Below are 56,365 nucleotides of genomic sequence, written 5' to 3' on the forward strand. Positions count from 1 at the left end.
TCCCAGAATGAAAACAAGCTGGCTGGAACAAAATACTCGTAACTGCTGGGAAAAGGAGAATGCCTGTGAAACGGACTGTTACCTACTACCTTGGTATTTGCGTGTTGCTCACCGCATGCATGTCAGGCAATAAACCGCCGGCCAACCAGGCTGCGCCACCGCCCAACCAACAAGTGCCCCATACGCAGCGCGTTCAGCAAACCGCGCCGCAGCCGACGTATAATCAATCCTCGCAAGCGACAGCGGATCGCCTCGTTCAGCTGGCGACTCGCGTGAAAAAGGTAAACGGTGCGACTGCTGTCGTAATCGGAAAAATTGCCGTCGTAGGTATCGATGTGGATGCGAGTCTGGACCGGCCAGAAGTGGGTATCATCAAGTACACTGTAGCTGAAGCGCTCAAGGAGGATCCTCAGGGGGCAAATGCGGTCGTAACGGCTGACCCTGATATCGTCCAGCGCCTCCGGGAAATGACGGCAGACATTCGCCGCGGCCATCCTGTTTCCGGTTTTGCCGAAGAACTGGCGGATATCGTAGGACGCATCATTCCTCAACTGCCTCGAGATGTACGCCATCGTGAGGAAACACCTTCACAAGAAAATGAGCAGCGCATCAACAAAAGCAACAACTCGCATCCAACCGGGAACAAGAACATCAACGTCAATCGAACAGGTGCACCTTAAACGCATGCAGCAAAAAAAAGGCATTCGCCCAGGCTTTTACGCCCGGGAGAATGCTTTTTCTGATGGCGCCGCCGCCTTCAAAGAAGGCAGGGAGTCCAATGCTTGCTGCAGATCCAAAATCAAATCATCCACATCTTCGAGTCCAGCCGATAGACGGATCAGCCCGTCGGTAATCCCGCGCTGTGCTCTTTCCTCTGCTGGCATCGAAGCATGGGACATCGCTGCCGGGTAGGAGAGAATCGTTTCAACGGCACCCAGGCTCACAGCGACGATCGGCAGCTTCACCCGATCAAAAAGCGCTTTTGCCCGTTCGCGGCTCCCTACGTCAAAGGAAAGCACCGCACCATGACCACTGGCTTGCGCTTCCTGGATCTCATGGCCAGGATGCTCAGCCAAGCCCGTGTAATAGACGCGCGTGACGGCAGGGTGTGCCTGGAGCCAATGCGCGATTTTTTCTGCCGTACGGGTGCTGACATCCAGACGCGCTTTTAATGTTTTCAGACCGCGCATGACCAGCCAGCAGTCCTGTACGCCGAGAATCGCCCCCATGCCGTTTTGTATAAAGTAGAGCTGCTCTCCCAGCGCTGCATCGCGTGTAACAGCCAAACCAGCTACGACATCACTGTGACCCCCGATAAATTTTGTCGCGCTGTGAATGACAATATCTGCCCCCAGCTCCAGCGGGCGCTGATAATACGGGGTCAAAAATGTGTTATCCACGATGACCAACAACCCGTTTTCTTTCCCAATTTGACACACAGCCGATAGATCTGTCACCTTCAGCGTTGGATTGGACGGTGTCTCCAAATAGATGCCCTTCGTCGTCGGCTGGATCGCAGCCCTGACGGCTTCTGTCTGCGTAGAATCGACGAACGTGACAGTGATCCCCATGCGGGACAGCACTCTCGTCAAGAAGCGGAATGTGCCGCCGTAGACATCCTCTGCTACGACGACATGATCTCCAGCGGAAAAAAGCATGAACACGCTGGAAATTGCAGCCATACCGGAAGCAAAAGCGAAGCCTCTCTCTCCGCCCTCTAGACCTGCAATCGCCTGTTCCAAGGCTTCGCGAGTCGGATTGCCGGACCGTGCATAATCGAATTTGCCTGGCTGATCCAAATCAGCCTGATGAAACGTAGAAGCCTGGTAAATCGGTACCGACGACGCGCCTGTAGCCGGATCAAAGCACGATGTGCCATGCAGCACTCTGGTTGCAAAATTCATCGTACACTCCCCCCAACCGTCAAGCTCGCATCCAGCGCCTGGCACAAGTCTGCAATCAGGTCATCCGGATGCTCAATGCCTACAGACAGGCGGAGAAGACGGTCGCATACCCCTACATACTCGCGAATCTCCAGTGGGATGTCCGCATGTGTCTGCGTCGCCGGATATGTACACAACGATTCAACCCCACCCAGACTTTCTGCAAAGGATACGATTTGCAAATGCTTCAAAAACGGCTTCACCTGATCCGCTGAGCGTACCCGGAAGGAAACCATGCCACTAAATCCACTCGACTGCTTCACCTGCACCTCGTGTCCCGGATGATCCACCAGCCCAGGATAAAAGACTTCCGTTACGGCTGGATGCTCTTTCAGCTTGTTCGCCACGGCAAAGGCATTGGATTGATGGCGTTCCATGCGCAGTGCCAGAGTCTTCATCCCCCGAAGCAGAAGCCAGCTGTCCTGTGGACCTAAAACCGCTCCGATGGAATTGTGCAAAAAACGGATTTTTTCCGATAACTCTTGCCCTTTTGTTACGATCAGACCTGCCAGCACATCATTGTGTCCACCGAGATACTTGGTCGCGCTATGCAGAACGATATCTGCTCCCAGTTCAAGTGGGCGTTGACAATAGGGAGTCATGAACGTGTTGTCTACGATGGTCAAGAGACCGTGCCGTTTTGCAAGCAGCGCCACTTCTCCAATATCCGTAATCTGAATCAGCGGGTTTGTCGGTGTCTCCACAAAAATGGCTTTGGTTTCAGGCTTCACAGCTGATTCCAGCTCTGCCAAGTCACGCAAATCTACATACGAGAACGTCAATCCGTAACGGGACAAAACCTGTTCAAACAGTCGATATGTCCCCCCGTACAAGTCTAGTGAGACAATCAAATGATCGCCTTGGGAAAACAAGCCCATGACGGTGTGGATGGCCGCCATTCCGGAAGCACACGCGAAGCCGCCATCGCCTGATTCCGCAGCCGCAATCGCCTCTTCCAGAACCACACGTGTGGGATTCGCTGTTCGCGTATAGTCAAACCCTGTGCTTTCCCCCAACGTCGGATGGCGATAGGCCGTTGAATAGTAGACGGGGAAATTAACCGCCCCCGTCTTTTCGTCTTTCCCTACGCCCGCTTGAACAAGTTTTGTTTCCAAATGCATCTGTTTTCTCTCCCTCCAATAGTGTAAGAGGGGCATGAAAAAAAGCCCCTTTCCTCTGAAAGAAGGCTTTGATTACGTCGCCGTAAGCAAGACCTTCTCATCTTTCAGAGTTTGATAACTCTGCAGGAATTAGCACCATTATCTCCCTGTATATTACAGGTGATTGGTTGCCGGGCATCATCGGGCCAGTCCCTCCGCCTCTCTGGATAAGAAGATTGCTATTCAATTTGATTGATCCTAATACTAACGGATGGGCATCTTCCTTGTCAACAGGATTTTCCACCTAGCCCCTTCGCTAGTTTGCGTTTTTCAAGGCTTCCATCACTTGATTGTCCAGCTTGGCCGCTGCATTTTTATCGTATGTCTTTTCGTATTGCGGCTCTACAGAAATACGAGAACCATAGAACATGATGTCCCGCACTGCTTCAATGGCTATTTCCACCATAGCCAGCTTGAGCGGAACACCTTCGAGCCTTTCCGATTTCACGACCGCCTGACCGTTGATCGCATAAGAGGAGCCAGCACCGATCAGATGCAAAACAACCTGCGGCTCTTTTGTAATATTGGTTAAGATGCGCGATCGGTTATCCACAGCAAAGCGGATCAAATCGCTAGACGCCGCATAAGTCCAGGACAAGGAACTGAGGGCAGGAGAACCCGACTCGTGATCGATGGTAGCCAGCGTGACAAAACGCTCCTTTTGCAAGAGCCCATACAATTCTTCTGACAGGGATCGGGAAACGGTTTCAGCCATTTTGCTTGCCTCCTTGTAAACGTAACGTACGCTTATTGTACCCTCCTGGAAAAGGATTAGGCAAACGTTTCCTCTTTGTCTTGCTTCTCCCTCTTTTTTTCCCTAAACTGGAAGAAATCCAAACGACTGAGAAATGGAGGTTACCTGATGACTCCCACTGACCGCTTGCTTACCCAAATTGACCAGTTGCTGCAGGAAATCAAAGAGGTGCGCAAACTAAACGAGCGTATGGATAAAATCGCCATGTTTCTCGAAGATATACGTCTCGCAGATATCGTCCAAAACTATACAGCCCCGCGCAAGCTGCTCTGGATCAATTTCCTCGCAGGTCTTGCCCGGGGTCTGGGTCTGACGATAGGAACGGCCATCGTGCTTGCGCTGCTTGGCTCGCTCCTGTCTCAGTTCTTATCCATACCGATTATTGGCGATTACATAAAAGACTTGGTAGATTACGTACAATCCTACAAGCAGCCGTAAGACCCATGATTAATCGTCGTCACGGTCTTTCCGGGCATCATCATCACGTTCGCGATCATTCTCCTCGGCATTTTGCTTCGACCACTCGCCCTGCTTTTTCCAAAAGCCATACGCATTCCCATTCGGATAGTGGTCAAGCTTCCCTTTTTCCTTTTTATCCTTTGCTTCGTCCTCATCGTCGCGTTTTTCTGCTTCCCGCTTCAAAATGTCAGCTAAGCCCTTGATGTTGTTTGTTGCGAACGCAGCCTGTTTCACCAGCTTATCGTTGACGTACAGCTCCAGACGAACAGCATCCTCCTGAAAGCTCAGGTTTTTCAGAGGAAGCTTGAGTGTGTATTCCCCTTTGTCATTTGGCTTCACTTCTTGCTTTTTGCCATCCAGCTTCGTCACCATCAGCTTGATGCCACTATTCTTGGCCCAGCCTACGACATTGCCTTTCACTTGGATGCTTTTGGTTTTCATATCCAGAGCGGCTGCCCCGGATAGCGCGTAGGTTTTCACTTCTTCTTTGGCTGGCTGATTGATAACCTCGATGTTCAATGTCTCGGAATCACGCTTTTCATCGTCCACGTAAACATCGAGCGTAGCCTTGCCTGTCGTGCCTTTGACGTTTTTCAGCGTAATGCTGTAGCTGCCCACACCGTCCCACAGCTTTTTCACTTTCCCTTCGCCTTTTACCCCATCGATCGTCACGACAACTTTATCTACATCCTGCTTGACGATCCCTTTGACTTTCAGCTCCCCTTTTTTCGCGTCGAGCACAGCCAAGCTATGTATGATCAGTTCTGCTTCTTCCTCCGCTTGCGGGATTACCTTCACTTTTTCACTATCCACCAGCACACTGCCGGCGTACGCACTGACCGTAACGTATTGCTCACTTGCTGTGTCTTGAGAAGCAAAGGTCACGGTAAAGGAATGCTCGCTAGTCGGAACGACCTCGATATTATCGCCATTCGGTTTTTTCACAACGACTTTGGTCACATCTTTTGTCACGATGCCTTTGATGTACACCTTATTGCTTTTGGTTTGCCCACTGACGCTGACGATCTCCTCTTTTTCATCCGTAAAACGAACCTCCAGCCAAATATCGCTGTAGTATTGGTTGTAAATTCGCTCCCACTCATCTTTGTTCTCTTCCATATATGTTTGCAATTTTGTATTCAGTTTCAGTTCATCCACGATGATGTACAGATGCTCCGCCTGAGTTTTGAGCAGCATGTTCAACGTTTCCGGATCGTTTTTCGCCAATTCTTTCAGGTTGTAGCGGGTGACTTCCTTTCCTGCCTCGTTCATGACCACTTTGGTTGCACTCGGTGATCCAAACGAGCTGGCATTCGCGAAAATCGGAGTCAATGCCCCAATAATCCCTGCTGCCGCCACTACCGCCAACACAGGCTTTTTCGTTATCTTTTTCATAGTAGTTCCCCCTCTTCGTATGCCAATAATCCCCTGCTTGACGTAAAGCACATTTACAGACGATATACTCGTTCAATAGGTTGCATAAACAAGAAAACCGCTTCTTTAGGCCTAGAAAGGAAACGTAAAAAAACCTTCCAGATCCTCTCCGGAAGGTTTCGCACGCTAGCTTATTGATTGTATTTAGGCTCACTCTCGATGGCATGGAGCAGTGCCTCCACGAGCTCTGCGGGAAAGCGGCCTTCCCACTCGGCCGAAGCTACTTGGCCAAAGACGATATACCAGGCACCCTCGATCCGGTAGCCCAGTCCCGTCATTTGATGATCCTCGCGCAACAGCTCCAAAAAAAACGAGGCCGTATCTTGCGCCGACCGATCATCTGGACGTGCATCTGCTACGACTTGTATTTGTATCCAATTAAAGAGGGCGTCATCTCGCTTCACTTCATTACCCTCACTTTCTCTGTGTTTGTTCTGGTTTGATTCTAAGCTTCACGATCACGAGAATCAAAATGGCTACCAGCATCGCGCTCTTAACCGGAAGCTGAACATCCAGGATGGCAAATATCAATGCTCCTGCAAACAAGAGGACGTAGAGTAATATCGTTTTGAGGATCGGCATGCGAATCCTTGTCGCGAAGCCAAGATAGTAGACTAAAACCAATTGCACAAACAAAATCCAGGCCCGATTGTGATCCGCCCATAAACGAAAGCTGTCAAAGGCAGAAAGCTGATCCGGGTTGGCAGGAACGTAGGTTGACGCTAGTTGAATCCAATCCATTCGAATAATTCCTCCTGTTTCGCACACGACCAGATGTCTCGTGCAAGCCGTGGATGTAGATTTCTCCGCGGCTTCGTACTTTCGAGCTTGTACCCTTTTCTACCAAAATCTATCCATTTAACTTTATCAGGTGGCGTATTTTCTGTCAAAACCTGTTACACCTCATCGCTGGCTAGCGAGCAAATGGACATGGTATGATGGCTTTGAGAATAGAAAAAGGTGGGAAAACAATGAGCCTATATGACGTAGCAGTAAAAACGATCTCCGGGGAAGAAACCACGCTTGCGAAGTACAGGGGCAAAGTGCTTTTGATCGTAAACACCGCGAGCCAATGCGGCCTGACGCCACAGTACAAAGGCCTGCAGGAGCTCTACGAACGTTACCAGGAGCAAGGCTTGGTCGTGCTCGGCTTCCCGTGCAACCAGTTCGCAGGGCAAGAACCGGGCAGTGAGGACGAAATCGCTCAATTCTGCGATAGAAATTACGGCGTTACTTTTCCCCTTTTCGCCAAGGTAGACGTAAACGGTCCAAACACTCATCCTTTGTATCAGCACTTGAAATCAGAGGCTCCGGAAGGAAACGGCGAGGACATCGAGTGGAACTTTGGAAAATTTCTCGTCACGAAAGAAGGGCAAGTGGCCAAAAGAATTGGGCCGCGCGTCCAGCCAGAAGAGATTGCAGGCGATATCGAAGCTCTGCTGCAAGCTTGATTGACCGACACGATCAGCGTACGCCCCTTCGCCTAGTATCGAAGGGGTTTTTTTCTGCCTAATCCGGAAGATTTGTTGGATTTCCCACGACAGGCGACTATACAGAATTACCGGCAAGTGCGTATGGATAGTAGTAAGACATTCGCACAAAAACCTCATTTGATAAAAAGGACGGTGATCACATCGAAACGTGCAAATTCCCCTAAATCGAACACCGCTCCCCCTCTTCGTTCTTTCGGTGGCACCCACCGTCCTTTACCGGATCGGGTGACTTCTCATGTGAAAGCAGATAAACGAAGCACCAAGCTGCCAGGCAGCCGCCAAAGGAAAACGCAGGTGCAAAAGTCCGTCCATAAAAAGAGTACGAGACAGATAAACCGCTCAGAGAATGGTCATGACTACCAGGAAGAAGACGAAAACGAGACCACCATCGCACCAGCTCCTAAAGATCATCGGGTGCTTCCGCCATCCCCTCCTTCCGTGCAGGTGCCAAAACATCTTTTACGTTCCGATCCCAAACAGCCCGTAGAGGATTTATCATTACCCCCATCTGCACCTGAGACTATCACTTCTGAGCCCGAGCATCCCCTCCCTGTCAGCTCTGAATCTGAAGTTCTCCCGTGTCTTGTCTCTTCCTCCTCCCTATCCAGCACACCAGCTGTCGCTTCGAAAAACGATGCCGTCATTTACCCGCAAATCAAATATGCCAAGAAGCCTGGGAAAACCCTGATTTATACAACCGTGCTAGATGAGATGTGGGAGGTTCATTGGGAGCAGTTCGTCCAGGTGAAATGGAATCATAACTGGTCGCAGATGCATTGTGAGGCACAGATGATCGTAAAGGACACCCGGCATGATGAGAGTGGCTCCATGCTGTGGATCCATGGTGACTTTATGCTCATCGGAGTCGGCACGACCACATCGGATTCGATACTTCGCCACGAAACCGTCCATCTCCCTTTTTCCTCGATGGTCCTGCGTCCAGCCACTACGTCTGTCAAAAGCACACCTGCATCATCCATGAATCTGCCACCCATTCCGATCGAAAAATGGGTACAGACGGGAGACTGGCGTGTAGATTGGCTGGCAAAGCCGTTTCACCAAGATGACGCTGCCAGTCATGAAGAAGGAATCATTCAAATTCAGGGACGTGTATGGTGGTTCCAAAAACAGCTGTTTCCCATCTATGCTTCCATTCCTATTTCCCCAGCGGACGAAGCCTAGTGCTTGCACAAAAAGGGCGAATAGCGCTTGTCATTCGCCAACGCCATTTCCTTGGGCAAGCCATATCCTATCATGTCGAGGGATAAGTCATTCTACGATGGAGGAAATGGAAAGCATGGGAAAACACGATGACGATAGACACGAACACCATAGATCCTTCTGCGATTGCGATCATGACGACTCACATCACTCGCATGATCATAAACCCAAACCACCGGATCAATCCTGTAGTATCGCAAATGTCCGCACGTTCGGATCGGCGATGAGTGAGACGATCTATCCGAAGACGATTAAAGTACCTGTCACACTTGCCGAGCCTTCTGTCATTGTATGCGTCGAGGCAGAAGTCCGGCTGGAAAAACCTGCTCTGGAAATCAAACGGGTTCTGAAATCAGTCATTTTAGAACAATGCGAGCTGGTAAACACGTTTGATCCGCACAAGGCGAAGCTGTTTGTGAGGGGCTTTATTCGGAAAAATATTGAGTACGCCACCGTAGACACTGCTTCTGACCGGACTGTTTGCGGAGATATACGGCATACCACTGCGCTCATCCCCTTTGATTTCTGCACAGACCTAACCTTTCCAACAGCAGGCCCAACCTTGCAGCTGGCACCCGATTTCTCCTCGTCCGGCCAACTTCTGGACTGTTCGGGCCACGGGGCACAGCTGAACGCAGCACTGCTGGGGAATCGCCAGGTTTATAACAACAAGCCCTATTGCCAGCTCGTTTTTGCTGAATTCACGGAGCTCGATATAGGTCGGCACTTGAAAACGGTCAATTGCTATGAGAAAACGTTTTCGGTCCTGCAGGAAAAAATCGTCATGAAGCTGGGCTTAAAAGTATTGCAGGAGCAACAAGTGCCGATTCCGACACTTTGTCCACCTCCTCCGCCCCCGCCCCCCTTTCATTGCCCGAAAAAATAATCGGTGGATTCGCTGCAAAAAGAAAAAGCCGTTTGTCCCTGAAAAACAGGCAAACGGCTTTTCTCTATTGGTTGGTTACGCTTGTGGTTGAGCTTCCCAACGTCTTTGTTTTTCATAACGCTCACGGTCGGATTTGTTCAGATGCTTCTTACGCAGACGAACAGATTGAGGAGTCACTTCGCACAGCTCATCATCGTTCAGATACTCAAGCGCCTCTTCCAGCGTCAAGATACGAGGCGTTTTCATTTTCACGGTCTCGTCTTTTGTCGCGGAACGAACGTTAGTCGCATGCTTTTCTTTACATACGTTTACCGTCAGGTCATTGTCGCGGTTATGCTCGCCCACGATCATTCCCTCATATACTTCAGTACCGGCTTGGATAAACATGATTCCACGGTCTTCCACAGACATCAAACCATAAGTGGTAGCTGTACCTGTCTCATGCGAAATCAATACCCCTGCATGACGTCCACCTACCGGACCTTGAACCAGCGGACGATAGCTGTCAAACGAGTGGTTCAGAATTCCGTAACCACGTGTAATCGTCATGAACTCGGTACGGTAACCGATCAGACCACGGGACGGAATGATGAATTCCAGGCGAACCTGTCCAAAACCGTTGTTTACCATGTTCACCATCTCAGCCTTGCGTTGGCCAAGGGTCTCCATAACAGGGCCTGTGTACTCTTCTGGCACGTCGATCACCAGCATCTCTGCCGGCTCCATTTTTTGGCCGTCAATCATACGCACGATTACTTCCGGCTTGGACACACCCAGCTCAAAGCCTTCGCGGCGCATGTTTTCAACCAGGATGGACAGATGCAATTCGCCGCGTCCAGATACGATGAAAGCATCTGGGGAATCCGTTTCGTCTACACGAAGAGATACATCTGTCTCGAGCTCTTCCATCAGGCGATCACGCAGCTTGCGAGAAGTTACGTGCTTGCCTTCCCGTCCAGCAAACGGACTGTTGTTCACGAGGAACGTCATTTGCAGAGTAGGTTCGTCAATTTTCAGGAACGGCAATGGATCTGGATGATCGACGTCACAAACGGTTTCCCCAACGTTGATATCATCCAAACCTGCAATCGCGACAATGTCTCCCGCTTTTGCTGTTTTTTGCTCCACGCGCTGCAGACCGGAGAAGCCAAACAGCTTTTGAATCCGCATTTTTTTCAATACGCCTTCACGGGTTGTTACCGAAACCATATCGTTTACGTTCATCGTACCGCGGTAAATACGTCCAATCCCGATACGACCCAAGAAGTCGTTGTAGTCTAGCATGGTTACTTGCATTTGCAGCGGCGCGTTTTCATCTGCATCTGGAGCAGGCATGTGCTCGATGATGGTGTCAAACAGCGGACGCAGGTCGCCTTCCAGCTTGTCTGGTTCCATACCGGCGATTCCTTGCAAGCCCGAAGCGTATACGATCGGGAAGTCCAATTGATCCTCTGTAGCGTCCAGGTCAATGAACAGGTCATATACTTCGTTGATCACTTCTTGTGGACGAGCATTGTCGCGGTCCACTTTGTTTACAACGACGATCGGCGTAACCTTTGCTTCCAGCGCTTTTTTCAAAACAAAGCGGGTTTGTGGCATACAGCCCTCAAACGCATCGACGATCAACAGAACGCCGTCCACCATGCTCATAATCCGTTCTACCTCGCCACCGAAGTCTGCGTGGCCAGGGGTATCCAGGATGTTGATGGTAAACTCATTGTATTTAACCGATGTGGTTTTTGCCAGGATCGTAATTCCGCGCTCCCGCTCCAGGTCGTTGGAGTCCATCATTCTCTCCTCTACCTGCTGATTGCTACGGAATGTGCCCGATTGAATTAACAGTTTGTCAACCAGTGTGGTTTTCCCGTGGTCAACGTGGGCAATAATCGCGATGTTGCGTATGTCAAGACGCTTCATGTGAACCTCCTCTGTTATGCATACCTTTCATATTAGCAGTTCGTGAAACTCGGCACAATGGGGAGTTTTTTACGGGAATCCCTTCCTGAGTAGAGATTATTGATTTCGTCATACTAAGGAAAGGAGGTGGGTTCCCCATGGATAAAAAATGGTCAATTGCCATTGCAGGTGTACTGGCACTATCGTCTCTGACTGGCTGCGCAAGCTCCAACTCAAGCAAAGGGACTACGAATGCAGGTACGCACACGCAAAACACAGCGTATCAGCGGCCAGCGGATATGCGAAACAGTCTTGCTCACGGCAACAATGCCTATACACAAAATACAAACGCCTACCATTACCGAAATGGCTATACGGCAAACGGTTTTGACCAGAACAAAGCGGAACAGCTCACTCGAGTGGCAGATGACGTCCCTGGCGTAGACCGAGCTACTGTCGTCTGCAATGGAAAAGATGCTGTCATCGGCATTCGTGTGCGAGACAACATGGCTCACGAACAGCGAAAAGTCATCGAACAGCAGGTTCATTCCGCAGCTCGCTCGGTATCTCCTAACATGAACATCCGGGTAACGACAGAGCCGGCGATGTTCACACGGATACGCGGGATTAACGAATCCATCTATCGGGAAGCTTCCGAGCGAACCCATCCTGCAGCTCCTAACCATACGATGGTCCCGGACAACAATTTGGTCACTCATCCCGTTCGCACAGCGGCTGAGGATTTCGGTGTATTGCTCAAGGACTTGGGTCAAACCATTACCGCTCCCTTCCGGTAAGGAATCTCCATTCATCCCATCAGCCTTTCACGTAAAAGAGGTGCGGAATCCATCCGCACCTCTTGAATACTTACATTTGTTACTTGCTTGCCAATTCAGCCAGATTCATTTCTGGCTCAACTACTTGCAGTTCACCTGTACCGCGAACGAGCTTCTTCGCGTAGGTTTTCTCCGGCTTCAGCACGGATACCAAGTAATCGATGGCAACTTGTGGATCTACCGTCTCACCGCACGTGTAGCAATCCAGAGCCGCAAATCCACGCTCAGGATACGTATGAATGGACAGGTGGCTTTCCGAGAGAAGAACCAGCACGGTAGCACCTTGAGGAGAAAACTGCTTAGCTTGCACGCTCAGTACCGTAGCACCGCATGCCTCAGCAGCTTCAATCATTTCTTTTTTCAAAAATTCTGCGTCGTTCAACAAGTCAAACTGAACTCCCCATGTGTCAACAGCAACGTGTCTTCCGAAAGTCGAGTATTCCATCTTTCGGTTCCCCCTTCCTAGCAGTGTGTAATGTTAAACATCGCTAGGACCTGCGTCATTCACTAACGGGGGCGGTTTCCCTCTTGTTATCCACCCTTTAAAGTGAATCCTGGTTCCTAATCCTGTTTCCAACGAAAACAACAATACCACGCTTCTGCCTAATTTGACAATACCCTATTTCGATAAATTACAGGAAAATAAAAAATGGGCGCATCCGCACCCATTTTTGGCGTTCAATCAACATTTAGACTTCCAGTTCAAACAGACGTTTTGACAACGAGGCTAATCGGCAATCAATCGCAGTAAGCTTTTCGGGGGCATTGCTACTTGCCCAATTACGCAGATCCAGCCATCGGTCCGTCTCTTGATATAAGGACTCAATCTCCCGTTCGCTGCCATCTTGCTGGAACAAGCTCTCCAGCTCATTGGCCACGCTCGGCGAGGTATTTTCAAAGATGGACATTTCCTCGTCACCGGAAACCTCGTGAATGCTCACGACTGATCCTTGGTCATAGTGGTACACCACTGTGAAGCCATCGTAAATCCGGTGAACAATTCCATAGCCTCGGAATGTTTTCATCGCTTTTCGCATGGCATTAGCCAGCCCAAAATCTCGAATAAGATAGGAACTGTCGCACTGAAAACGATTGCCAGATCTGGTGAAACTCAGTTGAATTTCGCCGTTTTTGTCTGTCAGAATAACGTCCCGATCCCCATTGTCACAAACTTTGACATCGACTGAAATGTGTTCATTGGTGAAGAGCGAGACGAATTGGTTCAGCTCTTCTTCATTCACCGTAAAATAGGCCTTGGCGTAGTTAGTCGCTAAACGCTGTGCCATAATATCTCCTCAATTCTTTTGGTTTGCATGGGCCAAAGATCGACCGAACAATCATCCGAATCAAAGGAGTTACGCTAAGTGTCAACGAAGGAACGCTGTAGAACCTGGCCTTGCCCCGCGAATCGAAAATCGATTTGGGTAATGAAGGCGGATCACCTACTTTTTGTATTTACGAAAAAACCATCCTTGACATCTTTTATTATACAATAAGCGACTAAAAAAGTCTTGAGCGAAAAGGTGATGAATTTTCGCAAAAAAGCTGAATTTTGTATGTTGAGACGCCAATAATCGAAAAGAACTCTCTGATTCATTCATATGCTTCCCATTTCAGAGAAATTCGGAATGGTTTATGCCCCCACAGGCGGATTCATCGCTTTTTTTATAACAGCTTGTTCTTCTTCTGAAAGCGAGTACACAGAGGTGCCTGCTTCCAACGGCTTCGCGTATACACGCGACTCCTCGCGCCCGAAAATACTCGTGATCACGACTCCGTTTTGCGCATCATCGAGGATCGCCATCGAGAAACTCAGATCGCTCCCCACATCCCCAAACGCGTTGTAGCGAATCACGGCAACATTTCCATTTTGTGCAGAAAGTCTCTGTGACAGACGATTGATCATGAACTGCTGATCATTGTGCTCCTTTTTCACTTCGTCCACAAGATCGAGCAATCGATGCATCCCTTCCTCCAGATTCGCTCCACCTACTCCAGTCATGAGCCTGTTGATTGATTTGCGAAGTCGACTGACACGGACCGATTGCATGATGCATACAAAGAGCAACACGACATTCAGCGCAATGACGGCCAAGAGCAGGATCCCGACATTCGGGATTTGTGATAGGAATGGTTCCATGAAACATTTTCTTCCTTTCTGGTGCATAGGGTGCCAAAATCCTTTTCTATTGTAACGCCGTATCGCCAGTCATTCAAACATAGTCTGCCGAAATTCACGAATTGCTAACACGTTTCTCCCTTGCTGCACCCATGGAATGAGCAGGGAGATCGCTTTTGAACCAAAAAAAGCGACACCCTCGTCTGCGAGATGTCGCTTTTTTCATTCCCTATGCCTATTTGTCAAACGCATCGTTCGCCCTTTTTCCTCCAGTCTACCTACGCTTCCAGCAGCAGCATTTCCCGGCGGAGCTGTTTCAAGCGTTCTTTGGATTGTTTCACCTGGCCTTTGTCTTCTGCTTTCAGAGCATCATACAAAGTCGCAAGCTCATAATCCAGCTCCAGGCGCAATACAGGAATTCTTTCTTCGGAGTCACGTCGCTTCAAGGCGGCAATCACCTGATCCATCGTCACATTGCAAGATTTTTCGAAGATCACTTTTTTCTCAGCTCCTTTTATTTCCACTATTCTGACGGCTTCACCGTACCGGATGTGCTTCATCAGGACACTGTCTTCCAAGCGGATTCTGATGATGGCATGCCCCTTTGCTTTCTCCACAAAGTGGTTCAAAATCTTAGCCACTCGTGAGTCCGACATGGGGATGCCTGTAAGCTGCAGCTTGTAAGAACCGCTTATCCGCTGCATTTTCCAGTTCGATTTACCGTCTGTGGTGTTCACGAGGAGGTGAAACTGCTCGGGAGATTCTTTCCACGTGACGCTCACCCCTGCTTCCACCAGGGCCTGCACCAGCGCATGTAACGTCTTACGATCAAACCAGACAGCCAGATCGTAATACTCCAACTCAATGCCGAGATTCATCAGGGCCCCTCCCATTAACAGAATACTCAGACTACATTTTCGCTGTAAGGGAGTGAGTGGTATATCATATTATTCAGGCGACGGTTTTGCTATTCATATCCCGGCATGTATTTTTTTCCTTCGTGGTATGATATCATATGGAGGATTCCAAGCTCCCTTGACAGGGACGTTCGCCCTTTTCTTACGTGGCGTGCGATGAAGCTTACCTAAGAGGTGTTCGCCCGAATGTCGACAAGTACAGGTTTTCAGCAAGAAGATTTTGATGTTTTTGCCATTGATGGCCTTGATCAGCGAATGGAAGCAATCAAAGGCATCATTCGTCCGAAATTGGAAGCACTGGGTCAGCATTTTGCCCCGGCTTTATCCGTTGCTACCGGATCTGAGATGTTTTTTCATGTAGCCAAGCACGCACGGAGAACCGTGAATCCTCCCGTTGATACTTGGGTTGCCTGGGCAGCTGATAAACGCGGATACAAAAAGCACCCACACTTTCAAGTTGGCTTGTGGGGTACCCATTTGTTTGTCTGGTATGCGGTCATATACGAAGCTCCTGCAAAAGAGGAAATCAGTCGTGCCTTGCATGCGCATCTCGATGACATTCTGGCGATCGTTCCCGATGATTTCCACTGGTCACCCGATCACACAAAGCCTGACAGTGCACCGCAGTCAACCCTCGGCAAGGAAGGTGTCAAAAAGCTGGTGGACAGGCTGGCAGAGGTCAAAAAAGCCGAGCTGCTTTGCGGCATTACCATTGATCGCCATGATCCTGTGCTTGCTGACAAAGATGCTTTGCTCGCTCGCTTGGAAGCGGCCTTTACTGTCTTAGCCAAGCTGTACAACCTCAGTCTTTCCCGTGCATAAACCGCCTCCCGATATGTTTTGTTAAGTTATATATGCAAAAGAACAGGTCCGCTTTCTTTCGAAAAGCAAGTGCCTGTTCTTTTGTTTTTCCCTGAAAAAAAGGCGTGACTTAGCGACTGTTGTAGGCTTGCAGACGCTCCATGCGCTGATCCAAGTCTTTAAACATCCGTTCAAATAATTCCTGGACATAAGGTACATCCTGAATGAGACCAATGACTTGGCCCGCCCATCCGAAGCCTTTTTGATCATCGCCTTCATAAATAAAACGACAGTTGTTCTGACCGCTGATGAATGGCTTCAGCTGCTCGTAGCCTGCTCCTTCTTTTTCCAGCTCCAAAATGTGGTCGGAGCCTGCAGTGCGAACAACCCTAGCTGGCGCGCCCAAGGTTCTTTTGATGACGGCAGTATCTTGTTCCGTCCCTTTGAGCAATGCTTCCTTGTACGCTGCATGGGCATGTACACACTCCTTGGTTGCAATGAAGCGCGTTCCCATCTCAACCCCATCCGCCCCCAGAGCGAGCGCAGCCAAAATGCCGCGTCCATCCCCAATGCCGCCACTGGCGAGGACAGGAATACTTACCGAGTCAGCTACACGAGGGATCAGGACAAATGTGCCGATGTCATCCCTGCCGAGATGTCCGCCTCCTTCTTGGCCAACTGCCATCACTGCATCCGCCCCGATCGACTCTGCCTTTTGCGCTTGCCGAACGGATGCAACCAGCACCAACTTTTTGATATCGTGTCCATCGAGCTTTCGGATGAGCGGTTCCGGGTTGCCCCCCGTAACGGAAATGACTTTGACGCCTTCTTCTATCGCCACGTCCACATACAGCTCGTAGGATTGATTGTATTGGCCTATCGCAAAGTTTACACCGAATGGTTGGTCTGTCATGGTTCGCACTTTGCGGATTTCTTCTCGCAGCGCCTCAGCTGATGGGAGCGACATGGCGGTAATTTGTCCCAATCCACCTGCATTTGACACAGCTGCAGCCAATTCTGCGTATGCTAAATAGGCCAATCCACCTTGAACGACCGGATAGTTGATCTGTAGCAATTCAGTTACTCTTGTTTTCATCTTTTCACCCCATTTCGATACAACTTCTCGAAAATGTGAGCAAACTCCTGCTGGGCTTGGGGATTATGAATAAAAATTCGCTTGCTTTCCCCCCCTTTTTTGCTATACTCAATTTGTTTGTTTTTTCCCCTTTTATTCTTTATTTGTAAAGTGAGGCGATCGTAGTGAGACAAATGAAAACTCCTTTGTTCAGCGGGTTGTTGGAGCACGCCAACCGGAACCCGATTCAATTTCACATTCCGGGCCATAAGAAGGGTATGGGCATGCATCCGGCATTTCGCGAGTTCATCGGGGAGAACGCTCTCTCGATAGACCTCATCAATATCGCGCCACTGGATGACCTGCATCATCCCAAGGCGATGATCAAGGAAGCACAGGAACTGGCAGCCGAGGCGTTTGGCGCTGATCATACCTTTTTTTCCGTACAGGGGACGAGCGGTGCGATCATGGCGATGATTATGGCTACCTGCAGCCCTGGAGACAAAATTATCGTTCCGCGGAACGTGCATAAATCTGTCATGTCAGCGATTATTTTTGCAGGAGCCTTTCCCATCTTCATTCATCCTGCGATGGACGAGCGCTTGGGCATTTCCCACGGGATCACAGTGAAAGCCGTGCAAAAAGCACTGGAAACCCACCCGGACGCAGCTGCCCTGCTGGTAATCAACCCGACCTATTTTGGGATCGCTGGTGATTTGCGCGAGATCGTGCGGACTGCGCATAATTACGAAATCCCAGTACTTGTTGATGAAGCACATGGCGTGCATATTCATTTCCACGAGGAGCTGCCGATCTCTGCGATGCAAGCCGGCGCCGATATGGCTGCAACGAGCGTGCATAAGCTGGGCGGTTCCTTGACACAAACATCAATCCTGAACGTACGGGAAGGACTCGTCGATGTCGATCGTGTCAAAACGGTCATGAGCATGCTGACAACGACTTCCACTTCTTATATTTTCTTGGCTTCCCTCGATATGGCTCGTCAGCATCTCGCCTTGAACGGACATTTGCTGACAGAACAAGCCATGAAGCTGGCGAATATCGCACGTGATAAGATCAATGACATTCCGCGCATCTATTGCGTAGGGAAGGAAATTCTCGGCAAGCCCGCTACCTTCGCGATGGATCCGACCAAGCTGCTGATTCACGTTCGCGATCTGGGCATCACTGGCTGGGAAGTCGAAAACTGGCTGCGTGCGAAATACAACATTGAAGTGGAAATGAGCGACCTGTACAACATCCTTTGCTTTGTAACAGCAGGTGACACGGAGGAATCGATTCAGACCCTGGTAAACGCCCTTCGCGATTTGTCTGTCGAATTCGCCCATGTTCAAGCAGAGGAAAAACCAACCATCTCCTTGCCGAATATCCCGATTCTGTCTACAACGCCGCGCGAAGCATTCTATGCGCCGACAGAAACCATCCCGCTTGCGGAAGCCGCAGGAAGAGTCATTACTGAATTCATCATGGTCTATCCTCCAGGGATTCCGATCTTCTTGCCTGGGGAAGTCATCTCTGAAGAAAACATCGCCTACATTCAGGAAAACATTCGTGTCGGACTGCCTGTACAAGGTCCTGAGGATGAAACACTGAAGACGATTAAAGTCGTGAAGCGTCAAACGGCGATTTCGGGTTAACGTAAGGAATGATTAAAGCTGTCGCCTTTTCGGTGCGACAGCTTTTTTATCCAACCCGCTTCCCCCCAAACCACCACAAAAAAACAGGCAGCAAGGGACATCGTCCACTTACTGCCTGTTTTTTATTTGTAGATCCGAATATGGATCTCACTCAGGTTTGCCGATTCAACCAAGTCATCAAAATGGTCCATATCATGGAAGATATCGATCAAGGACAAAACTTCTTCTTTATTGGTGCCTTGGAAGAACACCATAATGAATTTGTCCGATGGCGTATCCTCTAAGAAGGAGTCAAGCGAATCATTGATCACGAGGTCCAGCAGAGTATATTCTTTATAATCTCCTGGTTCTGGCTCAGGATTTGGAGTAGGCTCTTCTTCGTCATCATCATCTTTCGGCTGTCCAATTGCCATGGTGTACACGTATGGATCATCATCACGGGTATCAATCCAGACAATTCGATTCCCGCCGATACTAGCTTCCTCTATCTCTGCATCATCATCCCACGAATAATCGCTGTAGGACCCATCTTCTACATCATAAAGTTCGTAATAGAAATCCTTCGCGTTCGGCGATAGACGATTGTCTTCGAAGAGCATCATGTTGCGAGATACTTTTGGGTTGATCTGGTCACGGTCATTGTAGCGCAGCAACGATGTCGTTTTGCCGCGGTCAATGTCATAAGAGTAAATATCCCACGAAGGTTTTGTCGTGTCTGTATATTCACTCCACACTACGAAGTCGTCACCAAGTTTTGCTTCTTTGACTTGAACATTTTTACGGATCTGTACATCGTCTTCTTCGTCGATGTCATACAAGTAGACGCTGGCTTTGTTCGAGCTTTCTTCCTGTACCCATGTAACAAAGTTGCCATTGAGGTCAATGCTCAATGGGTCCTTTTTCAATGTCATGATCTCAGTGTCTTTGCCAGAATCCAGGTTGGTTACAATCAGTTCAGGTTTGCCATCCACATTCACCCAAAGCAGATTGTCACCATCAATCTCGTACAATTTTTCATCTGGAAGCTGATCATCGTCTTCGTCTGTTACTTGTTTGGTAGTACCTTTTGCTATGTTGTAGGAGAAGAGGGCATCTTCGCTGTCATCGTACCAGACAACATAGTGGTTGCTGACAAGTGGACGGGAAGGCGAAGCATCCGTTTTGGTAATCGATTTTGATGTATCCTTTTCCACATCATACAGAATGATGGAATCGCTGTTGCTTCCTTCCGATACGTATACCACATAACGGTCAGAGCCAGCAGGTTGACTTGGTTCTCCAGCCACTTCACCAAGCGGCACGGACACTTTTTCATCAATGTCATAGAGATTCAACCGAACTTTTGAATCTTTGTCCTTTTTCGCATACAAGACATAGTCCTCGTATACACGTGGCGCTAGCTTCTCGTAGATGGAGCTCGCAGCTTTGCGTTTGCCGCTTTTGTTAACGTCCCCAAAGTACAGGTCTCCATTATCGATCAACACATAGGTCGTCTCGAAAGCATGCGGCAGTGTTTTATCACTGGAATCCGTCGTAAGAATGGTGGTTTTTCCTTTATTTACATCATACGAACCGATTTGCTTGTAATCCGCACTCTGATCCTCGAAAACAACGTGGTCTTCGGAGATGGACGGATTCACTTGGTCACCGCGGGTTGTTACAGCAGCCTTTTCCGCTTTGGTTTTCAAATTATACGTGTAAATATCCGAGCTGCCATTGCGCTCATCTTGCCATGCAACGTATGTATCGCCCACAGAAGGATTGCTGGCTTTACCACTTTTGGTGATCTGCTCCACTTCACCAGAAGTTATGTTGTACAGGTAAATGTCCGTTCCATTGTCACTCTTGTCGTCCCATACGATGTTTTTTCCAGAGATCTCGAGCTGCGTCACTTTCGATCCACCCGAAACCAACGATTCTTTCTTCTTGGAAACGTCGTACATGTACACGTCTGTTCCACCATCGCGAGAGTCAATCCATACGACGTAATTTCCATCTACGCGAGGGCTTGTCTTGGCAGAAGATTTGTTTCCAATTTGCGTTTCTGAATTGTCATCCAAATCATATAAAGTGATGGTTTTTTCTCCTTCAACCATCCACACGGCATAGTCAGCTGAAATGTCAAAACCTGCTTTGTCAACCTCAGGCTGGCTCACGTCAATTTTGACTTCTTCGCCAAGTCTGCTGCTGGCAAATGCCGGTGTCGCGCTCCACAGAGAGGTGACCAGTAAAGCCGCGGCCATCAACCCCTGTACGGGTCTACGCTTCATGAAACTATTCCTCCTCTTGCAACGATTTTCACTCTTCTCTATTATCCCCCATGAGGAGTAGGATGTCAAAAAAAACAGGCCTTGTGCAGTGGGCCTGTAGTCGGTAAACTATTCTCTTTCTTGTTTTTCACTGTGCTGGCAATCGCAGCTGCATACCGCATAAAGCGTTTTCACCGAGTTGCACTCAAAGTGCTCGATAATGGTTCCGCAAGTTTGACATACAATAGTTCCCATCTATATTCCCCTCCGCTGTCACACTGCCAAAAGCAGTATGAGTGATGGTCATATCATCGATAATGTGATGTTATATACATCTTAATATGACACACCATTCGGAGTCAATACGGTAATTTAACACATCTTTTGTCGATTAGTATGTCACATTTGATTTTGCCATTTGCTCCATCCATTCCTCCATCTGCTCCATGATCTGTTCTTTCTCGGGCTCGTTCAGCATTTCATGACGCAGGCCAGCAAAGCGATGAAACGAACTTGGAGCACGCAAGCCGCCCGTGAAGCGTTCGATCGCATCTGCGTTGATGATGGCGTCATCCCCTGCCTGCAGGACAAGAACAGGCACGTTGATGTGATCTCTATCCGCCCAAGCACTCTCCATGGCTCGCAGCAATTCTTGAAACCATCTGACACTTACCTTGGGATAGTTCAGTGGATCGCTTACATAGGCTGCCTGAACGGATAGATCTCTGGAAACCATGTCCGCCTTCACTCCATTTGGCATGGCCAACGTCGGCATGAATTGATCCAGCATGCGAGCAAGCTTCGCCTTCCAAGCAGGAACCTGCAGCTTCAATTCAAGACATGGAGAAGTCAGAATTAGGCCTGTGAGCCCATCAGCGTCCCCTTTCATTTGAACATATCTTGTGGCTACAAGTCCTCCCAAGCTATGCCCCATTAGGTATATTGGCTGCCCGGCAGGAGTCGCATTGCGAGCCTTTGTCATCCATTCCTCGACAGCCTCTATGTATTGCTGAAAGGAATCGATATGTCCTCTCCTGCCAGCAGACCTTCCCCATCCTGGCAAGTCACCGGTGAAGACACTCCATCCCCGTTCGTTGAAAAAAGCAGCCACATGCTCGTATCGACCATAGTGCTCTCCCGTCCCATGGATCAGTACCATTGATCCTTTTTGAGCGGGGACCAGCCATTGATGACTGTTCATTTGTCTCTCCCCTGTCCACTTGATCTTTTTGTTTCCCTTCATTGCCATGATACCTGATCTGCATGAAAAAACGAGCAGAAGAAAGTCTTCTGCTCGCTTGCTAGTACTGATTTTCTTCAAAAGGGATAGTAGGTAGGTACTCTTGGAAAAATTGAGCGAGGGTTTCCGCTTCGCTTTCAGAATCGAGCCGGAAAATCTTTTGCAGATATCCAGGATTTACGGCATCCTCTGAACCGAGAAGGGTAGATTGCCCCGTCTGCATACAGATCACCAATGGCTTTCCATAAAACTTGTGCGTAAACACAATCCCAAAATCATGGCGAGTTCCTTCCGAGACCAATCCTAGAAAACGTACATTGGCGTTCTCCGACTCCTCGTACAAGTGGTCGTAGTGCTCCATCAGCAATCCCTCCTCATCTGAAGTTTGGCCCCGAATATTCATTATGTAAATATTCGGAGTATTAATAAGTATACGCGAAAACCCACCTTTTTGCCACACCTGCTCCTTAACTGATCAAGTGCTTGGAATTCGGAATGCGATCTTCGCCTTCCTGAATCCAGCGAACCTTTTCTGCCCCGTGCAAGGATTGCGCGACAAAGGAAAGACATTCAAAGAATAACTCTACTACCGCTGTACTGTAGCGTTCCTCCATTTTCTCCAATGCATACGTCAAACGAAAAATAGATGGCACGCTTCTACGGCTGGCTTCGATGACCGATTTTCCTTTTTCCGTTGGATAAACATGGACAACACGACCATCCAACTCCGACTTTTCGATCGTTACCATCCCTTTTTCCATCAACTTCTTGATATGAATCACAATTGATGAAGGATGCCAGAAGGTCCAGTCGGCAATTTGTGTGACGCGCACGCCTTCGTAGCAATAGATGATCCAAAGGATGTTTAATTGCACGGAGGAATCCAGCTCCGCTTCCTTCGCTGCTCGCTCCCAGTCCTCTTTATTCACCACGTCGATGGCGCGCATAGTGTTAAGCGCTTCAAATACGTTTCTAATTGAGACCTCCTGCATAGGGACTATTCCTCCATGTGATTCTTTATCTTTCATGCATTCCAATATAAACAGTAATTATATTTTACACTTTTCAGAAAAGACGCGCAATTATTTTCGATTAAGAATTGGCGCATTGTCAAAGAGTGGAAGCAATGCTAAACTAAACGCAGACATTCTCGGTACTAGGAGTGAGTGCAATCGTGAAACTTCAATCGGCCTACATTTATTTCGTAGAAGGATCTACTGCTACGCACGCAGATATTGAGGACGTGAAGGCAAAGTTTACTCGATATGTCGACATGACAACCAAAACAGGCCAGCAGCTCGGCTGGTCATATGCCGAGGCCGCCTTTCCTTATACCCTGGAGGAACGAGCGGAGGGCAAAGGCTCCTGGTTCCTGCTCAAAGGAAAAGACCCGAACATGTACAAAGCGATTGTCGTCGGGGTCGGCTCCTCTGAAGAAAACGGACAAAAAAAGCACTACATTCAAATCTCACTACCGGAATCAGCTACGCACGGGGACAAAAATAAAGCCAATGAGTACTGCCGTTACCTGGCCAAGGATTACAAGGCCGAGCTGCATTTGTTCAACAAACGAATCCAGTATTTTCAACCGCGAAAACCATAGCACAACCACCAAACAGCTGAGTCAATCGGCTGTTTTTTCTTTTTTGTATCTCCCTTGCCCGTACTTTTCCATAAGGTAGTTAGAAAAGAGAACCTATACTCGTCAAACAAGAGAGGTGAGGTGACTTATGGAAGCGCAGGAATTCATTAATCTGGTGGCTGGTTCCGCCAGACAAACGTACTTGACGCATCACGTCCTCCCTTCCATTACCATCGCGCAGGCGATCCTGGAATCGGGATGGGGGAAAAAAGTGCCGATCGATTCGGCGACAGGCAGATCCTCCTATAACTTATTTGGCATCAAAGGGACTGGGACAGCAGGCTCTGTCACTGTCGTTACCAAAGAAGAGGTAAACGGGCAGATCGTTACGCAAACCGCTCAATTCAAGGCCTATTACAACTACCAGCAGTCTCTGGACGATCATGCCGACTTTTTGCAAAAGCCTTTGTACAAAAAAGTAATTATGGCTGCAACCCCCGAGGAAGCCGCAGAAGCGCTACAGAAGGCCGGCTATGCCACCGACTCTAAATATGCAGAAAAGCTAACCACCCTCATCCGGACATACGATCTGACCCAATACGACCAGTTTGCTCCCGAAGAGCCCTCCGGCTATCCCGCCTGGAAAGTCGACCTGGGAACGCGGGCTCTAAAGGAAGGCCTGCTCACTTCCCCTGAATGGCTAAGCAAGCTGGATGAGCCGATGCCTGTTTGGGCCGTACTCGCTGTAGCCCTTCGCTTGCTCGATAAACAGCGGCAAATGCCTTGAGTAACACAAAAAGACCCTCTTTTCAGAGGGTCTTCCTTATTCATGAGCACGTTGATCAAATCATTTGAGATCGCGATAGTGAAAAAAACCTTCCATCAACCATTCGAATGCCCAAATCAACACAATATTCCAATCCTTGCGTAACTCCGTAAAGAATCCACTCGGACGAACGGTGGTTGATATCAAAATCAGTGTAAAGGTCAGTTCCGTCATCGCGGATCTCTTTGCGGTCAGTCACATCGAAAAGGCGTAAGACAAAGGGCAGTTCGGCAAAAGGGATTGAAAATTTCTTTTCCACTTCCAGCTCAAACTCCTTCGTCATGTTCCACTCTGCCTGGATAGAATGATCATCCTTCCAGGCGATGCGTATACTCGGGCCTTCTACGTCTGTGGATGATCGCGGGGGATTTGTCTCCATTCGCTCCCATCGTTCCTTTCTTTCATGTACTCGCTTTCACCATGTATATCGGCTTTTCCACCTATTATACCATGTGAACAAGCCACGTGGGAACGCAAACAAGCTATTATTTTATCTTCCAACTGTAAACGTGTTCTCACCGACAACGACGTACGACTTGAATTGCTCGGTTTTCATCCGGACCTGAATCGTATACGTTCCATAGCTTTCCAGCTTCGTCGATACGAATGGCTCAGAAAAATAGAAGCTATTCGCATTTTGAGTGGAGTATTTCCATTCCTTCCCTTTGTCTACTTCTTTCCCTTCTGGTGAAATCAAGACGAGCTGCATACGAAGATCCTTGGCGACGGGCGCATTGTCAACCTCTACAAATGCATTAAAGGTACGCGGCACATTTTTATCGCTGTAGCCCTTGATCGGGTTGCTGAAAACGACGGTTTTATTCCGCGTTTGCTGAATCCCCTCTAACACCAGAATATTCACGTTTGGCTTAATAATTTCCATTTTCCCGGAGCCTTGATCGTAATTGGCGAACCCACCCATTTTATTGACCAAATCCTCCACCGAATTGGCATTGGACGATCCCATACTGTTCACGATACGTTCTCCGCCCATGAATACTCTCATGGAGCCTTCACCCAAAGCAGTGCTTCCTACTCCAGCCACAACAGTCAACGACAACAAGGCCGACAACCATGCTTTTTTCATGTCTTAGTCCTCCTGTATGTTTGCGCGGCAGCGCTTGTTATTCCGAATTTTTTCTTACTAGTTTATACGCCTAAACAAGCAAAAAGTTGTGGTCTTGCTCGAACTTTTTTCAACAATATCCACAGTATCCACAAGTTCAAAACAATCAGGAGGAAAGACTTATGCACAAGAGATGTGAATAAGCAGGAAGTACCCTTGACAACAAAAGGAGCAGCCTAAGCTAAGCTGCTCCTTCGTATGGAAAAACAGGTTATGGTCTCTCAGACAGCTTGGTGAAGTAACGTGAGACGAGATGGATCGCCACCTCGATCGCATCTTCACTAGGCTCGATCTTGGAATGATGCAGGCCGTATGGGGTATTGACGCCTAGCCAGAACAAGAAGCCAGGAATTTCACTGAGGAAGTAACCGAAATCTTCTCCGGTCATCGCTTCCTTGCAGTGAATCAGGGTCACGTCTGGGCACTCCTCGGAAACCCATTGCATGAACTCCTCCGTCAATGCCTCTTCATTGTAAACCTGGCAATAGCCGCAGCCATAGTCAATGGTAGCCGTGCACGCAAAGCCCGCTTCTATCCCCTTGACCAGTGCCTCGATGCGACTTTTTACCCGAGCCATGGATTCCATCGAGAACGTACGGATAGTACCTTCGAGTCTGGCCCGCTCTGCGATGATATTTTGCTTCGTTCCGCTCTCGATTTTACCGACAGTGATGACCGCCGAATCCAGAGGGTCGATATTCCGGGATACGATCGACTGCAGCTGCGTCAACAGATGGCTGCCAGCTACGACCATGTCATTTGCCTGATGTGGGAACGCCGCATGTCCGCCTTTTCCCACCAGATCCACAAACAATTCGGACGTATTGGCAAACAGAATGCCTGGCTTCGTCGCAATCTGTCCCACCGGATACTCTGGCGCGATGTGCAGGGCAAAAATGCAATCGGGCTTCCAAAGAGCGAACTCTTCACTTTGCATCATCGGCAAAGCGCCACCTGGGCCTTCTTCGGCTGGCTGAAAGAGAAACAGCAAATTGTCCGCAATCGGATGATGAACAAAATGCGTCACTAATCCAAGGGCAATCGACATGTGCATGTCATGACCGCAAGCGTGCATAAAGCCTTCATGCAGGGAACGGAAAGGATAGGACGTCTCCTCAGCTATCGGGAGCCCGTCCATATCTGTACGCCATGCAATCGTGCGCTTTGGATCAGTCCCTGGAATTCTTACGAGAATCCCTGTACGCCACGTCTGAATCTGAACACGGTCCTGTGGCAGTCCTTCCAAATAGCGGAGCAAATATTGCTGGGTTTTCACTTCTTGAAACCCTGGCTCCGGTATTTGGTGTAGGTCACGTCGAATCTGTACAAACGTAGATGTAGCCATCCGCCTACGCCTCCTGTGCCGGACTGGACGTTTTCAGCTGGCGCGCAAACACGGCAAGGAAGTGATCGACATCTTCTTTGGTGAGTGTAAGCGGCGGCAGCAATCGAACGATCGTCTTTTGCGTAACGTCGACCAAGATTCCTTCTTCGAGCAAATGGCTCTGCAGACGGCTTGCTTCTTCAGGCGTGACAGATAGCGGGATCCCAACCATCATGCCCTTTCCGCGCAAGGCTTGAAGCTGCTCGGGAAGCCTTGAACGCAAATCCTCCAAGCCAGACCACAGATACTCGATCACCTCAGCAACAGAAGAAGCGAAATCTGGGTCAAGCAGTTCGTCCATCACTGCATTCCCAAGTGCAGCCGAAAGGGGCGATGGAGCAAATGTCGTACCGTGATCACCTGGCTTGAACTGGTTCATCAGCTTCGTTCCAGCGATCACCCCACCGAGAGGCAATCCGCCACCGACACCTTTGGCGAAGAGAATCAGGTCTGGAGTCACTCCTGCATGCTGATAAGCAAAAAGCTTACCGGTGCGACCCATGCCTGTTTGAATTTCGTCCATGGCAAACAACATGCCTTCTTCCCGGCAAATCGCTTCTACTTCACGTAGGAACGATTCTGTGAGGGGAACTACACCACCGGATCCAAGCACGGGTTCCATCAAGACAGCTGCTGGCTTGGCTTCGCGACAGATGGCTCGAAGCCCCTCTGTATCTTCTGCGTCCAGCTCATATACCGGAAATGCTGGTTGCGGGAAATCCTGATAGACATGGGCTTGTCTGGTCAGACGAACCGCTCCAAGCGTGCGGCCGTGGAAGCTGTTGCGCAGAACAACAATTCCTTCGCGACCTGCCCCATCCGTTTTCGTCCATTTGTGGATCAGTTTAATCGCCGATTCAGTCGCTTCTGCTCCCGAATTGGTGAAAAAGACTTTACCCGCAATGGTGTTCTCAACCAATCGCTGGGCCAATCGAATGGCTGGCTGGTTGAGAAACACGTTGGAGATATGCAAAAACAGATCGCCCTGCTCATGCAAAGCTCTCAAAACACGGGGATGGGAATGTCCGAGCACATTGACCGCAAGCCCGGTAAACAAGTCAAGATAGCTTTTGCCATTGGTGTCGTACAGGTAGTTTCCTTCGCCTTTTGCTATCGCAATGGGCAACCGCTTGTATGTGGATACAATGTATTGTTCATCAAGTGAGCGCCAATCCATGTTCCTGCACCCCTTACAGCTGACGTAGCTCCTGCTTGATTTCTGTCTTGGAACGAGTTTTTTCGTCGATTTGTTTGATCACACGCGCTGGTGTACCCGCTACGACTGTGTACGGTGGTACGTCTTCGATCACGACTGCACCTGCTGCTACCACTGCGCCTTTTCCTACGCGGATTCCTTCGAGGATGACTGCATTCGCGCCGATGAGAACATCGTCTTCAACCACAACCGGCTGTGCTGATGGTGGTTCGATTACGCCTGCAATGACAGAGCCTGCTCCGATATGGCAGTTCTTTCCGATTGTGCCACGGCCGCCTACTACGACGTTCATATCGATCATGGTGCCTTCACCGATCACTGCACCAATATTGATCGATGCCCCCATCATAATAACCGCGTTGTTTCCGATGGTTACTTGGTCGCGGATGATGGCACCTGGCTCGATGCGGGCTTGAATGCCTTTGGTATCCAGTAATGGAATCGCGGAATTGCGACGGTCACTTTCAACTACATAGTCTTCGATTTTCTCAGCGTGTTGAGCGAGTACCGGCTCGATTTCTTTCCACTCACCGAACACCACGCCAGTATTACCTGTGATGAACGCTTTTGCACTCGCCCCAAAATCGATACCTTCCAAATTTCCTTTTACGTATAGTTTCACAGGGGTTTTCTTTTCGCTTTTTTGAATAAACGAGATAATTTCATTCGCATCCATCATGTTCACAGGTAGTTCCTCCTTTTAGTCAAAACCATTTGAAAAATGTATGGCAAAGGCCGCTTCCCAATACGTAAGGGCGCATCGTTTGCCTGATGTAAATAAGCATGCCACATACATCCTTATTTACTAAAAAACCACTTTCAAAACAAGTTTTCCGAAGACGAAAAAAAGCAATGAGTGCATGCGCCAACTCATTGCTTTCGATATCTCGGCAGCAAATCGTAAATAGCGCTCCACAAGAGCCAGCCGCTCTCGTGACAGGATGATCATTTTTTACGAGCACCCCAACCCTTGTTATTCAGGGGAATAACAAAAGCTTCGGCGCCTTAGCCTTTCCTTCCTTCCCTGCCCCCCGACAGATTGCGAAAAGATGTACTATTCCTCAGCGCACCTCTATTTAGACTAACTTTATTGATAATTTCACTTAACTCTACCAAAATCGCATCGGTGTGGCAACAGTTTCTGAGAAAGAAAAATCCTTATTGACAAAGAGAATCATTTTCATTAATTTGTATCTGAGAATGATTTTCATTATCTGATTGGAGGACATCGAATTTTATGGCAAACATTTTGATGGTTTACGCAAGCATGTCTGGAAATACGCAAGAAATCGCGGAAGCAATCGCAGAAGGCGTTCGTTCCACGGGCGCTACGCTCGAAATAAAAGAAGTATTTGACGCAACAGCACAGGAGCTGGAATCGTACGACGCGATTCTACTTGGGGCATATACGTGGGGAGATGGAGAGCTTCCGGATGAGTGCATGGATTTTTATGACGGCATGGATTCCATCAGTCTTGCCGGCAAAAAAGTCGCCGCTTTTGGTTCATGCGACTCCGCATATGAGCATGTCGGTGCCGCTGTAGATATTTTCTTGCAAAAAGCACGTGAATGCGGTGCGGAAACACCTTTGGAAGGTTTGAAAATCGAGCTCGCCCCGACACCTAAGGAAGTCGAGGTTTGCAAAGCCTTTGGCGTATCCTTTGTTGAGCTGCTTGGTTAGTTCGAACGCTCCCATCCTTTACAGCAGAAAGCGCATATGATAAAATTTCCCTCCCACATTTTTTGTTTGAGGAGGAAGAACCCTTGCAACTACATACGGATTCCATTTATTTGCGCCCTCTGCAAGAAAAAGACGTAGATGAGCTACTCGAACTGCGTGTACGAAATCATCCGTTTCTTCAGCCTTTTGAGCCGATTCGCCCTGCTTCCTTCCATACCCGCGAAGGCCAACAGGAGCAAATCGAACAGTCTATTCGGGATTTTGCCAATGATCGCGGCTTTGCCTTCGGAGTTTTTTTGCAAGAAAACGAGCAAATGATCGGAAGGGTCGCTTTATCCAACGTAGTGCGAGGGGTATGGCAGAACGCTACATTGGGCTACTTCCTCGATCAATCGCACAATGGCAAAGGGTACACGACACAGGCTGTTAAGCTCGCCTTGCAATTCGCTTTTACAAAAGCCCAATTGCACCGTGTTCAGGCTGGTGTGATGCCTCATAACGTAGGCTCGATCCGCGTGCTGGAAAAGAACGGGTTCCGCTATGAAGGAAAATCTTTACGGTACCTGAAAATCAACGGTGCCTGGGAAGACCATAACATGTATGCCATTACGGCTGAAGAGTGGACTTTGTAACGTCCACAGCCTCTTCGGCCTGTCTCAACCGCTCCAGGATGCGCCTCTTGCGGTACAGCATCATCCCCGCTTCGGCGACATCCTGAACGGTGGAGCGATTGAGGTAGGCACCAAAAAGGATTCCTGCGATTGGAACCAGCTGAAACAGCTTCTTCCACCCGAAATTCTCCGTATAGGTGACCACGACCTCTCGCCATCCCTGCAGCTGGGCCATCACATCCTTTTGAGCCGCCGGATTGTCAAACTGCGAAAGCTCTTCGAGAATCGCCTTTTTTCCGACGATATCAGAAGAAGCAAACTGCAGACATTTCACGACAAACAAACGCTCCCGCTTTTCCTCAGGACGATAGCCGTAGCTGAGCGCCATCTCCTGCAAAACCTTCAACGAGGTACCCAGCAAAAGCGGTATATCCAGAGCAAGCGTAAAAATGCCGCCGATCCCCGTAGTGGCCCCCTGTACAGTAGCAAACGTAGAGCGCGACTCACTCAGCTCTCGTGCTACATCATCCATCAGTTTTACTGGAGCTTGTGCTGCCACATAAGCCACCTCACCTGAGGGCTGTCCTGCCCCTGCCATTCGCGAGCGAAACCTGCTATACACCGCTTCGTCTTGAACCAGATACGATCCGCCTGTCTCCAAAAAGACAGCCATCTCGTCAACGGCTGTTCCTAGCTTTTCCCGAACGAAATTCGGCGTGATTCGATCTAGCAGAACGAAAGGAAGGCGTCCAAGCTTTTCCCAAAACCAGAGATCCTTTTGCTCGCTCTCCCATTTCTCCACTTCTTTTAATCCCTGAAGCAATTGATCCTTTGTCTCTATCCCCATCTGTAGCCTCCTTGGGAAAATCATCGTGTTCCTTATGTTACTCCTGCCGTTTCCACAAGCATTGATTGCGAAGGATCTGCTTTACGTATGCCTGCAGCTCTTCCGTCGAAGAAAATCGGGCAAACTCCTCTTTTTCTCTTACGATTCCCAGTTTAAAATGTTTCAGCTGTTCTCCTTCTGCACGAAAACCAAACTTCTCTAGGACCGCTAGCTGTTCCTCGGTCATGAAGGTACCCTCCTATTGGAAAAACCCCCTGCTGGGCAGAGGGTTCCGTACAAGTTTATTTGACTTCGATCTTCAGTGTCATTTTCTGTTTCTTTTCTAATACGTCGGTATCCTTTGTGTAGGATTTTCCGCCATAGGTGACCTGGCACGTACGATATTCCATTGTATTCGTAACTTCAATCGTGAAGATACCAGGCTGGCCAAGCTGTGCCTCGATCAATTGCTTGATGTTCAGCGAGTCACTGCCAAGATCGCCCGACCTGTCATCATCCTTCGTAGCTCGTTTTGGCTCAATGGTCAATAGCGTTTTGTCGTTGAAAGAGACTTTCACTTCATTGCTGGATTGGATCGTACCTCCAGCGCTTTCTTGCCTCGATCCCAAAAAGGTTTTGCCATCCTCCCAAACCAGATCAGGAACATGGATATATCTTCGGGCAGTTCTGCTGCTCTGATTCAAGATGATCCTCTTGGTCCCTTTATTTTCTACGTGGGTAGACATAAGCACCAATTCCTCGAGATCGTCCAGATCACTTATGGAATCGACAACAATATGGTCACCATCCGACAGCTGTTTTCCTTTTTTGGTCAAGAAACGCATCGGAGTCGGATACGGTACAGCACCGGAATCCCCTTGTTCACAAACCTTCGATGACGATACCGGGCGAGTGTCTTCAACGACCTGTATGTAACCACACCAGGATTGACGAGGCTCCCGCTTACTATAGTAATTTACTTTGTAACGTCCGGGTTTATATTCGGAAAGTTTGAGTGCCGTATGATCCCAGTTAAGTTTGGAAGCATCTACGATTACGTTATCTACAGCCCAAACACCTGGTCCTTCCTCATCGTCTTCCTCGCTGCCTACCTTGATATGGTCTGCAGCCGTTGCCAGCCAAATCAAGTAAACTGGGTTTTGGTAAAATTTCACGGTAGCGTTTGAAGAGTACAAATCACGTTCCTCAATCATTAAGGATGACTTTGCATTATTTTGCATCAGGACATCCATGTTCGCGGTGGCCGTTGTTGCTTGACATGCTTGCGGAGTACCTGGCACCTGAATCTGAAGCGTGGAGACTGCTTTCAACGGAGAATCATTTGAGCTTTGATTCGGCTCAAAAGTCACATTGATTGTCATACCCGCCAACATTTCAGGAATCGCCACTTCAAAATACTGCGAGTTTGTTAAAGTTTGCCCTGTTCCATTTACCCACCAATTACCAGGATAGGGCGAATAGAGCTGTAACGTACCAGGTGCCTGTGGTGCCATCAGCTTCTGATCCTGTGATAGCTTTTGACCATTTTCATCTGTTCCTTGGTATAACTCTGGTAACCCTACTTGTAGATTAGCTGACCACGAGGTTGCATTATTATCATCAGGTGTAAAGATGAGTTCATATTTTCCAAAAGCAAGTGAACCTGTTGAAAACGTGGTGCCTTTCGCCGACCTCATCTCATGCTTCGTCGATGAGTTCATCAACGTCCACTTTCCAGAAGCCTTACTGGAAAACTTTTTGGAGCCAACGACCCCGAAAATGGGTACGGTATCACCCGTAGGGATCGGCTCCCCAACGGAGTTGTCCCCTTCGTAAATCAACGGATAATTCTGCTCTTCTACCCGAAACCGTACATGCACCGTGCTTTTTTGCCCTTTCGCATCGGTCACGACAAAGGTCAGCGTATGTATGCCAGGAGAAAGCTGCGCAGAAGGGATGGTAAATCGGGGGATCTGCCACTTCAGGGAAGCTTGCGCTGCTGTCTTTTCATTCTGGAAGGCCGTCAATTCCGTACCATCCAGGAATACTTCGCTCCTGCTTACATTTGTTCCACTTCCATAAGTCGTTTGCGTGATGTCAATATCGAGCGGGGTATCGGGCGGGAGGATAAACTCGTCATTTTTCACCCAATTCCATCCACCAGCCGACAAGCCAGCGACCTGAAAATCATTAAAAACGATCATGTCATGAATCGGCTTTTGCGCAGGCGCAGGTGCCTGACTCGTCCGCTTCATCGTTGTAGTCGCCCCCATGGCTGGCGAAACCGTTGCACCTGACAGAAGGCTGCCAGTAGCCAGACACACTAAAAGCGCTGATACAACCCATTTTTTCAATTGATGTCCTCTCACTTTCTCTACTTCATATTCTACCGGTTACCATTCGACAAATTTAGCCTTTTCTCCTTTTTGTTTCTTGACAGGGAAAACTTCCCTCCATGTCCTTCGCTCAACTACCGCTGCCTAGATATAGGAAAATACTATAAACATGATAATTTATATAGATTTGACGAATACCTACCTAGCTGGTAAAACTAGGTCAAGGAGGGATTCTCGTGACGCAAACCAACCAATGGAACGCAACCCACTACGATGAAAAAATGAACTTCGTTTCTCATTATGGCAGAGGATTGATTGACTGGCTACAACCGGTTTCAGGAGAAAGCATTTTGGATATCGGGTGCGGGACTGGAGATCTGACGGCCCAGCTGGCCGAAAGTGGGGCACAGGTAGATGGGACCGACTTTTCCCCTGCCATGATCGAAGCTGCTCGGACGAAGTACCCTGGTCTGTCGTTTCAGATCGCTGATGCTCATACATTCCGCTCGTCCAAACAGTACGATGCAGTCTTTTCCAATGCAGCCCTGCACTGGATGAAGCGTCCGGAATCTGTCGTGGAATCCGTTTGGCTGGCTCTGAAACCCGGCGGACGATTCGTGGCAGAATTCGGTGGAAAAGACAACTGCAAGCAGGTTACCGATGCCCTGCATACCGCTCTTGGTGCGAGAGGGATTTCTTCCGACGATCGCTTTCCCTGGTACTTCCCTAGCATCGGTGAATATACGACAGTCCTCGAACGTCAAGGGTTTCGGGTCGTTCTGTCCTCTCATTTTGACAGACCCACTCTCATGCCAGACGGCGACCGAGGATTGCGGCATTGGCTGGATTCGTTTTGCAGTCCTTTTTTCACGGGCCTGTCCGCCGCAGAAATTGATGAGGTTTGCACCGAGATTAGCGACCTTTTGCGTCCTGCACTCTATCAGAATGGGCAGTGGTATGTCGACTACAAGCGCATTCGTGTCATTGCCCACAAGCCAAGCAAGATGGAGACACATGTATGAAAAAGGTCGCTTGCCTGCACGGTCATCACTCGAATGTCGCGCTATTGGATGATGCTTTTTCGCAATGGAAGGTAGAGCTTGCCCATTACGTCGATCCCGGATTGCTTTTGCAATCGGCCAACAGTCAACCGCCAACGCGCGCGGAAGCCGAAGCGAAGCTGGACAGTCAGCTCTCCTGGATGCAAGCGAGCACGCCGGACGCCATCGTCATCACATGCACGCAATACGCAGCCACGCTGACATCCGAGCACGAATCTGAACGAGACATCCCGATCTTTACCATCGATGGACCCTTTTTAGAAGAAGCTGCTAGACGTTCAGGCAAGCAAACCATCCTGTTCACCAATCCTGCCACTGTCAAACCCACCATGGACCGATTATGGCAGCAGGCAGCTATGCACAGATTCACTCCCCAGATCAGCATTCATCTGATTGATGGAGCGTTTTCTCTGATCATGGAGAACAAACGGCAAGCTTACCAGGAGATTCTCTGGGAAACCATGCTAACCCTATCCCATGAGGATTCCATCCTGTCGGTAGCCCAGCTGTCCATGGCTCCCGCCGCGCGCCAATTTCGTCAGGAGAAAGGTATCTTCATCTCAGATCCCCTACAGAGTTTGACGGATAAAATGGTTCAAACGCTGCCCTTATCCCCTGCTTCCTTTTAGAAAAAAAGAACCTCGATGAAAAAACATCCTCGAGCTATGCATGCAGCAAACATGTAGCCCGAGGATGTTTTTGTAATTTCTTATAAAATGATGGATCAGACGTTGGTCACCAGTACCTCTGCTCCTTCTTCCAGTCCACTTTTGATCTCGATAAAGTCCGAGCCCTCCACACCGATCTCTACTTCTTTTGGAGACGGCTGACCTGTTGCAGGATCCTTGATCATGACGGTGCCTTTTCCTTCTTCCATAACCTCAACGGCATTCAAAGGAAGCCGTTTTACCTGGTCCTTCTGCTCCACGTAAATATCGCAGTCACCCGTCATGCCATGCTTCATTTCACTGGTTTCACTCAATTCGACCTTCACGGTGAACCGTACCGATTTGTCTTCCTTCGTGCCTTCTTTCGGAATTTCGATTACCTTTCCTTTAAATGGGCGATTGCCAAATGCCGTTACGTACACATCCACGCTCTGTCCCATCTTGATCGCCGGAATATCAATCTCATCCACTGCGGCAAGAAAGTAGACAGATGTCGCATCCATGATCACCACAGCCGGCTCTCCTGAGGTTGGGGTTTCCCCTTCCTTTACATTCAGCTTGGTAATGACTCCGGCGATTGGCGCCTCCACTTGTTTTTTCGCGATCTCACGCTTCTTCTGTTCCATCGTCAGAAGCGATTCTTTGAGTGCGAGTTCTTTTTCCCGCAGCTCCAGCTCGGATGAGGTCATATCCATTTTAAACAAAAGTTGCCCGCCCTTGATCTCATCGTCCTTCTCCACCTCGACCTTTCCGATCTTTCCATGAGTCCCTGCCAAAAGCTCCATTTCGTCAGGCAGCTCGAACGGTGTAGCCATTTGGCTCGCGTACAGTACACCCTTGGCATCTGTGAACTGGACTTCCCCCATGTCCCCGACGTACAGGGCTCCCGGCTTTTTCACCAGCACTTCCACATTGTGTACGCCGCCGATTCCTTTTTCTTTTTGTCCCACTAGATCGATGTCGGTTATCGTCCCGTCCACGTAATACAAAGAGGCGGTAACGAATATCTTTACCTTTTGACCCATCCGGAATTGCTCTGCTTCATATGCGCTAAACTTCCCTGTAATTTTCAAATAGTCGGTGTTCGTCAGCTTGGCAACCACGGAATCCGGCGTGACCACATCGCCTTCCTTCACCAGCACTTCCTTGACCTTCCCCATCTTATCTGCCAGGATCCGATCTTTCTTTTGCTTGAGCTCATCGAGTTCCTTCTGGGCTCGGAGTATGCTCAGCTCCTGTTTTTGGAGCTCCAGCTGTGCGTCCGTGCTGTCCACCGTAAACAGCACGTCCCCTTTTTTCACGGACTGCCCTTCGCTGACCAGCAGGCGCTCGACCTTGCCGCTGATCTCCGGCTTTACTTCTTCCCTTGCTTTTGCCTCAACGGTACCAGATGCAAAAATCGTCTTTTTGACTTCCCCTACGTCGACCATCGCTGTAGGAAAAGAGGGCTGCTCCTGCGGCTGCTCTTCCGTTGCCACATCCTTTGCCTTCATGGCGGTGTATCCATAGTAGCCGCCTCCACCTAATACAACAACGACTGCCCCGATAATGATCCACTTCTTCTTGTTCATTCTCTCGTTCCTCACATTTCCTTATTCAGATCGGATCGCCTGCAGGGCACTCAAACGCGAAGCCCGAATCGCAGGGAAAATACCTGCCAATAAACCGATAACAAAAGAAAAACCGATGGCAAACAGGGCTAACCACCCCGGAATAACGGCGAGCTTCGCGGCGGCTTCTCCTTCGGCGCCCCTGCCGTAGCCCATATTCAAATTGTCCATGAGTCCACCTGCTGAACCGAAGTAGTTGACCACCTCGACGGCTCCCCATGCCAGTCCAAGCCCCGTCAATCCGCCGATCAGTCCGATGAAGCCGGACTCCATCAGAAACAGCCAGCGAATATTGAGTACAGTGGCTCCGATTACCTTCATGATTCCGATCTCTTTGGTACGCTCTAAAATGGACATAATCATCGTATTGACGATACCAATCGTCGCGACCAGAAGAGAAATAGCTGCGATACCACCCAGCACGAGCTGAATGACAAAGAAAAACTTGTTGATCGTCTCCAGCTCCCGTGCAGGGGACCACACTTCATACCCCTTTTCCTTTAGCGCTTTTACAACGCTCTCTACCTTCTCGCGAGATTCGACCTTTACCGTCAGCTGATCAAACTCAAAGTGGTCCTGCTTGGCCTCTTCGCGAGTACGGCGTGTGGAGCCTTCCGCCATCTCGTCACCCCTGCCCCGGTTGACCCAATCGTTCAACTCCTTGACGACGCTGATCGGTACGTAGACGGCTGTGGCATAACGCTGGTTGTCAGACTTTTGCAATTGTCCAACCACCCTTACGCGCATCTCTTTCTTTTCGTACTTGGGCTCATCATCTACGCGGTACTCCCGTGACAGGACAATCGTGGCTGCCTTATCCACGAGATTGAGCGCAGTCGGGGCTCCTCCCCCCATATCCGGCGGAGGCATCGCGGAAGGGCCATTTTTTCTCGCATCGACATTACTGCGGCGCGCCTCCCGCTTTTCCTTTTCCACATCGCGCATTTCTCGCGGCACATCGTAGGCGATGACGACCTCTTGCGGGGAACCCGATAAATAGGTACCTTTTTCTACATCGTTTTTGCGGTAGGCTGCTGACTCGTTGACATCGACCCCGATCAACTCCACATAACCTTCCCGGCGCCCCACCTTCAGCTTTGCCTGCTCCTGGAGGCGCTTCACCGGCATGACTGCCGCAATACCGGGAATTTTCTTCAGTTCCTGAACCGCTTCGAAATTCAGCTTCTTTCGTTCATCATCCGGAATGACTCGATCCTCTTCCGGTATGTAATACATCGGCTCTACGTCCATCTCAGTCAAATTGCCGAAATTCTCCAAGCTTTTGACGGCATTCTCTTTCAACCCGAGACTCAATGCAATCATCGCGACGATCGCCGCTGTTCCGATCATGACCCCGACCGAAGTGAGGGCAGTACGCAATTTCATGCGCCACAGATTTCGCCAAACAATGCGAAAAGAATCTACTACTTTCACAAACGTTCACCTCATACCCGCTTCTACGCAGGTCTTGTCCTTTTTTGTACGACACGTCCGTCCTGCAAATAAATGACCCTGTCGGATTGTTCAGCTACCTCTTGCTCATGGGTAACGATGATGAACGTAGTTTCGTTTTCCTTGTTCATTTGCCGCATGAGAGTCAGGATCTCCTGCTCGGTTTTGCTGTCCAGATTGCCTGTAGGTTCGTCTGCCAAAATGATGCTTGGCTGATTTACCAGTGCCCGTGCAATACTGACACGCTGCTGTTGTCCACCGCTCAATTCGTTAGGCTTATGATCCAGTCTTCCGGTCAAGCCCACATGCTCGAGGATCTCTGTCGCTCGCGCCCTTCGCTTGCGTACGCCCTCCCCTGCAAAAATCAAAGGAAGTTCGACGTTTTCCAGCGCCGTCAGATTGGGAAGCAAATTGTAGGATTGAAAAATAAAGCCCATGCTCTTGCGTCGGAACAAGCACAACTCATTTTCGCTGTAACGCGATATTTCCTCCCCGCTGACCATTACACTGCCCTCATCCGGTTTGGTTAACCCTGCCAGCAAATTCAGTAATGTCGATTTGCCAGATCCCGAGGAACCGCACAGGGCAACGAACTCCCCTTTGCTAATGTGCAGATTGATATCGAACAGTACGGGAACTTTTATCTTTCCTGTCCCGTAGCTGTGATTCACTCCTGTCACTGTCAGCTCTCCTGCTGCATTTTTCATCTCTGCTACGCCCCTCATCACTTGCTCAAAATGGAAAATTTGGGTACACATTTATAGACGTGAGAGTGGCAAAAACGTAACAGGCAACTGCCAATATTTTTCAAGTTCACACGGCTGCAACATGTTCTTCAAAATAATGTAACAAACCCATAACCTTTTTCGTACTTATCACTGATACACTAAGGATGTGAAGAAAACACGAGAGGGCAGATAAAGATGACCATCTATCGATTTATGTTTGAAACCGCCACACGCAAATGGGTTGAGATCATCAAGGCACCGAGCATGTTTGAAGCAGCGAAGCAAGCGAAACAGCTGGCATCTGCACGCGCCAAATCCATGTCTACGTCCATCAGCTTCTCTTTTCATCACGCTGCTTCCATAAAATAAACGATACCCATTCGAAGACGACCGCTTATCCGTAAAAACCGGAGAGCGGTTTTTTTGCATTTACGGGAATATTATTGACACCGCCGTATTTTTCCTTTTCAATAGAGATAGAACAAAACAGTCCAGTACAGTACGTAAATCCGTCACCGAACGGGAATCGTACATTCCTACTCAACTACAAAGGGAGATAAGAAAAATGACCATGCGTAAAGCACTCACCATCGCCGGTTCCGATACGAGCGGCGGAGCTGGCCAACAGGCTGACCTCAAAACCTTTCAGGAGCTTGGCGTATTCGGAATGACCGCTCTCACCGTTATCGTTGCACAAGACCCGCACAATGGCTGGCATCATGATGTGTTCCCGATTGATGTAGCTGTACTCGAGAAACAGCTGGAAACCGTACTCGCAGGGATCGGCGTAGACGCGACGAAAACCGGCATGCTGGGAACGACTGAGCTGGTTGAGCTGGCTGCCCGCAAAATCGAGCAATTCCAACTGAAAAACGTCGTAGTCGATCCGGTTATGATTTGCAAAGGTGCTGACGAAGCCCTCCATCCAGAGATCGCGATCAGCCTGCGCGAAGTACTGCTGCCTCGCGCAACCGTAGCGACGCCCAACCTCTTTGAAGCCGGAATCCTGAGCGGACTGGGCGCACTGAAAAGCGTAGAAGATATGAAAGAAGCCGCGAAACGCATTCACGACTTCGGAACTTCCTATGTAGTGGTAAAAGGCGGCAGCAAGCTGCAACACGGAAATGCTGTTGACGTTTACTATGATGGACAATCCGTTGAGGTGTTGGAATCGGAGCGCTTTGACACTACCTTCACCCACGGTGCAGGCTGCACGTACTCCGCTGCAATCTGTGCGGAGCTGGCGAAGGGAAATTCTGTTCGCGAAGCCGTGAATGTAGCCAAGGACTTTATTACTGAAGCCATCCGTCATTCGTTTGCACTCAATCAATACGTAGGACCGACAAACCACGGGGCTTATCGCCGCTCCAAACAGGCTTAAGTAGCCTGACCATGCAAAAACTCCTGACAAAAGTCAGGAGTTTTTTTAACGTATAGGAAATGAAACGCATGGAAACCTTCCACTAAAACGCGGTCGCACCTCCATGAGATGGCCTCGATAGAGGTTTTCTTATGCTTGCTCTTTTATGGCTTGATCTGGCTTCATCTGAACACTCACGGTTTTCTTTCTCATCGAACTAATCGTAAAGACGAGCAGAGCTCCCCAGATCAGAGAGAATGATATCAAATGGGTCGTCGTGAACGCTTCTCCGAACAGGAAGACCGCGCTCAACAGCTGGATGGTCGGCGACAAATATTGAATAAAGCCCAATGTCGACAATGGAAGGCGCTTGGTCGCTTGCGCAAACCAGTACAGCGGCATGGCAGTCCCTACTCCTGCAAGCAGAAGCAACACGAATTTCCACCACTCCAGTGCAAACGCGGTACCTGTGCCGTTCATTTCAATGATAAACAGGTAGACAAGCGAAAGCGGCGTTACAAAAACGGTTTCCCATGCCAGACCGAACATCGCCTCGAGATTGACCAGCTTTTTCGCCAATCCATAAAAGGCAAAGGTTAACGCGAGCGATAGAGCCACCCACGGCACCTGACCATACTCGACCGTGATGAAAATAACCCCGAGTGCAGCCATTCCCAGTGCCACCCACTGTCCGATGCCGAGCTTTTCTTTCAAAAAGAGGACACCCAACAATACGCTGATCAGCGGGTTCATGTAATAGCCGAGACTCGCTTCCATCACGTGATCATTGGTAACAGCCCAAATGTACAGCAGCCAGTTGGCACTGATCAGCATGGAGCACAGGAACAGCGCTCCCTTTAGCTTCGCTCCGGGCGCCGCCGCCCATAACGGCTTCCAACGCTTCGTAATGACAATAATGAAAAGAACAAAAATGAGTGACCATACTATTCGGTGGGCCAAAATTTCCAGCGACCCCATGCTTTGAAATAGCTTCCAATAAAATGGAAGCATTCCCCAAGCCAAGTACGCCACAATCCCGTACAAGACCCCTTGTTTCATCTCTGTGCCTCCACGTATGCCAGACTTATGGTAGTAGTGTAACGGAATTGCTGGTAGATCGCTATGTATTAATGGCGAGTATACGTACCGAAGTACACCTTTTCGTCCACTGCTGTGGTAACAAAGCAGCAGAGCATTTTGCTACCACAGTAACCAGATAAAGCGAGTCGCAATTTTTCATTGTACCAATAAATCACCTGTAGTACAATAGGTTTTATTCATAAAAGTTCACTATTTCAGAAGGGAATTTCACCTATGACATACTGGAAATCGGTGCTATTGGTTTTGCTGGGTGCTTGCAGCTACGGAGTCCTTTCCTTATTTATGAAGCTGTCCTTCCAGGCTGGATTCACCCCTTATGAGATGAGCAGCAGTCAGTTGATCTTTGGTGGACTGATCATGTCCATCATGGCTCTGTTCTTTTCCAAGCAGCGCTTCCAATGGAAATATGTGCTGAAGCTCATTCCTGTCAGCTTGATGATGGCATCGTCCAGCTTCTTTTACCATCAAGCCGTCAGTCAAATGTCTGCATCGCTCGCTATCGTTTTTTTCTTCCAGTTCACCTGGATCGGTGTCCTTTTGGAATCTGTCGCGCAGCGTAAGTGGCCATCTCCTGCTAAATGGGTATCGATCGTGATGCTCGGGATCGGAACCGTCTTTGCCAGTGGCCTTGGAGAGTCAGGATGGCAGACCATCAGCTTGACGGGACTCGCATGCGGACTGCTGTCCGGAGCGACCTTTGCCTTCGTCATCTTCTTTAGCGGACGGATTCTCGCGGACATGAATCCGTACCTGCGAAGTGCCATTTCGATTAGCCTGGCGGCGGTCATGATTTCGATCGTCTATCCTCCTGCTTTTCTGATAAACGGACGCTTACTGGAAGGCTTGCTGCCATTCGGACTGCTCGTCGCTCTCTTCGGTTCCGTCATTCCGATCTTTTGCTTGTCGGTGGGCGTGCCTCGCATTGGCAACGGACTGGCTACCATTCTCAGCGCAGCGGAATTGCCTGCGGTCGTCCTCTTGTCCAGCTTCGTCCTGCGTGAGTCGGTGTCGCTGTCGCAATGGGGCGGGGTCCTGATGATCCTCGCAGCGATCGGCGTTCCCCAGATCAAGTGGAAGCGGCTCCTGATGCCTGCACAGACTGTTCAAAAGAAAAGCGCGTAATGACCGCTGCAAAAAGGCGTGTGGAACCCATCGGTTCCTACACGCCTTTTCTTACTGAATCAGAAAGTATAAACGACGTGAGCCATCTACCTGATTCAGCATGAATAACCTTCCGATAAATCGCGGTCACTCCTCCATGAGATGGCCTCGATAGAGGTTTTCTTAGGAGAAGCTATGCGGCTTCTGCTCAAAAGCGCCAAGGGGCAATTTTGCGCTCCAGCACTTTCAGCAGCTGATTCAAAACGACCGATATCACCATGAGTACGGCTACATACCCTAAATACTCGCCTGTCTTGAACAGCTCGGATGCATGCCTGATTGCATAGCCAATCCCTTGGGTGGAAGCGAGCATCTCAGCTACTACGACCGCAATCATGGCGCGTCCAATCGCCAATCGGATCCCGGTTACGATGTAGGACATCGAGGACGGGAAAATGACCTCTTTAAACAGTTGCAGCTCCGTGGCACCATAGGAACGCGCTGCCTTGATGAGGGAAGTGTCTGTCGTCTTCACCCCTGCCGTTGTATTAATGAGGATCGGAAAGATCGACATCGTAAAGACCATCATGATTTTGGACAACAGGCCCAGCCCAAACCACAGGATGAAGAGCGGCGTCAGTGCGATCACAGGTGTCGTGTACAAAGCGATAATAATCGGATCAAACGCATAGTCTAGCTTTCTCCAGTATCCGAGAGCGAGACCGATGGGAATGCCGATGAGTGCCAGAGCAAATCCGATGGCAAGCTCGATGAAGCTGGTCAATAAATGCTCGAAGACAGCGCCGTTTGCCATGAACTGCCAGATGCTTGCGATAATATTGCTCGGCCAGTTGAAGATAAACGTATCGATCATCCCAAGTTGGCCAAAAATTTCCCAGATACCCAAAATGATGACTACAGTAATGACAGGGTAGGTTACGGCTGGAGAGATCATGCTTTTTCTCTTCTTTTTCGCAGGGATGGATGTACTGCCTGTCGTCACCGCTTTGCTGAGCTCGGACATCATGCTTCCCCCCTTTGATACTGTCTTTTGACTTCGCCTTTTAAATGGTTCCAGACTTGCGATTTGTAGTCTTGGTATTCAGGCAATAGCTTTGTCTCCAAGGTACGCGGGTAAGGGATGTCAATCGTCAGCTCCTCCACGATCCTGCCGGGACGAACTGACATGAGGAAAATCCGGTTGGAGAGAAACACAGCCTCGTCAATCGAGTGCGTAATGAAGATGACCGTCTTCTTTTCGTGAAGCATCAGCTTCAGGACTTCCTCCTGCATGATTTCCCTCGTCTGTTCATCAATGGCGGAAAACGGTTCGTCCATGAGCAAAATCTTTGGCTCCACCGCAAAGGCACGAGCAATTCCCACACGCTGCTTCATCCCGCCGGATAGCTGATGCGGATACTTGGACTCGAAGCCATCCAATCCCACCATGCGAATGTAATGCATGACTTTCTCCTGGATTTCACTTTTGCTTTTTCCCTCTAGCCGCAATCCAAAAGCAATGTTATCGAATACCGTATGCCAGGGCATCAGGGCGAAATCCTGGAATACCATCGCGCGATCGCCGCCAGGTCCGTTGACTTCCACACCATCGATGTAGATTTTCCCGGCACTGGGACGATTTAATCCATCGAGCGTATGCAAAAGCGTGCTCTTTCCGCATCCACTCGGCCCAATGATGGAGATGAACTCTCCGGGATAGACCTTTGCCGACACGTTATTTAAAGCGTGTACCTGATTGGGCTCGCCCTCGTTGTAAATGACATTGAGCTGATGAAAATCCAATACGGGAACTGCCTGCGCCATCTTCTTCCAACTCCTCTCGCTGTCAATTCGGATAAAAGCTTTCGTCGATTACTTTGTCGATCGTAAGGCTATCATCGATGATCCCGATATCCTTCGCGATTTTAAGTGAGAACTCAATGCCTTCTTTATTGAATTTCGCGTCATCCGGAATGGTGGGCAGTACGAATTCCAAGCCTTTTCGTGTGACCTCTTCGCTAAAGCCCAGTTCCTTCACACCAATTTTCACGACCTCATCCAAATTCTTAGGGTCTTTCACAAATTGAATCGATTCCACCATCGCAGCCATAAACGCTTTCAGGACTTCCGGTTTTTCACGGATCATTTTGCCGCTCGCTGTAATGACGTCATGGTTGAGCCCTTTTAACTCGTCCTTGATTACCGCCATTTCCTTCATACCCGCTTTCTCTGCTTCCACATCAGAGGGAGTCGCGATGAGTGTGACGGCTACCTGCCCGGTTTTCAAAGCTGCCAGGCGAGCAGGCGATGCTCCAGCCGAAATGATAGTCACGTCTTTATCCGGCTGCAGGCCATTATTTTGCAGCCACCATCTCATCTGCATGTCTGTTCCGTTATTGGGTTGGAGTACGGCTGCTGCTTTTCCCTTCAGATCTTCTACCTTTTGGATGTCAGGGGAGACGAAAACTTTGAAGAGCGATTCCGAAACAGAAGCCCCGATAATCTTCATGTCGGCTCCTTGCGCTACACCGGAGATCACATTTTCCGGCAGGCCAAACGTCAGGTCGAAGTTGCCTGATTGCAAACCGCGGAGCGCGACTACGCCGCCTTCCACGCCTTGAATCTGAACGTCCAAATTGTATTTCTCAAAGATTCCTTTCTCTTTTCCAACAAAAACGGTCGTAATATCTTGTGTGGTGAGGGCCGCACTGCCGATATTCAGCTTCGTCATCTCAGGCAGCTTTTGCTTGGGTGCATCTGCCTGTGCTGTGTTTTGCGCATTGGGCTTTGTTGGCGTAGCATTGGACGCTGCTGGCTGCGCAGACGATCCTGTGGAACTGGATTGGGCACAGCCACTCATGAGCAAAGCTGTAGACATAAGCAAGCCGATCACACTTTTCCATGCTGTTCTCATCCTGAATAACCCCCTTTTTACCTTGCGATCTAAGAATGAATGAAAAATCGCTGTTGCCCCTATACGGGCTAGTCTTTTTGGTTCGATATTTTCGCAATGCGCACATCAATGACCGCGGATCGTCCGCTTTTGACGGCCTCCATGCCAGATTGCAGCGCTTCTTTCAATTCCTGCGGGTCAACTACCGTTCTGGCGTATGCTCCTCCAGCCGCTTCGGCCAACTTCGCGAGATCCGCCGGTTGATCAAAATTGACCCAGTAACGATCGTCACGCTTGGCTGCTCCATCCGGGTAGAGCTTCAGCAGATTTTGCTTGGTCGCGTTCCAGCCCTGATTGTTGTAGATCACGGTCAAAAACGGCACCTGGTACCTTCGCGACATCCAATACAGGGAGCCTGGTACTCCAAACAGGTAGCAGCCGTCCCCGGTAAGACTTACTACCGTTTTGTCCGGTTGGGCCAGTTTGGCTCCAAAGGCTGCCCCTCCAGCCCACCCTAAGGAGCTTCCGCCATTCACAAAATGGGTCATCGGTTTGGTTCGAGGCAGATGCTGAGTCACCGCAAGTGCATTGGTGATCGTCTCATCCATGACGATCGTGTCTTCGTCGATGACTTCCCGCAGACATGCTGTCAGCCATTCCGCCGTGATCACGCCATCTTCTGGCTGCTTTTCCCGTAGCTTCCACTGCTCCCGCTGATCTGCATGCGCTCTCGCCAGCCGTTCGTATCTTTCCGAGATCACCTCTTCGTCCAAGGGAACCGAGTGGATCGCGTCGTTCAACTGGTCGAGTGCTTCACAGGAATCTGCCTGGTAGAAGCAAGTAGATGGCATATACCACAAAGGCAAATCTTGCTTGAGCGGATCGATATCAATGTAGTAGATTTGACAATCTTCCTTGGGCTTGAAAAGAGTCTGCACCCACGGAGCATCGGAATCGATGACGAGGATAACATCCGCCTTCTCCACCCATTCCCGCCCCTGAAAGCCTTGGTGCATCGGGTGATCCCACGGAAAATTCATATGACTGGCGTTTTGCTCAATAACGGGAATGGCCAGCGTGTCACACAAAGCGACCAGCTGCTGCACGGCCTTTGCATTTCGCCCCAGGTAGGAGGTAATGACCAAAGGATGTCTCGCGTTTCCTAGCGTAGCCATCATTTTCTCTACAGCTGAGCTGGGCAGTGGAGTTTTCTCGATTGGGGCCCATTTTTCCGGGGAATCGATACAAGGCGTGACCTCTTCCTCGAGTACCTCTCTTGCTCCCGTCAAATAAATCGGGCCTTGCGGGTCGGAGTGGGCTAATTGCATGGCCCGATACACAAGTCTCTTCACATTCTTGCCGGTGCGGATGTCGTACTCCCACTTCACGTAAGGACGCACAATTCCGCGTTGGTCATACACATTTTGCAGATGGTTGATATGTGTGTTTCGCGTTCCTCGCAGCTCCCCTTCCATGGTGTAAGGAGTCTCTCCTGAAAAAATGAAGACAGGGACACGTGATCTCGCCGCATTGTGAACGGTCCCGCCCAAGTTTTGCGTGCCGACATCGGTGTGGACAAACACGCCCTGTGCTTTTCCACTCAATAGCGCGTATCCGTGGGCAGCACTCATCGCTACGCTTTCATGCGGACATAGGATGACTTCTGGCAGTGCACGGCCTGCTGCTTTTGCCTTAGCCAAGCCTTCGATGATCGCGGGATGATCGCTGCCCAGATTGGAGAACAGATACGATACGCCCCACTCCTGCAGAGCGTCCAGCAAGGCATCCGCTGTGTTGTATGCGATCTGATTATCTTCCACTTGCCAACTCCCCCTCTTCTCTCAAGTCGTCCGATGGAGATTGATGGCGTGGTATTCGATGTATTCCGCGAGTCCCACTTCCCCATTCTCCCTCCCGATCCCGCTCTGCTTGACTCCACCAAACGGCATGTGACGGTACCCGAGCGGTGTTTGACCATGACCATTGACAAAGGTCATCCCAGCCTCAAGCTCACGCGCGAGACGCAATGCCCTGTCCGGATCAGCCGACCAGACAGATGAGCCCAAGCCGTACTCCGTTTGATTCGCCATCTCCACGGCCTCTTCTTCCGTTCGATACGAGATGAGGGGGATCACGGGGCCAAACTGCTCACACGTCACGATTTCCTGTCCTGGCTCCACATCCCTGACGACAGCTGGCTGCAGGTAGTAGCCGTTCTCCCAGTTGTCTGGCTCCAGCTTTGTTCCCAGATGAGTGACGGTTGCCTGGCTATTTTTCAATCGCGTCGTCAAATCTTGTACGTACTGGTATTGCTGTTTATTGTTGAGCGGCCCAAAGGTAGCTTGTTCATTCAGCCCGTGTCCGATTTTGAAGGAATCCACATATTCACAAAACTTCGCATGGAAGGAATCGTACAAATGCTGGGGCACGTAGATTCGCTTGATCGCAAAGCAGACCTGACCGGAACGTCGGAATACCCCAGCTGCTATTTTCGGGACGACCTCCTCCAAGTTTGCATCGTCGAGAACGATCGCAGGGTCGTTCCCTCCCAATTCGAAGTGAACGCTTTTCAAAGCATCCGCCGCATCTCTCATCACATGCGCTGCGGTTCTTCCGCCACCGGTGAACGAAACTTTCCGTACGAGCGGATGTGAAGTCAAAGCCTTGCCTACATCGGCATCACCATGAATGACGGAGATCACGCCCGGTGGAAAAAGTGCTGCCATCTTTTTCAATACCGTAGACACTCCCATAGGGGCAAAAGGAGAAGGCTTGATGACAATCGTGTTGCCCGCGATCAGAGCCGGAGCAACTTTTTGCATCGTCAGGACAAGCGGAGCATTCCAGGGGACGATGCCCGCGATGACCCCGATCGGCCTTTTCTCCACACTCACCCAGCTGTGTGCATCCTCCACCCGTGTCTCTTGGAAAAAGGTCTCAGCCAGCTCGACTGTATTTTGAATCGCAGAGATCGCCAAATGCGTGATCTCCAGCTTCGTTGTCGAAAGAAGCATCCCATTTTCTCTCGATACCATAACAGCCAAATCGGAGGCTTCTTTTTCTAAGAGGGAGGCTGCCTGCTTCAAAAGAGCCATCCGCTCGTGCAACGGAGTCTTGCGCCACGAGAGGAATGCCTGATGGGCTGCTTCTACTGCCATTCCCACATGCTGGGTGGAGCCTTTTGCTACCAGCCCTACCACATCTGACAGGCGGCCCGGATCTCGCACTTCCCTATATGTTTCAGTCGGAACCTCTTCATTATTGATCAGCAAATGTATACGGCCCACACTCATCCTTTTCTCGCCCTCGCTTTCTACGAAACTAGACTTGGGTTTTCGGAAGCTCGCCGATTCCTTCTTCTCGTGCACTGGCGATCATGGCCGATGCCAGGAGCCATTTCTTCGCTCTTTCCGGGTCCGCGGCCAGCTCTGCCATCTCCTTTTGCAGCTGCAGGCGATGAGCGGGATCCTTTTCTTTTACGACGTTCGTATTTTTCTCGCTGATTTTCCGAACGTATTCCAAAGCCACCCGACGGCGCACTTCGTTGTAGGTTGCGAATTCCGGACCAGACTCTGCTCCTTCGCCGATGCGAAGCAGACGGATGCTCAGATCAATCGCGTCGTGGATACCGCTGTTCAGTCCCAGGCCTCCCATCGGGCTATTGATGTGCGCCGCATCTCCCAATAAAATCACGCGCCCGTCATAAAAGGAATCCGCCACGCGCTGATGGATTTTGTAGATGGTATTTTCCACGATCGGGAAGGTATCTGTCGTATGAAGCGCCTTTTGCAGCGTTTTTTGGATGTTCTCGGGATTGAGCGCTACCTCATCGCTTGTCTCAGGTGAGATCGGGTACAGGAAACGCCATGCTTCCGGAACACGCAGAATGAACAGGAACTCTTCCGGGTCCGAAATGTAATTCACAAAAGCGAGATCAGGAATATAGCGATCAAAAGGTACGGGGGTTCCTACCAGCAGCCATCTTTCTTCCAGCGTATAGCCATCGAATCCCACACCCAGCTTTTTGCGGACAGTGCTTCTTCCTCCATCTGCCCCCAACAGGTACGGTGTGCGAATTTGATAGCTTCCCGAAGGTGTCTGTACCGTAACATTGACACCGCTTTCATCTTGTTCAAAATCAACCACTTCAGAATCGAACAACAGTTTGGCGTGTGGGCGCGTGCTGAGGCGCTGCGCCAAAATCTCCACATAGGTGGCCTGCGAGCATTGCAGGCGGAACGGATATTTCGTTTCATCCTTTAAAAGGCTAAAGTCAAATTCCGCATACAATCCCGTTTTGCGATCCCGGTATTGGACTTTATCCGCCGGCAGTCCTCTCTTCATGAGCTCGTCAGCGACACCAAAAGGCTCTAGCAGCTCCATTGTCCCTGCATGAAAGGTAGAAGCACGCCATTCCCGACTCGGTGTCGAGCCCTTCTCCAAAACAACAACCGGTATTCCTTTCAGTGACAGGATGTCTGCGACCGTCATTCCTACGGGGCCAGCTCCAGCGATGACAATAGGATCCTTGAACATGGTGTCTCCACTCCTTTGCTTGAATCAGAATTATTCCTCAATCGGCACGAAAACCTCGGTAATAATTTGCGAGCCACCGTTTTCCTGGTATTCTTCCTTCCGCTCGAAATCGAACGCTTCCATAATCGGCAAATCGTTCGTAGAAAAGAGCAGCGCGTCTTCTGTTTCCGACAGATTTACGTGCTCATGCCAGACCCACGGCGGAATGACGAAGAAATCTCCCTCTGACCATTCAAACTTCACTCCGTTCATCACGGTGTAGCCGCTGCCTTTAAATACGTGATAGACATTGCTGTGCACATGGCGATGCGCTTTTCCAAAAAATTGCGGCGGAAGCTTTTGCATGCGCGCGCCAATCCGGTTATTCGCATCTTTACCTGTCGAGGGATTGATGTACTCGATCGCATAGCCGTCAAAGGGATCCGGCTCAAATTCACTGAGTCCATCCAGGCCTTTTTTGGTCAGCTCCCACTTGTAACGGCCCAATGGCGCGATACTCGGAGTCCGATCCGAAATGGGACGAACCATGCCGCCCTGATAACGCTTCGAGCTGTAATCATCCGGGACGAGCAGCTCTTGTTGCTTTTCGGGGTAAAACTCGGTAAAGCACACATTCATGAACAAAGTAAAAGGAACATCGAGGCAATCCATCCACATGATCGTCTCTTCGCCTTGATTGGTATGATCGTGCCACGTCCACGTAGGGGTAATCAGATAGTCCCCCGGCTCAAAGGGGATTTTTTCGCCGTTTACTCTTCCTGATCCACCCTCGCCTTTCATAATGAAACGCAGTGCTGTCGTCGTATGCCGATGGGCAGGAGCGATCTCTCCCGGTTTGACTGCTTGCACTGCCGCGTAAAGCGTATGGGTAGCTCCCCCCCAGCCATAAGGGATCAAATCCTTCATGCCTGGATTGATCAGAAAAACAGCTCTCCTGTCTGCTCCGTCCCCTACCTGAAGCAAATCTTCCGCTTCCTCCAGATGCTTTTCAATCAGTTCCCGCTTCCACAAGTAAGGAATGGGTCTTGCTTTCGGTTCAATGGTATTCAGATCATGGATCGATGCCCAGAGTGGCCCCAGATTGTTACGGTCCAGTTTTTCGTGAAACGAATGCAAATCAACGGACTGTTTCATATCGCCAAAACTCCTCCCTACTTGTACTCAACAGAGACACTGAATTCGCCGATTCTGTCGATCTGGATACGGATCGTGTCGCCTCCCTCGATCGGGCCGACTCCCTCAGGCGTTCCGGTTGTCAAAATGTCTCCGGGTTCGAGTGTCATCGCAGCAGAGGCTACCTCAAAGAATTTATAGCAGTCGTAGATCAAATCTTTCGTGTTGGCGGATTGGCGCACGTCTTGATTCACCCACAATTGAAAGCCCAATTCGTTCGGGTTGTTTACTTCATCAGCCGTCACAATCCAAGGACCAATGGGGGTAAACGTATCGAATGATTTGCGCCACGGGCGATCTTCCTTTCCCCGTACCGTGATATCCATCAAGGCAAAGTAACCAAATATGTAACGATGCGCCTCCGATGCCAGGACATCTTTGGCCTGCTTTCCGACTACGAAAGCCAGCTCCGCTTCATGATCCGTTCTTCTCTCGCGAAACGGCAGCTTCACAGTATCGCCAGGCCCGATGATAGAGGAAGGCGCTTTCAAGAAAAAACCGAGCTTTTCAATGGTGTATTCGGCGTTGCTGAATTGCTCATTCATCTCATCCTGATGCAAGTAGTAATTGACAGGCGCCGCCACAATCTTGGTTGGCTGCGGGACAGGCGGCTGCAGACGAACGTCCTCTAGGGCGTAGGACGGAACCTGAGAAAGGGCATCTTCTATTTGCGGCTTCAGATCCTCAAATCGCTCCATGAGGCGAATGAGGGAAGCTTGCGGGTTGGCTTGGTCCCAGGAGATCACCGATGAGAGATCATAAATGCGATTTCCCTCGACGACTCCGGGAAGAAAATGATTAAATAGCGCAATTTTCACTTTACTTACACCCTCTCTACTCGTATAGTGAGTTTATCAACTCGTTTTCTGAATTAAAGGTAACAAAAACCAAAAAAGTAGTCAATGTTTTTTGAAAATTAAATCTAAAGCTCTCGTTTTGTAAAATCTTGTTCGTTTTTCTTGGTCATGCTGTGTATACTTGATATGAAAAAAGATACATTTGGTCATTTTGGAGGTCCTTATGCGTGATGTAAATATGAACCCGATCCGCTCGATAAACAGAGCCGTCGATATTCTGCAAGCGTTTACAATCGATAGACCCAGCCTCACCATCGAAGAGATCACTCATCTGACGAAAATCCCTCACTCTACTGTCTATCGCATCTTGTGCACCCTAGAAACGCGCGGACTAGTGAAGTTTGATGAAAAAAGCCTGCAATACAAGCCCGGGCTGCGTCTTTTGGAGTTCGGCTTTCTGCTCTCATCTGTCCTCGATGTCAGCAAGGAAGCAGAAGATATCTTGGCAGACCTGCAGCTCAAAACGGGTCAAACGGTTCTCATGGCGGCGAAAGATGCGGACGAAATCCTCTATATCTTCAAAAAAGAGAAGCAAGAGGGATTGAAATTCTCATCCTTTGTCGGCCAGCGCCGGCCCTATATTTACGGAGTCCTCGGCCCTGCTCTCCTCGCCTTTTTGCCTGACAAGGAAATCGAGCGGATCCTGCAATTGCCTGTCACTGAGCACGCGACGCATACGCTGAGAGATCCGTCAGTCGTACGCGAACGGCTGAAACAGATCCGATCCGATCGATACTACATTGAGACAAATGAAACCAACCTCGGTGTGACTGGAATCGGCTCTCCGGTCATTGGTCTTAATAACGAGGCGATTGCCGCCATTGGAATCATCGGTCCCGCCGTGGAAATCGACGACCAACTAGACGGCTTCAAGCACTTGATCGTGGAGGCTTCCGAACGCATTTCGCTGAAGCTTGGGCACAGAGTCGTCATGTAGGATAGAGATAGAAAAAAGAGCAGGAAGCCAGTGGCCCCTGCTCTTTCCCATCTCTATGACTTCTTCCACAACAAGTACAAAAAGTACGGTGCCCCGATCAAGGCTACCATGATTCCCGCTGGTATTCCATCCGGGTCAGCGAGATTGCGTCCAATCGTGTCGGCGAGCAGCAGCAGCGCTCCGCCGAGAACAATGGCTACCGGCACATTCAGCTGATGCCGGGGACCTACGAGTGCTTTTGCCAGATGTGGTGCCAAAAGACCAATAAACGCGATCCCTCCCGTAACTGATACAGCAGAGGCAGCCAAGGCGACGGCTGTCAGCAGCAGGATCAAGCGTTCCTTTTCTACGGCAAGCCCTACGCCAATCGCGACAGGCTCATTTAACGATAACAAGTTCAAGCGATTTGCCTTGTATAGCGTAAACGGTATCAGAATAACCAGCCAAGGCAAAATAGCCCAGATGAACGGCCAATCGGCCCCCCATATATTTCCCGCCAGCCATTTGGAGATAAAATCTACTTTTTCCCGCTCTGCTGACGATATGAGAACAATCATGGCTCCGGATAGCGCCATGGAAAAGCCTACCCCAATCAGTACGACCCTCACCGGCTGCAGCCCTGTGCGCTTGCTATACGAAAAGAAGTAGATACACAATGCCGTAAGAATCGCCCCTGCAAACGCAATGACCGGCAGCAGGTAGGCAAACGCCCCCGCGTCAATAGGAGCAAACAAAAAGAACAACGAAATGGCGACACCCGCACCGGAATTGATCCCGATTACCCCCGGTTCTGCTAGGTCGTTTCGAGTAACGCCCTGGAGAATAGCACCCGATAAGGCCAAAGCCATTCCTGCCAGCCACGTAATAATCAACCTCGGCAGTCGAACTTCAAACAGCACAAACTCTTCTTTAAATGTTCCCTCCCCCAGCAATGTGGGCAGCAAACGGTCATAGGACAGCGAAGAATAGCCCATACCCATGCCGATCACGATAATAGCTGCTGTCATTGCCAAAAGCACGATCAAGAGAATTCGCTGTTTTCTAATCAAAGCTGGATGAATCATAGAAACGATTTCCCCCTTTTCCGGACAATGAACAGGAAGAAGGGCAATCCCAGCACAGCAACCAATGCGACTACAGGTGTCTCGTAAGGCGCATTGACGGTTCTCCCGAGTGTATCTGCCAGCAGCATAAAAGCAGCTCCGATCACGGCAGACATCGGAATGATAAAACGGTAATCCGTGCCAACCAGCGGACGCACCAGATGGGGAATCATCAGACCTATGAACGCCATATTTCCTACAAGCGCTACCGACGCTCCTGCGAGCAGGATCATCACGATGAAGAGAATGGTTTTGATCAGCATCGTTTTTTGTCCTAGTCCCACTGCAACCTCTTCACTCAAGCTGAGAATTGTCAGCTGTCTGGACAAAATGACGGCCAGAATGATTCCGAGCGTGATAAAGGGAATGATGATCTGCAGCTGACTCCACGACGTTCCAACGACGCCCCCTGCTGTCCACATGGAGACATCCTTGGAAACCTTGAAGTGAAGCGCTACCCCTTCTGCTACCGCGTATAGAAAGGCTGAAACCGCTGAGCCCGCCAGCACCATGCGCAGCGGCGAAAATCCCCCTTTTTTCAGCGACCCCATTCCAAAAACGAGCAGGGCGCCTATTGCCGCGCCGATGAAGCATGCCACCATGATGCCTAAATAGTTCGCTGTAGGAATCAAGGCAATCGTGATGGCCAGAGCAGCGTTCGCTCCTGCTGTCAGCCCGAGCAATCCCGGATCGGCCAGAGGGTTTCTCGTCATCCCTTGCATGATCGCTCCTGCAACGGACAATGCCGATCCAACGAAGATGGCAGCGACCTCTCGAGGCAGACGAATTTCTCGTAGAAGTGACATTTTTTCGCCAGCTGCCCGCGTCGTCAGCGCCATCCATACATCTCTCAAGCTGGTATCTGCTGCTCCCAAAACCATGGCGATGGCGAACATCACCAAAAAAACAAGAAACGAAGCGACCAGCTTCGGCCCGAATAAATAGCGTCGATTATCGTTTGTCATTTGCCATCTCACTTTCCTCTTCTAGACGAATGAGAAGGAATTCTTCCTGAAAAGAATTCCTCCTTACGTGTCCCTTATTTTTTTCCAAGGAAATGCTCGCTGAAAAATGACAATTGATACTCCAGGGTAAGCGGATCGTTAAAGTAAAACTCGTTCATGTTCGCTTCAAATACGTGATTGTTTTTGACCGCTGGCATGTTTTTATACGTTTCCGTCTCTTGGAAGGAATTATCCGTGTCCTTGTTTTTGGACAAGATGACATAGTCTCCTACAAATTGAGGCAATACCTCCAAGGAGAGCGCAAAATAGCCTTCCTTAAGAGCCGTTTCTTTTACTTTCTCAGGCATGTTCAGCTTCATCCCCTGAAAGAGAATCTCTGTACCGCGCCCCCAGTTGTCGCCGTATACATAAAGCTGTTTATCGAAGTTTTCAATAACTGATACCGTCGCGTTGTCACCGATTTTCGCCTTGATCTCTTTTCCTGTTTCTTCCATTCGTTTTTTGAAATCATCGACCCAAGCTTGTGCTTCCTTTTCTTTGTTCAGCACTTTCCCGATTTCAACATGCTGACTCAAATAATCAAGCTTCCCGTATGTAAAGGTAACAGTCGGAGCGATTTGCTTCAGCTTGTCGAGGTTTTTCACATCAGACAAGGCCAGGATCAGATCCGGATCCAGCTCGATAATTTTTTCGATGTTCTCTTCAGAGACTTCAGCAACGTCTTTGAGTTTGTCGTTAAAACGTGGGTTCTTCTTCGCCCAAGCGTCTACCCCAACCAGATTCACATTCAGCGCCATCACATTGCCTGCGTAGGAAGCGAGTACGACAACCCGTTTCGGATCTGCTGGCACTTCGACGGGTCCTGTTTCCGATTGATAAGTAAGCGTGCCTGTTTTTGTCTCCTGTGCCGGAGCTTCTGTTTTTGGTGCAGCCGAGCTGGCGTTGTTGCGCTCTTCCGGTTGCTGACTGCCGCAAGCACTGAGAATAAATACGAAGACCAGCATAAGCGTAAACCACATTTTTTTCATGATGTCTATTCCCCTTTAGCCAAGTTGTACGTGATACACATAGGTTTGTTTGTCCGAGGATCT

The 56,365-nt window shown here is 49.6% G+C and carries 59 protein-coding genes and 2 riboswitches (1 of these 61 running past the window's edge); of the genes, 18 read left to right on the forward strand and 41 right to left on the reverse strand.

Features of this window, described 5'->3' with window-relative positions; translation table 11 throughout:
• Positions 1–59 precede the first annotated feature (59 nt).
• Complete coding sequence (locus tag EDM59_RS00550) at positions 60–680, forward strand: YhcN/YlaJ family sporulation lipoprotein (RefSeq protein ID WP_122921849.1); 621 nt, start codon at positions 60–62, stop codon at positions 678–680.
• A 36-nt stretch (positions 681–716) separates the two neighbouring features.
• Here the strand turns inward: EDM59_RS00550 and EDM59_RS00555 are convergent, their stop codons facing one another.
• The 3 genes from EDM59_RS00555 to EDM59_RS00565 all read right to left on the reverse strand — a co-directional run bounded on the left by EDM59_RS00555 (position 717) and on the right by EDM59_RS00565 (position 3,818).
• Positions 717–1,904: a trans-sulfuration enzyme family protein gene (locus tag EDM59_RS00555; protein WP_122921850.1), complete on the reverse strand. Its 1,188-nt coding sequence runs from the start codon at positions 1,902–1,904 to the stop codon at positions 717–719.
• The gene (locus tag EDM59_RS00560) at positions 1,901–3,064 is read right to left on the reverse strand and encodes an aminotransferase class I/II-fold pyridoxal phosphate-dependent enzyme (RefSeq protein ID WP_122921851.1); all 1,164 of its coding nucleotides are present in this window, start codon (positions 3,062–3,064) and stop codon (positions 1,901–1,903) included. The genes EDM59_RS00555 and EDM59_RS00560 overlap by 4 nt, the downstream gene beginning before the upstream one ends.
• 94 nt (positions 3,065–3,158) lie before the next feature.
• Positions 3,159–3,277, reverse strand: a riboswitch (SAM riboswitch).
• A gap of 82 nt (positions 3,278–3,359) precedes the next feature.
• Positions 3,360–3,818: a pyridoxamine 5'-phosphate oxidase family protein gene (locus EDM59_RS00565; RefSeq protein WP_122921852.1), complete on the reverse strand. Its 459-nt coding sequence runs from the start codon at positions 3,816–3,818 to the stop codon at positions 3,360–3,362.
• Between the two features lie 147 nt (positions 3,819–3,965).
• Between EDM59_RS00565 and EDM59_RS00570 the strand changes: the two genes are divergently transcribed.
• Positions 3,966–4,295 carry a DUF5665 domain-containing protein gene (locus tag EDM59_RS00570; RefSeq protein ID WP_092267721.1) on the forward strand — a complete coding sequence of 110 codons (330 nt, stop codon included), beginning with the start codon at positions 3,966–3,968 and terminating at the stop codon, positions 4,293–4,295.
• Positions 4,296–4,304: 9 nt separating this feature from the next.
• On the opposite strand, the gene EDM59_RS00575 is transcribed toward EDM59_RS00570, so the two are convergent.
• The 3 genes from EDM59_RS00575 to EDM59_RS00585 form a co-directional block, all read right to left on the reverse strand.
• Positions 4,305–5,711, reverse strand: coding sequence for a hypothetical protein (locus EDM59_RS00575; protein ID WP_122921853.1), 1,407 nt, complete (start codon positions 5,709–5,711; stop codon positions 4,305–4,307).
• Positions 5,712–5,881: 170 nt separating this feature from the next.
• Complete coding sequence (locus tag EDM59_RS00580; RefSeq protein ID WP_122921854.1) at positions 5,882–6,154, reverse strand: hypothetical protein; 273 nt, start codon at positions 6,152–6,154, stop codon at positions 5,882–5,884.
• 10 nt (positions 6,155–6,164) lie between these two features.
• Positions 6,165–6,491 carry a YlaH-like family protein gene (locus tag EDM59_RS00585; RefSeq protein WP_122921855.1) on the reverse strand — a complete coding sequence of 109 codons (327 nt, stop codon included), beginning with the start codon at positions 6,489–6,491 and terminating at the stop codon, positions 6,165–6,167.
• Between the two features lie 230 nt (positions 6,492–6,721).
• Here EDM59_RS00585 and EDM59_RS00590 point away from each other — a divergent pair, with 230 nt between their 5' ends.
• The 3 genes from EDM59_RS00590 to EDM59_RS00600 all read left to right on the forward strand — a co-directional run bounded on the left by EDM59_RS00590 (position 6,722) and on the right by EDM59_RS00600 (position 9,350).
• Positions 6,722–7,201, forward strand: a complete 480-nt coding sequence (locus tag EDM59_RS00590; protein ID WP_122921856.1) for a glutathione peroxidase — start codon at positions 6,722–6,724, stop codon at positions 7,199–7,201.
• A 279-nt stretch (positions 7,202–7,480) separates the two neighbouring features.
• The gene (locus EDM59_RS00595) at positions 7,481–8,425 is read left to right on the forward strand and encodes a hypothetical protein (protein ID WP_122921857.1); all 945 of its coding nucleotides are present in this window, start codon (positions 7,481–7,483) and stop codon (positions 8,423–8,425) included.
• 115 nt (positions 8,426–8,540) lie between these two features.
• Positions 8,541–9,350 carry a CsxC family protein gene (locus EDM59_RS00600; protein WP_246010844.1) on the forward strand — a complete coding sequence of 270 codons (810 nt, stop codon included), beginning with the start codon at positions 8,541–8,543 and terminating at the stop codon, positions 9,348–9,350.
• A gap of 75 nt (positions 9,351–9,425) precedes the next feature.
• On the opposite strand, the gene typA is transcribed toward EDM59_RS00600, so the two are convergent.
• On the reverse strand, positions 9,426–11,267 hold the full coding sequence (gene typA, locus EDM59_RS00605) for a translational GTPase TypA (RefSeq protein ID WP_092267715.1): 1,842 nt from the start codon (positions 11,265–11,267) through the stop codon (positions 9,426–9,428).
• 137 nt (positions 11,268–11,404) lie between these two features.
• On the opposite strand from typA, the gene EDM59_RS00610 reads away from it, so the two are divergent.
• Positions 11,405–12,043: a YhcN/YlaJ family sporulation lipoprotein gene (locus tag EDM59_RS00610; RefSeq protein ID WP_122921858.1), complete on the forward strand. Its 639-nt coding sequence runs from the start codon at positions 11,405–11,407 to the stop codon at positions 12,041–12,043.
• A gap of 79 nt (positions 12,044–12,122) precedes the next feature.
• Here EDM59_RS00610 and speD read toward each other — a convergent pair whose 3' ends face one another.
• The 4 genes from speD to EDM59_RS00630 form a co-directional block, all read right to left on the reverse strand.
• Entirely contained in the window at positions 12,123–12,527 is a 405-nt protein-coding gene (gene speD / locus EDM59_RS00615) for an adenosylmethionine decarboxylase (protein ID WP_122921859.1), read from the reverse strand.
• Positions 12,528–12,771: 244 nt separating this feature from the next.
• Positions 12,772–13,368: a hypothetical protein gene (locus EDM59_RS00620; RefSeq protein WP_092267712.1), complete on the reverse strand. Its 597-nt coding sequence runs from the start codon at positions 13,366–13,368 to the stop codon at positions 12,772–12,774.
• A 347-nt stretch (positions 13,369–13,715) separates the two neighbouring features.
• Complete coding sequence (locus tag EDM59_RS00625; protein ID WP_122921860.1) at positions 13,716–14,222, reverse strand: DUF4446 family protein; 507 nt, start codon at positions 14,220–14,222, stop codon at positions 13,716–13,718.
• A gap of 257 nt (positions 14,223–14,479) precedes the next feature.
• Entirely contained in the window at positions 14,480–15,079 is a 600-nt protein-coding gene (locus EDM59_RS00630) for a hypothetical protein (RefSeq protein ID WP_122921861.1), read from the reverse strand.
• Between the two features lie 225 nt (positions 15,080–15,304).
• Between EDM59_RS00630 and EDM59_RS00635 the strand changes: the two genes are divergently transcribed.
• A complete protein-coding gene (locus tag EDM59_RS00635) occupies positions 15,305–15,940 on the forward strand; it encodes a YktB family protein (RefSeq protein ID WP_122921862.1) in 636 nt (211 codons plus the stop codon).
• Positions 15,941–16,049: 109 nt separating this feature from the next.
• Here the strand turns inward: EDM59_RS00635 and EDM59_RS00640 are convergent, their stop codons facing one another.
• The gene (locus EDM59_RS00640) at positions 16,050–17,015 is read right to left on the reverse strand and encodes an NAD(P)H-dependent flavin oxidoreductase (protein ID WP_122921863.1); all 966 of its coding nucleotides are present in this window, start codon (positions 17,013–17,015) and stop codon (positions 16,050–16,052) included.
• 164 nt (positions 17,016–17,179) lie between these two features.
• On the opposite strand from EDM59_RS00640, the gene EDM59_RS00645 reads away from it, so the two are divergent.
• The gene (locus EDM59_RS00645; RefSeq protein WP_122921864.1) at positions 17,180–18,652 is read left to right on the forward strand and encodes an aminotransferase class I/II-fold pyridoxal phosphate-dependent enzyme; all 1,473 of its coding nucleotides are present in this window, start codon (positions 17,180–17,182) and stop codon (positions 18,650–18,652) included.
• A gap of 122 nt (positions 18,653–18,774) precedes the next feature.
• Here EDM59_RS00645 and EDM59_RS00650 read toward each other — a convergent pair whose 3' ends face one another.
• From EDM59_RS00650 to EDM59_RS00670, 5 genes are all read right to left on the reverse strand, one after another.
• Positions 18,775–20,922 carry a TolB family protein gene (locus EDM59_RS00650; protein WP_122921865.1) on the reverse strand — a complete coding sequence of 716 codons (2,148 nt, stop codon included), beginning with the start codon at positions 20,920–20,922 and terminating at the stop codon, positions 18,775–18,777.
• Positions 20,923–21,030: 108 nt separating this feature from the next.
• The gene (locus EDM59_RS00655; protein WP_122921866.1) at positions 21,031–21,156 is read right to left on the reverse strand and encodes a GapA-binding peptide SR1P; all 126 of its coding nucleotides are present in this window, start codon (positions 21,154–21,156) and stop codon (positions 21,031–21,033) included.
• 136 nt (positions 21,157–21,292) lie between these two features.
• Positions 21,293–22,102, reverse strand: coding sequence for an alpha/beta hydrolase (locus EDM59_RS00660; RefSeq protein WP_122921867.1), 810 nt, complete (start codon positions 22,100–22,102; stop codon positions 21,293–21,295).
• 100 nt (positions 22,103–22,202) lie between these two features.
• Entirely contained in the window at positions 22,203–22,502 is a 300-nt protein-coding gene (locus EDM59_RS00665) for a DUF3055 domain-containing protein (protein WP_122921868.1), read from the reverse strand.
• A 106-nt stretch (positions 22,503–22,608) separates the two neighbouring features.
• On the reverse strand, positions 22,609–23,133 hold the full coding sequence (locus EDM59_RS00670; protein WP_092267702.1) for a MarR family winged helix-turn-helix transcriptional regulator: 525 nt from the start codon (positions 23,131–23,133) through the stop codon (positions 22,609–22,611).
• 182 nt (positions 23,134–23,315) lie between these two features.
• Here EDM59_RS00670 and EDM59_RS00675 point away from each other — a divergent pair, with 182 nt between their 5' ends.
• Both EDM59_RS00675 and EDM59_RS00680 read left to right on the forward strand, forming a co-directional pair.
• Positions 23,316–23,744, forward strand: a complete 429-nt coding sequence (locus EDM59_RS00675; protein WP_122921869.1) for a DUF1885 family protein — start codon at positions 23,316–23,318, stop codon at positions 23,742–23,744.
• Between the two features lie 127 nt (positions 23,745–23,871).
• The gene (locus EDM59_RS00680) at positions 23,872–24,510 is read left to right on the forward strand and encodes a glycoside hydrolase family 73 protein (RefSeq protein WP_122921870.1); all 639 of its coding nucleotides are present in this window, start codon (positions 23,872–23,874) and stop codon (positions 24,508–24,510) included.
• A gap of 55 nt (positions 24,511–24,565) precedes the next feature.
• Here EDM59_RS00680 and EDM59_RS00685 read toward each other — a convergent pair whose 3' ends face one another.
• From EDM59_RS00685 to dapD, 5 genes are all read right to left on the reverse strand, one after another.
• Entirely contained in the window at positions 24,566–24,928 is a 363-nt protein-coding gene (locus EDM59_RS00685) for a DUF4912 domain-containing protein (RefSeq protein WP_122921871.1), read from the reverse strand.
• A 111-nt stretch (positions 24,929–25,039) separates the two neighbouring features.
• On the reverse strand, positions 25,040–25,636 hold the full coding sequence (locus EDM59_RS00690) for a hypothetical protein (RefSeq protein WP_122921872.1): 597 nt from the start codon (positions 25,634–25,636) through the stop codon (positions 25,040–25,042).
• A 250-nt stretch (positions 25,637–25,886) separates the two neighbouring features.
• Positions 25,887–27,020, reverse strand: coding sequence for an N-acetyldiaminopimelate deacetylase (locus EDM59_RS00695; RefSeq protein WP_092267697.1), 1,134 nt, complete (start codon positions 27,018–27,020; stop codon positions 25,887–25,889).
• Positions 27,021–27,024: 4 nt separating this feature from the next.
• Positions 27,025–28,236: an aspartate aminotransferase family protein gene (locus EDM59_RS00700; RefSeq protein WP_122921873.1), complete on the reverse strand. Its 1,212-nt coding sequence runs from the start codon at positions 28,234–28,236 to the stop codon at positions 27,025–27,027.
• Positions 28,237–28,249: 13 nt separating this feature from the next.
• A complete protein-coding gene (dapD, locus tag EDM59_RS00705) occupies positions 28,250–28,960 on the reverse strand; it encodes a 2,3,4,5-tetrahydropyridine-2,6-dicarboxylate N-acetyltransferase (protein WP_122921874.1) in 711 nt (236 codons plus the stop codon).
• 212 nt (positions 28,961–29,172) lie between these two features.
• Positions 29,173–29,358: riboswitch (Lysine riboswitch) on the reverse strand.
• Positions 29,359–29,512: 154 nt separating this feature from the next.
• Here dapD and EDM59_RS00710 point away from each other — a divergent pair.
• The gene (locus EDM59_RS00710; protein ID WP_122921875.1) at positions 29,513–29,956 is read left to right on the forward strand and encodes a flavodoxin; all 444 of its coding nucleotides are present in this window, start codon (positions 29,513–29,515) and stop codon (positions 29,954–29,956) included.
• Positions 29,957–30,039: 83 nt separating this feature from the next.
• Entirely contained in the window at positions 30,040–30,588 is a 549-nt protein-coding gene (locus EDM59_RS00715; RefSeq protein ID WP_122921876.1) for a GNAT family N-acetyltransferase, read from the forward strand.
• On the opposite strand, the gene EDM59_RS00720 is transcribed toward EDM59_RS00715, so the two are convergent.
• Genes EDM59_RS00720 through EDM59_RS00730 form a run of 3 tightly spaced genes read right to left on the reverse strand, consistent with a single transcriptional unit; the run spans position 30,563 to position 33,747 of the window.
• Positions 30,563–31,414 carry an EcsC family protein gene (locus EDM59_RS00720; protein WP_183192758.1) on the reverse strand — a complete coding sequence of 284 codons (852 nt, stop codon included), beginning with the start codon at positions 31,412–31,414 and terminating at the stop codon, positions 30,563–30,565. The genes EDM59_RS00715 and EDM59_RS00720 overlap by 26 nt on opposite strands.
• A gap of 37 nt (positions 31,415–31,451) precedes the next feature.
• Positions 31,452–31,640, reverse strand: coding sequence for a hypothetical protein (locus EDM59_RS00725; RefSeq protein ID WP_122921877.1), 189 nt, complete (start codon positions 31,638–31,640; stop codon positions 31,452–31,454).
• Positions 31,641–31,695: 55 nt separating this feature from the next.
• On the reverse strand, positions 31,696–33,747 hold the full coding sequence (locus EDM59_RS00730; protein WP_122921878.1) for a hypothetical protein: 2,052 nt from the start codon (positions 33,745–33,747) through the stop codon (positions 31,696–31,698).
• A 218-nt stretch (positions 33,748–33,965) separates the two neighbouring features.
• Here EDM59_RS00730 and EDM59_RS00735 point away from each other — a divergent pair, with 218 nt between their 5' ends.
• A complete protein-coding gene (locus EDM59_RS00735) occupies positions 33,966–34,751 on the forward strand; it encodes a class I SAM-dependent methyltransferase (protein WP_183192759.1) in 786 nt (261 codons plus the stop codon).
• Positions 34,748–35,419, forward strand: coding sequence for a hypothetical protein (locus EDM59_RS00740; protein ID WP_122921879.1), 672 nt, complete (start codon positions 34,748–34,750; stop codon positions 35,417–35,419). The genes EDM59_RS00735 and EDM59_RS00740 overlap by 4 nt, the downstream gene beginning before the upstream one ends.
• 95 nt (positions 35,420–35,514) lie before the next feature.
• Here the strand turns inward: EDM59_RS00740 and EDM59_RS00745 are convergent, their stop codons facing one another.
• From EDM59_RS00745 to EDM59_RS00755, 3 genes are read right to left on the reverse strand one after another with little or no spacing between them, the layout of a single operon-like run.
• Complete coding sequence (locus EDM59_RS00745) at positions 35,515–37,029, reverse strand: HlyD family efflux transporter periplasmic adaptor subunit (RefSeq protein WP_122921880.1); 1,515 nt, start codon at positions 37,027–37,029, stop codon at positions 35,515–35,517.
• 21 nt (positions 37,030–37,050) lie between these two features.
• Positions 37,051–38,502, reverse strand: coding sequence for an ABC transporter permease (locus EDM59_RS00750; protein ID WP_122921881.1), 1,452 nt, complete (start codon positions 38,500–38,502; stop codon positions 37,051–37,053).
• Between the two features lie 23 nt (positions 38,503–38,525).
• Positions 38,526–39,227, reverse strand: a complete 702-nt coding sequence (locus EDM59_RS00755) for an ABC transporter ATP-binding protein (RefSeq protein WP_122921882.1) — start codon at positions 39,225–39,227, stop codon at positions 38,526–38,528.
• A gap of 216 nt (positions 39,228–39,443) precedes the next feature.
• Between EDM59_RS00755 and EDM59_RS30855 the strand changes: the two genes are divergently transcribed.
• Both EDM59_RS30855 and pdxK read left to right on the forward strand, forming a co-directional pair.
• Entirely contained in the window at positions 39,444–39,617 is a 174-nt protein-coding gene (locus EDM59_RS30855; protein ID WP_170184436.1) for a hypothetical protein, read from the forward strand.
• A gap of 196 nt (positions 39,618–39,813) precedes the next feature.
• Positions 39,814–40,629, forward strand: a complete 816-nt coding sequence (gene pdxK / locus EDM59_RS00760) for a pyridoxine/pyridoxal/pyridoxamine kinase (RefSeq protein WP_092267686.1) — start codon at positions 39,814–39,816, stop codon at positions 40,627–40,629.
• 129 nt (positions 40,630–40,758) lie between these two features.
• Here the strand turns inward: pdxK and rarD are convergent, their stop codons facing one another.
• Positions 40,759–41,667 carry an EamA family transporter RarD gene (rarD, locus tag EDM59_RS00765; protein ID WP_122921883.1) on the reverse strand — a complete coding sequence of 303 codons (909 nt, stop codon included), beginning with the start codon at positions 41,665–41,667 and terminating at the stop codon, positions 40,759–40,761.
• Between the two features lie 255 nt (positions 41,668–41,922).
• On the opposite strand from rarD, the gene EDM59_RS00770 reads away from it, so the two are divergent.
• Complete coding sequence (locus EDM59_RS00770; RefSeq protein WP_122921884.1) at positions 41,923–42,831, forward strand: EamA family transporter; 909 nt, start codon at positions 41,923–41,925, stop codon at positions 42,829–42,831.
• A 187-nt stretch (positions 42,832–43,018) separates the two neighbouring features.
• On the opposite strand, the gene EDM59_RS00775 is transcribed toward EDM59_RS00770, so the two are convergent.
• From EDM59_RS00775 to EDM59_RS00810, 8 genes are all read right to left on the reverse strand, one after another.
• Positions 43,019–43,837, reverse strand: a complete 819-nt coding sequence (locus EDM59_RS00775; protein ID WP_122921885.1) for an ABC transporter permease — start codon at positions 43,835–43,837, stop codon at positions 43,019–43,021.
• Positions 43,834–44,634: an ABC transporter ATP-binding protein gene (locus EDM59_RS00780; RefSeq protein ID WP_122921886.1), complete on the reverse strand. Its 801-nt coding sequence runs from the start codon at positions 44,632–44,634 to the stop codon at positions 43,834–43,836. The genes EDM59_RS00775 and EDM59_RS00780 overlap by 4 nt, the downstream gene beginning before the upstream one ends.
• 22 nt (positions 44,635–44,656) lie before the next feature.
• Complete coding sequence (locus tag EDM59_RS00785) at positions 44,657–45,724, reverse strand: ABC transporter substrate-binding protein (protein WP_122921887.1); 1,068 nt, start codon at positions 45,722–45,724, stop codon at positions 44,657–44,659.
• 68 nt (positions 45,725–45,792) lie between these two features.
• On the reverse strand, positions 45,793–47,523 hold the full coding sequence (locus EDM59_RS00790) for a thiamine pyrophosphate-requiring protein (RefSeq protein WP_246010847.1): 1,731 nt from the start codon (positions 47,521–47,523) through the stop codon (positions 45,793–45,795).
• Between the two features lie 21 nt (positions 47,524–47,544).
• Positions 47,545–48,996: an aldehyde dehydrogenase family protein gene (locus tag EDM59_RS00795; RefSeq protein ID WP_122921888.1), complete on the reverse strand. Its 1,452-nt coding sequence runs from the start codon at positions 48,994–48,996 to the stop codon at positions 47,545–47,547.
• Positions 48,997–49,024: 28 nt separating this feature from the next.
• Positions 49,025–50,239 carry an FAD-dependent oxidoreductase gene (locus tag EDM59_RS00800; protein WP_122921889.1) on the reverse strand — a complete coding sequence of 405 codons (1,215 nt, stop codon included), beginning with the start codon at positions 50,237–50,239 and terminating at the stop codon, positions 49,025–49,027.
• A 30-nt stretch (positions 50,240–50,269) separates the two neighbouring features.
• A complete protein-coding gene (locus EDM59_RS00805) occupies positions 50,270–51,373 on the reverse strand; it encodes a cupin domain-containing protein (protein ID WP_122921890.1) in 1,104 nt (367 codons plus the stop codon).
• 17 nt (positions 51,374–51,390) lie between these two features.
• Positions 51,391–52,230 (reverse strand): fumarylacetoacetate hydrolase family protein, encoded by an 840-nt coding sequence (locus EDM59_RS00810; RefSeq protein WP_122921891.1) that lies wholly within the window; start codon positions 52,228–52,230, stop codon positions 51,391–51,393.
• A gap of 202 nt (positions 52,231–52,432) precedes the next feature.
• Here EDM59_RS00810 and EDM59_RS00815 point away from each other — a divergent pair, with 202 nt between their 5' ends.
• Entirely contained in the window at positions 52,433–53,206 is a 774-nt protein-coding gene (locus tag EDM59_RS00815) for an IclR family transcriptional regulator (protein WP_122921892.1), read from the forward strand.
• A gap of 53 nt (positions 53,207–53,259) precedes the next feature.
• Here EDM59_RS00815 and EDM59_RS00820 read toward each other — a convergent pair whose 3' ends face one another.
• From EDM59_RS00820 to EDM59_RS00835, 4 genes are all read right to left on the reverse strand, one after another.
• Positions 53,260–54,270, reverse strand: coding sequence for a FecCD family ABC transporter permease (locus EDM59_RS00820; protein ID WP_122921893.1), 1,011 nt, complete (start codon positions 54,268–54,270; stop codon positions 53,260–53,262).
• Positions 54,267–55,274, reverse strand: a complete 1,008-nt coding sequence (locus EDM59_RS00825; RefSeq protein WP_122921894.1) for a FecCD family ABC transporter permease — start codon at positions 55,272–55,274, stop codon at positions 54,267–54,269. The genes EDM59_RS00820 and EDM59_RS00825 overlap by 4 nt, the downstream gene beginning before the upstream one ends.
• 74 nt (positions 55,275–55,348) lie before the next feature.
• Positions 55,349–56,302 carry an iron-hydroxamate ABC transporter substrate-binding protein gene (locus EDM59_RS00830; RefSeq protein ID WP_122921895.1) on the reverse strand — a complete coding sequence of 318 codons (954 nt, stop codon included), beginning with the start codon at positions 56,300–56,302 and terminating at the stop codon, positions 55,349–55,351.
• A gap of 5 nt (positions 56,303–56,307) precedes the next feature.
• Positions 56,308–56,365, reverse strand: partial view of an ABC transporter ATP-binding protein gene (locus EDM59_RS00835; protein WP_122921896.1) — the 3' end only. 734 nt of this gene lie beyond the right edge of the window; the window shows 58 of its 792 coding nt (coding positions 735–792); the start codon falls outside the window, past its right edge — the gene reads right to left on this strand; its stop codon occupies positions 56,308–56,310.

Source organism: Brevibacillus nitrificans (genome assembly GCF_003710965.1).
Lineage (GTDB): Bacteria > Bacillota > Bacilli > Brevibacillales > Brevibacillaceae > Brevibacillus > Brevibacillus centrosporus.

Bases quoted from the DNA above. Each gene is read 5' to 3' on its own strand.
- EDM59_RS00550 (WP_122921849.1), top strand. From the start codon at position 60: ATGCCTGTGAAACGGACTGTTACCTACTACCTTGGTATTTGCGTGTTG.
- EDM59_RS00555 (WP_122921850.1), bottom strand. From the start codon at position 1,904: ATGAATTTTGCAACCAGAGTGCTGCATGGCACATCGTGCTTTGATCCG.
- EDM59_RS00560 (WP_122921851.1), bottom strand. From the start codon at position 3,064: ATGCATTTGGAAACAAAACTTGTTCAAGCGGGCGTAGGGAAAGACGAA.
- EDM59_RS00565 (WP_122921852.1), bottom strand. From the start codon at position 3,818: ATGGCTGAAACCGTTTCCCGATCCCTGTCAGAAGAATTGTATGGGCTC.
- EDM59_RS00570 (WP_092267721.1), top strand. From the start codon at position 3,966: ATGACTCCCACTGACCGCTTGCTTACCCAAATTGACCAGTTGCTGCAG.
- EDM59_RS00575 (WP_122921853.1), bottom strand. From the start codon at position 5,711: ATGAAAAAGATAACGAAAAAGCCTGTGTTGGCGGTAGTGGCGGCAGCA.
- EDM59_RS00585 (WP_122921855.1), bottom strand. From the start codon at position 6,491: ATGGATTGGATTCAACTAGCGTCAACCTACGTTCCTGCCAACCCGGAT.
- EDM59_RS00590 (WP_122921856.1), top strand. From the start codon at position 6,722: ATGAGCCTATATGACGTAGCAGTAAAAACGATCTCCGGGGAAGAAACC.
- EDM59_RS00600 (WP_246010844.1), top strand. From the start codon at position 8,541: ATGGGAAAACACGATGACGATAGACACGAACACCATAGATCCTTCTGC.
- typA (WP_092267715.1), bottom strand. From the start codon at position 11,267: ATGAAGCGTCTTGACATACGCAACATCGCGATTATTGCCCACGTTGAC.
- EDM59_RS00610 (WP_122921858.1), top strand. From the start codon at position 11,405: ATGGATAAAAAATGGTCAATTGCCATTGCAGGTGTACTGGCACTATCG.
- speD (WP_122921859.1), bottom strand. From the start codon at position 12,527: ATGGAATACTCGACTTTCGGAAGACACGTTGCTGTTGACACATGGGGA.
- EDM59_RS00620 (WP_092267712.1), bottom strand. From the start codon at position 13,368: ATGGCACAGCGTTTAGCGACTAACTACGCCAAGGCCTATTTTACGGTG.
- EDM59_RS00625 (WP_122921860.1), bottom strand. From the start codon at position 14,222: ATGGAACCATTCCTATCACAAATCCCGAATGTCGGGATCCTGCTCTTG.
- EDM59_RS00630 (WP_122921861.1), bottom strand. From the start codon at position 15,079: ATGAATCTCGGCATTGAGTTGGAGTATTACGATCTGGCTGTCTGGTTT.
- EDM59_RS00635 (WP_122921862.1), top strand. From the start codon at position 15,305: ATGTCGACAAGTACAGGTTTTCAGCAAGAAGATTTTGATGTTTTTGCC.
- EDM59_RS00640 (WP_122921863.1), bottom strand. From the start codon at position 17,015: ATGAAAACAAGAGTAACTGAATTGCTACAGATCAACTATCCGGTCGTT.
- EDM59_RS00650 (WP_122921865.1), bottom strand. From the start codon at position 20,922: ATGAAGCGTAGACCCGTACAGGGGTTGATGGCCGCGGCTTTACTGGTC.
- EDM59_RS00655 (WP_122921866.1), bottom strand. From the start codon at position 21,156: ATGGGAACTATTGTATGTCAAACTTGCGGAACCATTATCGAGCACTTT.
- EDM59_RS00660 (WP_122921867.1), bottom strand. From the start codon at position 22,102: ATGAACAGTCATCAATGGCTGGTCCCCGCTCAAAAAGGATCAATGGTA.
- EDM59_RS00665 (WP_122921868.1), bottom strand. From the start codon at position 22,502: ATGGAGCACTACGACCACTTGTACGAGGAGTCGGAGAACGCCAATGTA.
- EDM59_RS00670 (WP_092267702.1), bottom strand. From the start codon at position 23,133: ATGCAGGAGGTCTCAATTAGAAACGTATTTGAAGCGCTTAACACTATG.
- EDM59_RS00680 (WP_122921870.1), top strand. From the start codon at position 23,872: ATGGAAGCGCAGGAATTCATTAATCTGGTGGCTGGTTCCGCCAGACAA.
- EDM59_RS00685 (WP_122921871.1), bottom strand. From the start codon at position 24,928: ATGGAGACAAATCCCCCGCGATCATCCACAGACGTAGAAGGCCCGAGT.
- EDM59_RS00690 (WP_122921872.1), bottom strand. From the start codon at position 25,636: ATGAAAAAAGCATGGTTGTCGGCCTTGTTGTCGTTGACTGTTGTGGCT.
- EDM59_RS00695 (WP_092267697.1), bottom strand. From the start codon at position 27,020: ATGGCTACATCTACGTTTGTACAGATTCGACGTGACCTACACCAAATA.
- EDM59_RS00700 (WP_122921873.1), bottom strand. From the start codon at position 28,236: ATGGATTGGCGCTCACTTGATGAACAATACATTGTATCCACATACAAG.
- EDM59_RS00710 (WP_122921875.1), top strand. From the start codon at position 29,513: ATGGCAAACATTTTGATGGTTTACGCAAGCATGTCTGGAAATACGCAA.
- EDM59_RS00720 (WP_183192758.1), bottom strand. From the start codon at position 31,414: ATGGGGATAGAGACAAAGGATCAATTGCTTCAGGGATTAAAAGAAGTG.
- EDM59_RS00725 (WP_122921877.1), bottom strand. From the start codon at position 31,640: ATGACCGAGGAACAGCTAGCGGTCCTAGAGAAGTTTGGTTTTCGTGCA.
- EDM59_RS00740 (WP_122921879.1), top strand. From the start codon at position 34,748: ATGAAAAAGGTCGCTTGCCTGCACGGTCATCACTCGAATGTCGCGCTA.
- EDM59_RS00745 (WP_122921880.1), bottom strand. From the start codon at position 37,029: ATGAACAAGAAGAAGTGGATCATTATCGGGGCAGTCGTTGTTGTATTA.
- EDM59_RS00755 (WP_122921882.1), bottom strand. From the start codon at position 39,227: ATGAAAAATGCAGCAGGAGAGCTGACAGTGACAGGAGTGAATCACAGC.
- EDM59_RS30855 (WP_170184436.1), top strand. From the start codon at position 39,444: ATGACCATCTATCGATTTATGTTTGAAACCGCCACACGCAAATGGGTT.
- pdxK (WP_092267686.1), top strand. From the start codon at position 39,814: ATGACCATGCGTAAAGCACTCACCATCGCCGGTTCCGATACGAGCGGC.
- rarD (WP_122921883.1), bottom strand. From the start codon at position 41,667: ATGAAACAAGGGGTCTTGTACGGGATTGTGGCGTACTTGGCTTGGGGA.
- EDM59_RS00770 (WP_122921884.1), top strand. From the start codon at position 41,923: ATGACATACTGGAAATCGGTGCTATTGGTTTTGCTGGGTGCTTGCAGC.
- EDM59_RS00775 (WP_122921885.1), bottom strand. From the start codon at position 43,837: ATGATGTCCGAGCTCAGCAAAGCGGTGACGACAGGCAGTACATCCATC.
- EDM59_RS00780 (WP_122921886.1), bottom strand. From the start codon at position 44,634: ATGGCGCAGGCAGTTCCCGTATTGGATTTTCATCAGCTCAATGTCATT.
- EDM59_RS00785 (WP_122921887.1), bottom strand. From the start codon at position 45,724: ATGAGAACAGCATGGAAAAGTGTGATCGGCTTGCTTATGTCTACAGCT.
- EDM59_RS00795 (WP_122921888.1), bottom strand. From the start codon at position 48,996: ATGAGTGTGGGCCGTATACATTTGCTGATCAATAATGAAGAGGTTCCG.
- EDM59_RS00800 (WP_122921889.1), bottom strand. From the start codon at position 50,239: ATGTTCAAGGATCCTATTGTCATCGCTGGAGCTGGCCCCGTAGGAATG.
- EDM59_RS00805 (WP_122921890.1), bottom strand. From the start codon at position 51,373: ATGAAACAGTCCGTTGATTTGCATTCGTTTCACGAAAAACTGGACCGT.
- EDM59_RS00815 (WP_122921892.1), top strand. From the start codon at position 52,433: ATGCGTGATGTAAATATGAACCCGATCCGCTCGATAAACAGAGCCGTC.
- EDM59_RS00820 (WP_122921893.1), bottom strand. From the start codon at position 54,270: ATGATTCATCCAGCTTTGATTAGAAAACAGCGAATTCTCTTGATCGTG.
- EDM59_RS00825 (WP_122921894.1), bottom strand. From the start codon at position 55,274: ATGACAAACGATAATCGACGCTATTTATTCGGGCCGAAGCTGGTCGCT.
- EDM59_RS00830 (WP_122921895.1), bottom strand. From the start codon at position 56,302: ATGAAAAAAATGTGGTTTACGCTTATGCTGGTCTTCGTATTTATTCTC.